Here is a 57,671-nt window from a genome sequence, read left to right on the forward strand (position 1 = left end):
TGTCTTCATCCGTAATGTGGTCTTTTAGCTCCGTATCGACGGCTCCCGGTGAAATGATTGTCGCGCGAATGTTATTATCGACCGACTCTTCCTTCCGGAGACCTTCCGTAATCGCACGCACGGCAAACTTCGTTCCACTGTAGACAGCGCTTGACGGCATGACTTCGTGACCTGCGACGGACGAGATGTTGATGATATGCCCTGATTTTTGTTTTCGCATGTACGGAAGGACAGCCCCGATTCCGTAAAGAACGCCTTTGATGTTGACGTCAACCATCGTATCCCATTCATCCTGCTTGTTTTTATGGAGTTGCGACAACGGCATCAGACCGGCATTGTTGACGAGGACGTCGACTGATCCGTACGTCTCCTGTGCCAGTTTCGCGAGTTGTTCGAGTTGCTCCGTCTTTGTCACGTCCGTCACTTGATAGACCGCTTGACCACCGAGCTGCTCGATTTCTTCTTTTAATGCTTGCAACCGATCTTCACGACGTGCTGCGAGGACAAGTTTTGCACCGTTCTTCGCAAGTAACTTCGCTGTTGCTTCCCCGATACCGCTTGATGCACCTGTAATGATGACGACTTTGTTTTCAGCCATGATTGATAACCTCCTGTAGTAGTTGCTTCACTGATTTATGCTCACTGTTGAGTTATTGCCTGTTTTGCTGCAGGACAAACCTACGGAAGACACTTATGAAAAAAAGGAGCTGGTTCGTATGAAACGACGGACGATTCGTTTAATCGTCATCTTACTTGTGATTGGATTGATTTTCATCATCGAACCATTCCGAAATCAACCGCCGCTTCCTGACGTGTCGGTCGGAAACCAAACGATCCCGACGCAGCAAGGGTCCTATTGCTGGCATGGTCTCATACGGGGACAATGTGTCGACTATATCTACACGAACCCGCTCGAAATGACAGAAAAATTGAAGCCGACCGTGGTCCGACCGGAGTCACCGATTACGATTGCCTTTCATGACGGTCCTACGCCGGACGATTTAAAAATCGAACAGTGGCAAGATGCAGAGACAAGACAGACAGTTACGCTGCAAGACGAACAACTCAAAGCACCTGATGCGCGCGGAATCTATGTGTATCATGTCCTTGCTGATTGGGAGCAAGGGGACGGGAACTCGGCTTTCGTGATTGAAGTGAAATGACACGTCGAAACGGGTAAAGACGAGTAAGATCGTCGTGTTTAAGCAGAGAGGATGAAAAAACATGAGACTCGAAAACAAAGTTGCCATCGTGACGGGGGCGGCGTCCGGAATGGGCAAGAGCATCGTGGAGCGGTTTGAGCAGAAGGAGCACGTGTCATCGTGTCTGACATTCAGCTGGACGGGGCAAACGCAGTAGTCGCGGCGATTGAAGCAGCCGGCGGGACGGCGACCGCCATCAAAACGGATGTCACGTCTGCTGAAGCGATTAAACAACTGTTTGACGAGACGTTAGCGGCTTACGGACAACTCGATATCCTTGTCAACAATGCCGGAATCATGGACGGGATGGAAGGGGTCGACGAGCTGACCGATGAACGCTGGGACCGCGTTCTCGCCATCAATACGACTGCCGTCATGCAGACGATGCGGCTCGCGATTCCCTTATTTCGTGCACAAGGTTCCGGAAACATCATCAACAACATCTCAATCGGTGGACTAAACGGAGCGCGTGCCGGTGCTGCGTACGCCGCCTCCAAACACGCCGTCGTCGGTCTGACAAAAAACACGGCGTTCATGTATGCACAAGAAGGGATTCGCTGTAACGGAATCGCGCCCGGTGCCGTCGAGACGAACATCGGACAATCGATGACGAACATCAGTGAGTTCGGGATGGGACGGACGATGCTCGGGATGGGCTTGAACCCCAGAACCGGACAACCTGACGAAATCGCACAGCTCGCTTTGTTTCTTGCATCAGACGACGCGAGTTTCATCAATGGGGCAATCGTCGTTGCAGACGGGGGATGGAGTGCCTATTAGGCCGATAAGACGAGAGCATATACTATAATAGGGCAATAGGCTGTAGCGTAATCAAGATGACGGACATCCCCGTCATCTTTTAATTTGTCCGAAAGCAAATAACGCTTGTTCAATCCGATTTTTTAATAAAATACATAAGAAAAACGAATCTCACTGTTAACGATCAACAGTAAAAATCCGTTCGCGGACAGTCGTTGTTTTCAATTGTTTCCGGGCATCAATCGAGTCACGGATATGTATAATGTATTGTCGTCCTTTCCGATACCCAGAGCGAGGCGGTTTAATCCGCAACTCTTTCCCATCGATGACAACGAGTTCATTTTGCATCCGTTCCCCCGTCGAATCCGTGACGGTAACGGTTCGGTTCGAAACTTGATCAGCGCGGAGTCCATGTGAAAATTCAATAGCGAATGTATGATACGTCGAAATCGAACGTGTCCGTGATTTGAAGTGCGGGTCGTCTGTTCGTGCTTCAAGGGAACAGTAACACCCTGTGAAGACTAAACAAACAGTCAGGATAATGGAAAATAACGGTTTCAAAACAAGGCTCCTTTCGTCATTTACTTCATTTTAATACAAAATATGGTAGTATTCAATCCGTCTCAGGACGGAATACTAAAATTTTTTCTTCAAGGAAGGTGGAGTGGGGTGGTATACTCGAAAGCGAGAGAAAGGCAGTGAGAGCGTATGACAGAAAGCATGAGAGAAATTATCGTCTCCATCCGGACAAGTTATGATTTTAAAGCAGACCAGGGACGTGCCGTCCGCGTCGTCGAGTTTCACGGGCGTCGGACGACGACGATCGACACCATCAAACAATCGACACCGAAGCGGATGATTCTGCTCGAGATGATTCGGGCCGTCAATTCATTTAAAGAACCATTCCATATCATTTTTAATGTCGAATGTAATTTCGGCTTTAAATATTTGAATGATGAACGCAAGTGGGAAAACCGCGATCTTGGTGATACGTTTAACGAAGCAATCAAGCAAGGCGGGCACACGTTCGAATTACGTGACAGCTCTTTTTACGAAGGTGGAAAAGACCTGCAAAAATGGTTACTCAACATCTTAAAGAAAGCAGACTGAGTCGGTCTGAAGAGGGGTTCTATCGTTACCGATAGGATTCCTTTTTTCTTTAGGACTCCCGTGACTTACTAATATGTGGTAAATTTGTTGGAAGAAAGATTCTTTTTAAGAGGAGGTACGCTCTTGAATCATGTATTGCGTCGGTCGAGCCCTGTCGTCGTCAGCTCTTCGATCCTCTATTTGATTGTCTCGAGTATCGTCCTGAGCGGCTATTTCCGAATCGCCGTCGCCGATCCGTTCAGTTGGCTGTTTTACTTGGGAATTTTGCTGTCGGCCTGTTCGATCGTACTACTCAGTCAAATGCGACACGTGTATACCGGCATCCTGCAAATCGTGTTAGTGTGTCTGCTGCTCGCGATGACCGGACTCATGACGGTGATGTATGGACTGGAAATCATCTTGAACTGACTTAAAACTTACATGAAGAGGTGTGTACAGATGAACAAAGAAGACCATCAACTTGCGAGAAAACTTTTAACGACCTACTTAACCGGAACACAGCTCTCGACGATTCACTTGGCTAGTTTCGTCAGCCTGGATTTCATTAATCTCTACGATACGATGAACCCGGAAATTTCGTTACGGATTGAAACCGATCGCCTCTATTACGGGGACGTCGAATCGTCAAAAGATTGGGTCGTCCGTCATATGACGAAAGAAGAGATGTTACACTTGATCGTCACCTTACATACTGAACGAATCACTGGTGTACGCATCGGAAAAACGATTCCGCACCTTTTTCTGACGTTCAGTTCCGGGAAGACACTCGTCGTCAACGGCTCGGACACGTATTACGAATCCTGGACGGTCGATTTACGGTTGAACGCCGAAGCGACGGCCTCAATCGTCGCTGTACCGGGAGATGAACTGGCCGTTTTCGCCAGTGATAACGCCTTATTCCAAGATCGGGTCATGGAGTGACATGAATCCAGAAATTCTTACACTGACGAATGAACTGGTGGCTGAACGATTCCCTGAATCCTTAGCTGCAATGATTGCCGGCAGTCATGTCCGTGGACGGGCGACAGCGACGTCTGACATCGACCTGATCGTCCTCATGCCAACAGGAGCACGCACCTACCGGGAGTCGTTTCTGTATGAAGGATACCCCGTCGAAGCGTTCATTTACACGGAAGCGACGATTGCCGACTTTTTCGAAGCGGATCGCGCACGTCGACGCCCCTCGCTGCAACGGATGGTCGCGGAAGCGGTGCCGGTCCGGGTGCATCCACTCGTCGACCGGTTGAAAACGGAAGCGTCGCGCCAATTGCTTGCCGGACCAACGCGATGGACGGTTGAACAATTAAATCAGAATCGCTATTTTTTGACGGATCTGCTCGATGACTTCATCGGGGTAGAGGACCGGACGGAAGGACTCGCCATCGCAACACGTCTTTTCGATCAAGCAGCTGCCTTTCACTTAACGGCATCCGGACGCTGGCTCGGTCAAGGAAAATGGTTGCCGCGTGAACTCGCCGCCCTCAGTCAAGCAGATGCTGACCGATTCACGGATGCTTTCGAACGTTATTTCCGTCATGATGAGAAACAATCGGTCATTCAGTTGATCGAGACGTGGCTAACACAACATGGCGGACGACACTTTGATGGATTTTCCATCGGGACATAAGACCTGCTCTTGTTGCGACGAGCAGGTCTTTGTTATGCTAAAGAACTAGACGAAACCATCAATCGGTTGAACGGACCGTCGCTTACACAAGGAGAGAATCGCATGAAGAAACAACTTGTATGGCTCATCAGCAGTTTCCTCGTCGGGATCGGTTGTTTCTTATTTTTACAACACGACAACCATTCCGCAGCGTTCCATGATCCGGCCCCTGAGTTAACACCGCAAGCGGTCGTCGCCGGTTTCAACAAAGATGCGACCATTCAGCTTACGACGAAAGAGGTCTACTGGACAGAAACATTAAGCGATACACAGGCAATCGCTTATGCTGAGACGAAGACGACGCGCTATTTGATTGTGTTACGGCGCAACGAGGCAACGTACGTCGTCACTCACGTCACACGCCGTACCGTACACGACGGACAAGAGTGGGCGGAAGCGGATGTCATCGATACGGACGCCGGCCGTTTCCTGATTGTCGTCGGTGAAAATCACCATCGCCTGATTGATCATTTGACGGTAGCACCATTCAAGGTTGCAGTCACGAACGGCGCAGAAGAGATCCGTGCCATCGAAGCGATGACGCGTACATTTGACGTCGCAACGAAGGAACGGTTCCATACGGTGCAAAAGCTCCCACAAGCTTTTCCGAAATCACTGTTCTTTGATCTCCACGCGGTCGACGCCTCAGGCGCAGAACGGTTTCGCTTCCTATCGAACACCATCGACTGAAGCATCAAGAGTGGGCACTCGTCTTCCCATTCGGTATACTAGTTGCAGTGAACAAGGGAGGAATCGGTATGTGGATTGTAATGAATCAACTACGCGTTGTCAAAGGGAAGTCCGATCAAGTTGCGGCGCGCTTTAAGACGACAAAAGGGATTGAGCAGATGGAAGGATTCATCCGGATGCAAGTGCTCGTCGATATTAGTCAGGACGAACACGATGTCGTGACGATCATGACGACATGGGGAAAACAAGCAGATTTCCACGCTTGGCAAGCGAGCCAAGCATATAAAGGCGTCCATAAAAAACGAGACGCTGGGACTTCTGAAGTCAAACCACTTGTCCTCTCGAATGCCGTGACGGAATATGCCGTCGTCGCCGATCATCCGCATCTCTAAAAAATGCCTGACACCCGTTCTTCGGATGTCAGGCATTTCAGCGTGTAGACAAACTAGATGGAAGGTCACTTGAATGTGATCTCCCATCTTTTTTTGCTCTCTCTTTCCTCCCTAATCGTCTTCCTGTGGCAAACATCGCGCCGCTTCGCTTCGCTGCAGAGTCGCTCCTGTTTGCTTTCCACTAGGAAGCGATTAGATCGGAAATCGAGGCTTTTTTAGCTTTCTTTCATATTATAAAGTAAAAAAATATACCACGAAGGAGGGTTTCCCATGATGGGAAAACGAAATCAACCCCATCGTTCTGAAAACATCACGGTCACACTCGAACAATTGGTTCCTGCGGACCACTTGGTCCGCAAGGTCGATCAGGTGATGGACTTTCAATTCATCTATCCATTGGTTGAAAAGTTATACTGTGAAAATAACGGAAGACCTAGCGTGGATTCTGTTCTCTTAATCAAGATGGCTCTCCTTCAATATTTATTCGGTATTCCTTCTATGCGGAAGACGAAGAAATCGAAACGAACGTCGCCTATCGTTGGTTTCTAGGACTTGGATTGGATGAAAAGGTTCCTCATTTTTCAACCTTCGGAAAAAACTATGTCCGACGCTTCCAAGACACGACGATTTTTGAAGATATCTTCTACAAAATTCTGACCCAAGGCGTCGATGCTGGATTCGTGGACCCAGTGGTCCTGATTATCGATTCGACACACGTCAAAGCAAATGCGAATAAGCGGAAATATAAAAAGAAACATGTTCGTCGTGCAGCACGTTTTTATCAAGATGAACTGGAACAAGAAATCAATGATGATCGTGAGGCGCACGGATAAAAGCGTTTTACCCCCAAGAAGAAGGACGAGAATGATCGACGTTTGACGAAGGAGAGTACCACGGATTCTGAGTCAGGATATTACGTGAAGGGGGAGCGTGAAAAGCAATTCGCCTATTCCTTTCATACAGCATGTGATCGGAATGGTTTTGTCCTCGGGACAATTGTCACACCAGGTAATATTCACGATAGTATCATTTTAAATCCCTTGCTCGAGCTCATCATCCACCGTTTTACCGTCCCGTTTGCAGTCGTCGCAGACTCCGCCTATAAAACCGCCCCCATCGTACATTTACTTCTCAGACAGCGTATTTTGCCAGTCTTCCCCTACACTCGCCCCAAAGGGGTGAAAGGTATGTTCAAAACGAATGCCTTTTATAATGATGCGTATTACGACTGCTATCTCTGTGAAAATAATCAGCAGCTTGTCTATCGAACAACTACACGGGAAGGGAGACGGGAGTACGTATCAGATCCAAAAATCTGTGAAACTTGTCCATTTCTAGAACGGTGTACGAAAAGTCAGACGATGCAGAAAGTGATTCATCGGCATGTCTGGCAAGATGCAATCGACGAAGTCGAGCGCCTTCGCCACACACCGGTTAATAGGCAGCTGTATGCCCGACGAAAAGAGACAATCGAACGTGTCTTTGCGGACGCGAAAGAAAAGCATGGCATGCGTTGGACTCGCTACCGCGGGTTAAAAAAAGTAACGATGCAGACCATGCTCACTTTTGCTGCCCTGAACCTCAAAAAATTGGCCAATTGGTCATGGGATTCCAGTCGGAATCCTAATGGAGTGTCATATTTTTTACGCATACATAAGACAAACCCTCATTTCCAAGTGGATATGAGGGTTTGTCTACAGTCTGAAATGCCTGACACCCGTTCTTCGGATGTCAGGCATTTTACATGTTCTTTCGCAGAAATGGGTAAAAGAGTTAAAACGGACAACAGAGGTGAGACAGCATGACGCGACGGAAACTGATTGTATCCGGTATGACCGTAGTATTCGGCATGGTATTGATTCTCGGTTTTTTACTGTCAGGTGGATTCGTCTATCTTTATTTCTTTGCCATCCTGATCGGTTGTGCCTCGTTTTTGCGGGAACCGCTGTCCCGTGCAGAATGGTTGCAAGAAGGCATTGTCTTCATCCTCGTATGTTGTCTCATTTATGTCACCCAGCATTTTTTATTCTAATCAGTTGATCTGATAGGAATCGAGCAGTAAGTCCCGTGCTTCCGGCGTCAATTTAAAGCTGATTTTCCGCGTCCGGTCTTCAAGGTAGATATCCGTCTTTTTGACACGTCGATCGAGATAAATCCGATACTGTTGTGCTTGATCTCCGTTGAAGAGCGTCAAATAGGACCGCTCTGCGAGTTTTCCCTTTTTCTCCGCGACCTGACTTTGCTTGATCAATCCTGTCAACGTCTTCATTTCCTCGACGGATGTCATCAGGAATTCCTGCTCGCTCAATTCGTCATATGGCGTTTTTTGTGTGTAGTCGACCTTTGGAAACGGACGGTCATGAAAAACGGCATGGCGGGGGGACTCCGAACTGTCGTCGTCATCCGGTAGCAGCTTGATGCCTGGCGGTAGCTCGGACTCCTGTCTGACGGTCAACGTATAGCGCGACCGTTCTCCTGATGTCGTTGTTACCTGTAGCAATCCATACTCACCCCGACTGTTCGGTTCTGCCGGTGTAAAGCGTACCTTGACTGGTTTTTCCGCCTCGATAATCGGCGCTTCAAAAAGAAGATTGATCCCATCCGTCAGCAGGTGCGGACGAATCTGATGTCGGTCGTCCATGTACGTCTTATCAATAAATACGAAGTGCGGTATCCCGTGAGCAAACGGCGTCAATTCCATCACATTCGTGACGGTTGTTTCTTTCGTCTGATCATTCGTCGCCCGGATGACGAGGTATCCCGTCGTCGGAAGTGTCAACTGCATTTGCGACTTGCGAACGTGATCGACCAGATGGCTGTACAGTTGACGATTTTTCGGATCAATGGTCTTGATTTCGATCTTTTTCACCGGTTTCGTCAAGGCTGAAGTTGAAAACGAATTTTGTTTTTTCGTTAGCGAATGGAACGTCGGCAGATGCCGCATATCTTCACAATAAAGGTATGGTTGACCGTCCGACTCGATGTACGTCGCCCGCATGCCTTCGATGAACAGTCCGATGTTGACGAGCGAGACGTAATAATGGTCACCCACCGTATACTGTTTTGGTGGCTTGACCTTTTTCTGATGACAGACTTCTTGAATCAGGCTCCCCAGTTTCGGATCGGCACTTTTAAAGTCGCTGACGTTTAACGTATCGTAAAGGTCCGGTACATAGCTGAACTGAACCGGTTCCGGATCTTCAGCACAGCCACTTAAGAATACGAGGCAGAGGGCCAACACGAACCGTATGCGCATATCTCATTCCCCCTCAATCTGTTCCGCGAGCTGTGCAGCCAGCTCACCTGACAATTTTGTACCTTTTTTCGAGGTTGTGTCTTGCAGGTAGACATCTGTTTTCTGGGCACGCTTTTTTAAATACACGGTGAACGTTTGTGTTTTCCCCTTGTCGACGAGTGTAAAATACTGAAGCGACGGTTTATTTCCTTGCGGTTGCTCGAGGGTGACCTGTTTCAGTTCGTTCGCGAGGGCAAGTGATAATTCATCCGGCATGATCCCAATTTTGCGGATGTTGCCTTCTTGCAGGGACTCGATCGTCGGGTGGAGGAAACCTTTGATTCCGTCATTGCGTTCTTCATCATCCATTTCAAATAACTTCACCTTCTGATAGACCGGCTGATACCGTAAGGACAACGTTTTTTCTTCCATATCATCCAGGTCATTTTTTGCGCGTAACGTGACATACGGAATCGTTTGGTTCGCCGTAAGTGTCTCCGGTAAGGGATGATACGTCATGTCGACTTTTTCCTGATCATATGTCGTCATTACGATCCGGTCCTGCAGGTACCAACCGGGACTTTCGAAAGTAATCGAATGATATGTCGCATTTGCTCCGTTCCCGCTCGGACGCGTCGTCAAATAAAAGTCTGTCGTCTGGTTGATGAACGAAGTCGGGACATCGACGAGCACGTGCTCTTTGTTGTTCTCTGTCAGGATGACGAGTATTTGTCCTGCAATCGGCATATGTAAGTTATGGAAGGGTGCGAGACGACGGCTGAAATCACCCTCTGTTTTCGCTTCACGATTTTGATCCGCATGGCGTGTCCGTTGTTTTTCCGTCACCGGGAAAAATGTCGGCGTCTGCAAGGGCGTTTTGTCCGTTCCTTGTTCTACCTTCACCCACGGATGGTCTTTCGCTTCGACCGGATGAATTTTTAATTGATGCGTATCCCGCGACCGGCAGGCGAGGTACAGGTTTTCTTTTTCAGCGAGATAAAAGACCTCGGTTTGAGCTCCATACATTTCAAGCGTTTTTAAGGAAAAGTACATCTCATATGTATTAAGGATCCGGTAGGATGAGGGCAGTGCCGTCGTCTTTTTATTCTTGCACGTTTTTAACAATTGTTTTTTCTCTTTCGTCGATACATCGTCTACGAATTGATGATCGGTAAAACGTTCGACTGACCAGTACGCCGGTACGGACTCAAGCTTCAATAAACGTTCTTGACCGCACCCGGTCAAGACGAGACTGCAGGCCAGTCCTAATGCCAGTGACCATGATTTAATGACAATCCCTCCCCGTCGTTTTCTACTTATTTTACCATATATTTTTCCATATTTTATCTATTTTTCATTTCACTTTAACCTTAAGATGTTAATAATCTATCAGAACGGGTAATACTCAATCATCATGAATTTCACTACTACACGGGGGTTATTCAAATGGGTACATTCATTCAAGCAGTTGACGGAACTAAAATTTATGTCGAAGATGTCGGTTCAGGACAACCGGTCGTCATGTTACACGGATGGCCAGCGAATAACAACATGTTCGAATATCAAAAGAATGCCTTGCTCGACGCCGGCTACCGTTACATCGGAGTTGATTACCGCGGCTATGGCAAATCGGATGCTCCAGCCAGCGGATATGATTATGCAACGATGGCATCTGACATCGATCAAGTCATCACGCAGCTCGAACTGAAAGACGCAGCGTTACTCGGCTTTTCAATGGGGGGCGGGATTGCGTTACGCTATCTGCTCAACCACGGATCGAGCAAAATCTCGAAATTGATTCTTGCGGGTGCTGCAGCTCCGGTCTTCACGCAACGGGAAGGGTACCCGTACGGGATGACAAAAGACGAAGTCGATGACTTGATTGCCGATACGAGAAAAGACCGTCCGGCGATGCTTGAAGGATTCGGAAAAATCTTCTTTGAACAAGACCATTCAGAACCGCTGACACAATGGTTCCACAACTTAAGTGTCGCAGCCTCTTCTCACGGCACGATTTTATCGGCAATCGCCTTGCGCGACGAAGACTTACGGAATGAATTGCCGCAGATTGACGTCGAGACGTTAATCATTCATGGCAAAAAAGATAAAGTCTGTCCGTTTGAATTTGCGGAAGAGATGCAAAAAGGAATCCCGAACTCACGCATCGAACCATTTGAAGAGAGTGGGCACGGGACGGTACTCGATGAACGCGAAAAATTCAACGACACGTTACTTGCTTTCTTAAAATAATCAAAGACACGAAACAGCCATCGTAAGTATGCGATGGCTGTTAAAGCTGTAGCTAAACGGTTATGAAGCCTGAAAATGCTATATCGAGATGCGCTTTCCTGTCTCACCTCGTATTCAAAGCGGCAATCGTTCGCAGTTCTAAGCGATTCAAGACAGATTACGCTCTAAACCGTCTGCATATTTGGATTTATCTCACGGTATTCCCTAAAAAGCGTCACGTTTCGTTGACTCCTACGGGAAAAAGTGCGTTTTTAACGCACTTTCAGAGGCAGGCAAGACCCTGCTCGTTGTCCGTTAGGATCAAGGAGCAACGGCTTGCGCCTCGCCCGAGGAAAGTAACGAAAAAAGACGCTTGATTTCCTGATAGCACGTTGTCTACAGTCTGAAACAGCCATCGCAAGTATGTGATGGCTGTTTTTGTGTCTAGATTGAGGAATGAATACCTCTCTGTTTTAGGAGGTTCCACATGCAGACACCTTAGTGCACGTTCCGCCTTGAACCGAACACCCAGTTCATTCGAAATTCGAGTTCTTATGTTGTATAACTTTTGATGAACCGGCGATCGATCCATTGTTTCAAACGCCAGCTCAAATGATTCGTCTGATAGTGTCGTCCGTAAAGCAAGGTCCCTTGCTGATGTCCCATCGAAAGAATCGTCAAGTAACGCGCTTGCGGCCGGAACGTCCGCAAACGTTCCTGATTGATGAAACGAAGAAGGTTCTCATGCAAGACCGGTGCTTGCCGGACGGCGGTTACACCGTTCTTCGGTGTGTTCGGATATGCGGCGAGCGTCGCACAGTCGCCGACGGCAAACAGAGAAGGGTCCTCTAGCGACTGGAACGTCTCGTGGACGAGCAAAAATCCGCGGTCGTCACAATAGAGGCCGGATGCCTTGAACAGATCCAGTGCTGACGCGCCACCTAAAAACAGGACGGCATCCGCTTTGAATGATTGACCCGACTGGAGCCGGACGGTTTGCTCATCAAGAGAGAGGAACCGGTCGACGATGCGTGTCACGCCCAGCGTATCCAACCGGTCAAGGATGCTTGCTTCTGCCGGGTGTCCTGCGAGGAGCGGTTCATCATGGACGAGTGTGACCGAACAACCGTCCGATTGGAATGAGGCGGCCATCTCGATTGCAGCAGCACCGCTCCCGACGATGACGGGCGACGATGCCTCTTTAAACTGACGGAGCGCCTGATCGATTTGATAATTCGGCTTGATCGTGACGCGTGACGTCGCATCTGAGACATTCCAGTCATTCGAACCGATGTTACACGATACAACATCATAGGGAATGATTTGACCCGATTGACAGAAAACTTGTTTCGTTTGCGGATCGATTCGCGTGACACGGTCCTCCATCAATGTCTTTCCGTGAAGAGAACAGAGTGCTTTGACATCGACCCGGGTCTCCTCGAGTCGATACGTGCCGTCCGCAAGACCGGAGAACATTCCTGAATAATACTGGTAACGGGACGGGTTGATGACGATCCATTCAACATCCGGATGCGTTCCTTCCTTGATACATTCTAAATGGGCATGACCTGCCCCGACTAATACGATTCGTTTCAAACCTTCACCTACTTCTTTAAATTAACTGCTTCCGAAACTATGATTCCCTGAATCCGTCTGCGTTAATCTAATGAATGTCATAGGACAATCCGAAGCAAGCTCGCCACGAGACAAACGAGACAAAAAAACACTTGATCGTGACGCGTCACGACAGGACGGACATAATACGTCCGCTCGGCCTGAAACCGACGCGCTTCCATCGCAATCGCGATTTGTTCCGAACGGATGATACTGTTCGTAAAAAGCGGTAAACTGATGGCGAAAAACGTCTGCCATGGCCAAATCGAGTGCTGTTGCCGGACACGCCGTGCTTGACGGATTGTTCTTATTTCCTGCTGAAAGATCGGAATAAAACGAATCCCTGCTAAAAAGCCGTATGCGAGACGGTCCGGAAGGCGGCACTGATGAATCAGGCTCATGACGAACCGGGTTTGGTCGGTCGTCGCGATGAACGTCAAACTGAGGAAGACGAAGGCGAGCATCCGCAGTGCAATCAACCAGGCATGACCGATACTTTCTTCCGTGACGCGAAACCAACCGAATGACCAAACTTCCGTACTGCCTTTTCCGAAGGCTGCCATCATCCAAAATGTCAGCAAGAACAAGACGAGGTAGGGGGAGACCCGTTTGGCGAGCGTCAACAGTGACCAACCGGAGCAGCCCAATCCGACCGCAGCGAGTAAAAGTAAGGCTATCGTTTCGCGTAACGTCGGTGCCGCAATCAAGAGCACCATCACGTACAGGAGGGCACCGAGCTTGAGTGCCGGATTAATACGTGCGAGCGGGGAGTCGTTTTCCTGCACGACGTTTCACCTCCTCGAGTTGCTGATACAAATACGATAACGGACGAGAGAGTTGGTTATGCTCGAGTAACGTCTCGTCTTTAAACAAAGTGTCCGGTGTGCCGTCGAACTGAAGTCGCCCGTCACCAAGGACGAGGACCCGGTCGGCATACTGGTGGACCAGCTCCATGTCATGCGTCACCATGATCAGCGTCGTCCCGTTTAATCGCGCCTGCTCGAACATCTCGATGAGTTGACTTGTCGTCTCGGCATCTTGACCGAACGTCGGTTCATCGAGTAACAGGACGTCTTTTGGTTCTAACAACATCGTTGCGACGCTGAGCCGTCGCTTTTGACCCATGCTCAGGGCGAGGGGCGACTGACGGGCGACATGGGTTAACCGGTAGGATTGCAACGCCGTTTCAATCCGCTCCGGCGTCGGTGCATCCATGCTGATTACGAGCTCGTCTTCGACCGTCTGCTTGAGAAATTGGAGCTCTGGCTGTTGAAAGACGAATCCGACGTGTCGGTAATAGCTCCGACTTTTCCATGTCCGCAGTTCTTTTTCGAACAAGCGGACCGTACCGCCTTGCGCCGGAATCAATTTCGCCAGTGTTTCGAGCAACGTGCTTTTCCCGGCACCGTTCGATCCGACGACCATGATCCATTCTCCGGCGTGTGTTGCAAGCGACAGGTTATCGACAATCACTTGCTTACGGCGTCCTAACGCGGTGCGCGTCAGCGCGAACGTCGTGTCGTGCCGAACCGGAGGACGGTTGTTAGTCACTTTTCGTAACCGCCCCGCCTGGGAAGAAGCGGGGGGCACGGTTTCCAGTTCATACGGGTAGAGGAGCGGTGTTGCAATGCCGCGTCGTTCGAGTTCAGCGCGATGCTGACCGAAGACATCAAGCGGCGGACCATCACGTAAAATCGTTCCACCGTGATCGAAGACGAGCACCCGGTCACTGAACGTCACACAGCGGTCAAGCTGATGTTCAATCAGAACGAGCGTCAACGTCCGGTCGTGATGGAGTTCCTCAATCAGCTGCATCAAAACCCGATGTCCTGCCGGATCGAGTTGCGCCGTCGGTTCGTCAAGCAATAGAATATCCGGCTCAAGGGCTAGGACGCAGGCGAGGGCGAGTCGTTGTTTCATCCCTCCTGACAGTTGCATAATCGGTGTCGTCAGCGGCACATCAAGGCCGACACGTGCCAGTACGGCGTCAACCCGGTCATCCATCTGACTGCGGTCGACTGAGCGATTTTCAAGACTAAAGGCAACTTCCGCTCCGACGGTCTGCATGCAGAACTGGTCGTCCGGATTTTGAAAAAGGATTCCGACCGTCCCATTCGTTTTGCAGTGGCCGCTGACATCGGCTTCGATCGCGTCAGGTAATAAACCGGCGAGAACATGTAAAAACGTCGTTTTCCCACTGCCGCTCGGTCCGACGAGCAACGTCGTTTCCCCTTCGTGTAGCGTCACCGTCACCTTGTGCAGGACGTTGTCATGTTGCCCCGGATAGCGGACAGACAAGTCGTTACAATGAATCATGCTGCATCCGGCTTCCGCCGCTTACGCCCGATCGCATAACCGTTCAACGTCCCTGTCTTGACGAGCGCATCGACGATGACTTTCGCAAGTAATCCACCGAGCAATGCACCGCTGACGAGTTGAAGGGAAAACGTCAACAGAAGTGTCGTCGTCGTATAGTAGGCGAAACCATTGACGACAAGACTATAGACCATACTACCGATTGCGGCGAACATTCCGGATAGAACTAACGTCATTGTGTTGAACTTCCGGTATCCGAAGAGGGCAAAAGCGATTTCGGCACCGATTCCTTGAGCGAAACCAATCAATAAGGCCGATAATCCGAAGTGACTCCCCGTGAATAATTCGACAGCCGCGGCGACGACTTCTGCAATCAGTGCTGCCCCGGGCTTTTGAATGATGTAGGCGACAAGCGGACTCGCGATGACCCAAATCCCGAACATCCAGTTCGATCCGACCGGTCCGAAGATCGCGGAAATCGGTAACCACAATGTCGACCACCCTAAGTAGAGTACCCCGCAAGCAACCGACAACATCATCATGACAATGATTTCTTTCATTTTCCAACTGTTCATGTTCCTATCTCCCTTTGGCACAACCACCAGACAAACAAAAAGACCGCCCTCTATGAAAGAGAGCGGTCGCTGAATCTGCAAACATGCAGAAAAATTGAACGAATTACCGCTCCACTTTCCTACGCTAGTATGAACTAGATCAGGTTCAAAGGGTCCGAAGTGAATCGTCTCAGCCAATGGGCTCCCCTAGTGGATGTGCATATAGTGTGTACGCTATTTACTGTACCGACTCTACCGACAGTTGTCAATACAGATAAAAACCCTCCGCGAGGGGAGGGTAAGAAAAATTATTCTTTTTCTTCCGTTTGTTCTTCAGTAGAAACTTCTTCTGTCGCTTCAGCTGGTTCTTCAGCATCTGCTTCTTCGAGATCCGCTTCAAGTGTCGATTCGACGACGGCAACGACTTGAATGTCACCTTCCGTAACGATACGGTATTCTTTTTCTTCCGGCAAATCCGAAACCGATAGAGAATCACCGAGGTTAAGATTTGTCACATCGACTTCGACGCGTTCCGGTAATTTATCTGGTGTAGCTGCAACTGTTACTTTAAAGAGTGTTTGTGAAAGATATCCACCAAGTTTTGCACCAGCCGCTTCGCCGACGAGGACGATATCTGTTTCGACTTCTGTTTCTTCATCCATTTTAACAGCGATGAATTCAACGTGCTTGATTGTTGGTGTGAAGATATCCATATCGAGTTTGTTGATCAGTGTGTTGACTTTTTTACCACCGATTTGAAGTGCAACAAGTGCATTCTCACCATGTTCGCGAACGACTTTGATCAATGCTTTTTCGTCAAAGGCAATCGGTGTACTTTCCACTTTGTAACCATACACGACACCAAGAGCTTTTCCTTCATGACGTAATTGCTTTCTAAGTGAGCGTGGGCGTACTTCGCGTTCTTCTACTTTTAATGTTACTGACATGTTCATTTCCCCCTTGAATTTGGTATAGCCCTCAAAAGGTAATGAAGAAAGGAGTGGAACGAATCGTTCCGGATCAAGACGGTGCATCGAATGCTATTTCAAATTGATTTCATAAAAATGAAGATCGAAGTGAGTGGTTAGCATTTCTCTCCCAGGTCATTACGCTGATATTGAGAAACATGTGGTTGTAAAAGCAACTCGCTGATGCGGTGCTATGATAGTTATACCCCCGTAACATTAAAAGCTAAACATCAACCGGCGAAAAAACGATAGCCAGAAACCTGTTCTCCCTAGAGCAGCAACGGTTTACATCCTATTAAGAAATCGGTGCCTTTCCTCTTATTCAAGCAATTGAACCATCTCATCGACCGATAACGCAAGTGACGCCGGTTGTTCAAGTATGTCCGTCACGAGTGTCGCTTTCCGTTCCTGCAGCTCGATGATTTTTTCTTCGATCGTGCCTTTCGTGATTAATTTAATGACTTCGACCGTCTGTGTTTGTCCCATCCGGTGTGCCCGGTCAGCCGCTTGCTGTTCGACAGCCGGATTCCACCAACTGTCATATAAGATGACAGTATCCGCCGTCGCCAGGTTCAGTCCGGTGCCGCCCGCCTTCAGTGAAATCAAAAACAGATCGACTTCGCCTGCATTAAAACGGTCGCAGCGTTCGAGACGCTCCGCAATCGGTGTATCCCCGCGCAGTTCGAAATGAGGGAGGTGCAACTCATGCAGGTCGTTCCGAATCAAATCGAGCATTTTTGTAAACTGTGAAAAAATTAAGATCCGTTTGTCTGCTGCCCGTTTTTCTTGAATCAAGGCGAGCAACCGGTCCCGTTTCGCCGACCGGCCGCGGTAGTTTTCGACGAACAACCGGGGGTCGCAACAGATTTGCCGGAGCCGGGTCAATCCGGCGAGTAACTTCATCCGTTCTTCCGGTTTTGACTGATCGAGATGCTGTAACGTCTCGAGCTGTAACTTTGCCAAGTGGGCGGCATAGAGTTTTTTCTGTGCCGCCGTCAGTTCCGTGTACTGATGGACGACTTGTTTCGCCGGCAACTGTTGCAAAACATCTTTTTTCGTCCGGCGCAGCAAAAACGGTTCGACGAATTGTTGGACGTCCCGTGCTGACCAGTCGAGAAACCGTTGCCGGTCCGGCAAGAGTGCCGGGAAGACGACGTCAAAGATTGACCAGAGATCAAGCGTCTTGTTTTCGAGCGGCGTCCCCGTCAAGGCAAACCGCCGCGTCGCCCACAGTTGTTTTAAGCTGACCGTCGTCTGCGACCGTGGATTCTTCAGATGTTGTGCTTCATCAAAAAAGATACAATCGTAATGGATCGTTTGATGATTTTTGATGTCGAGCCGGAGCGACGGGTAGGAGATGATGAGAATGACGTCGTCCGGCAAGTCTTCGAGCTGTCGTAAGCGCGACGCACGACTCCCGCTGAGCACACGGACGGTGCGTGTCGGAGCAAAGCGGTGCAGCTCTGCTGCCCAATTGTAGAGGAGTGACGCCGGGGCGACGATCAAGACACGTGCACTCGGGAGCGTTTCGATATAACCGATGGCTTGGATCGTTTTGCCGAGTCCCATCTCGTCCGCTAAGATGCCATGACAGTCGTGTGCCGCAAGACTCTTGAAGAAGCGGACGCCGTCTTGCTGATACGGCAAAAGTTGTGTCGCGAGCGGTTCCGGTAACGCCAGTCGCTCTGTTTTTCCGGCTTTCATCTCGAGCAATCGTTCCTTCAGTTGACTGTGGACCGTCAAGAAGGCAGCCGGGGTCAACAGGGCCAAGTTCGGCACGGCAGGAACGGTCAATTCCGCTTCAAGTAACGTCTGTTCCGTCGCTTCGACTTCCTGTAACAGCCGTTTGATTTGCGTGAAGGCACGGTCTTCAAGCGACAGCAATTGTCCCGAACGTAAACGGTGGTACGTCTTTTGCGTCACGAGTGACGCGAGGACCGCCGACAGTTCTTGTTCTGAAATCCCGTCCATCGAAAACTTGAACGTCAACCAATCGAGTCGCTTCGTCACGTTGACTTCAATTTTCGGATGGAATGGACCGGGGAGCAATGCCGTTTTGATGCTCGCCGTCGCGTATAACTCGAGTTGACCGAGGGCAACCATCGGGTCAAGTAAACCTTTTAAGACAACGTAGTGATTACTTTCTCCTTCTACTACATAACGGGCTTGATCCGCGCAGAGTCCTGTCGCTTCCAAATAACGCGTCACCGCCCGCTCCGTCGACAAGTCACGCCCGATCCAGCGTGTCGGAGTCAACGGGTTGACGGTTTTGCCGTCGTAATCAAACGTGACGACGACTTCCAGGCGGGTATTGATCCGGTCGAGAGCCAGTTTGACGCGAGGGGATCCGCTGACGAGTCGGCCCCGGACAGCGGCGCTCATCCAGATGTCCGCCCGTTCCCGTAACCAGTCGCGGTCGTTCAGTAAACGGTCGAAGTAGGGCAGGGACAAGAGATAACTGCGCTGTGTCGTCAGGCTTTCGAGTGCAATCCCGCCGTCGCGGACGTCAAACCGGAGCTGCGCTTTATTTTCGCGTGTCAATGTCGCAAGATAGGTTGCAGCTGCGGCATCTTCAATTGTCGGTTGCGCTGAAAACGGTGTGATGGCCGGACGATTCGGTCCGGGCGTCCCGTAGGCTTGAATTTGTTGTAAGGCTAACAGCACTGCGACGATATGCCCACAAAACGAGGCATCCATGGCGAGCGAGGGACAGTTGCATCCGGCGTCAACACCCGTTTCCCGGAGATGAACGTGGACGTGAAAACGTGTTTCACCGGCAACTTCCGCCTCGACGAAGAGGTCACCCGGTGTGTAGTTGTGTAAGGTCACTTTTTTTGCCGTCACATACCGTTTTCCGCGGCGAAAGGCATAGGTATCTGACATTTGTTTGATTTTTCGTTCACTTAATCCAAAATTCATCTGTGGTCTCCTTTACTATAAAGTTACTATAAGGTGACATAATACTATTATCGTTCACCATCAAATAATTCAATCGCCCGTTTTTTCTCCTGATCGCCGATATGGGCATAGACTTGAGTCGTCGCGACGGACTCGTGCCCAAGGAGTTGCTGAATCGTCAAGACATCGACGCCACCTGTCGCGAGACGCGTCGCAAACGTATGCCGTAACTTGTGTGGTGTGATTTGTTTCCGTTCCAAAAACGGTAAGACCGGTCGTAACCGATCGGTATGCCGCTTTAATATATGTTGGACCGCCCGCGGGCTGAGCGGTTTCCCTTGTTTTTCGAATACAGCATCTTTCCCACGCATCGACAACTGATAATGGGCGGCGTACTTTCTGAGGGCGACGCGTGCCGGTTGCGCAAGTGGGATGACCCGCTCCTTGTTGCCTTTACCAATCACGCGAATCGTTCCTTCATGAAAATCGAGATCGTTCCACGTCAATTGTGTCATCTCGCTGAGACGCATCCCGCTATAGCCGAGCAACTGGAATAACGTCACATCACGGACGCGGTCACGCTCATAATGCGCCGCCTCCCGCGGATTCATTTCAATGTTCGACGGCAACAATTGAATCAATTCATCCCATTCACGTTTCGTTAAGTAGACCGGATCGCGTTTCGCTTGTTTCGGACGGTTGATTTTTGCGACCGGGTTTTCCGACAGGACGCCGATGTCGATCAAATGGCGAAATAACGATTGTAACGCCGACAACTTCCGGTTGATGACGCTCGGCGCATTGCCCTTCGTCAAGGCTAAGTATTCGGCGTAAGCCGCAATTCCCGCACCGTCAATCTCAAGAAATGCCTCTTGCGTGATATCAATCGCCCGGACATCCTGCCCTGACGCGGCAGCGACAAAACTAAAAAACGAATCAAAGTCATACACATACCGACGCATTGTTGCTTTTGAGAAGTTTTTTGAAGCTAAGTGGTCGATGTAATCGCGAATAAATTCCGGCATTCGGTGATAGCCTGGTAGATCAACGGTATGGGCCGGAATTTGGACGGTTTTAACGGTTTTTCCTAGATTTTTAAATAAACTCATCAGTCTATTCCCCCTCTGACCTTACTATACCAAACGTTGGTAGACGGTACACTAGTTTGCGTGAAATAGTTATTTCACGCAATGTTAAATTGTCAGACAGGGAGCCCTCAGTTGCATCGACTTTCCGACTAACGGGTGACTGGTCAACTCGATGCAAATCAACGAAAGGTGTATTTTCTTATGTCAAACAGAACAATAATTGTATTATGTCACCTTGATAGAATGAATTCAGAAAAATATTCTTGAAAACCAATTTCGCTCTCAGTTGCATCGAACATGACTTCGACAGGTGGTTGGTCGTCTCATTTTCGTACAGATCGTTTTTCGTTTTTTCTCGGAATTGTTGCAAACTTTTAGAAACACGGCTTAACCGAAAGTGATTCGGGTATAGACAAGAAGATTGACTCAATTACGTATAGGGGGAGAAATGAATGATTTCTGATCAACAAGCACGCCAATTACTAAAAGAAGCGAAACGGATTGCCGTCGTCGGGATTTCAAGTGATTCCGGGAAAACTGCGAACTGGATCGCCGATTATCTTGTGCAGCACGGGTACGAGGTCGTTCCCGTCAATCCGACGCTTGACGAATGGAACGGATTAAAAGTTTATCCGACGGTCGATAGCATCCCGGGTCATATCGATATCGTCGACGTGTTCCGTCGCTCCGAGTTTTTAGCGGACGCTGCAAAAGAAGCGGTTGCCCATGGCGACGTCGGGATGATTTGGAACCAGCTCGGTCTGTCGAGCGTCGAAGCGGAAAGTTTAGCGCTCGGGGCAGGAATCCCGTATATCGAAAATCGATGCATCAAAATCGAACACCAATACTTATGATTTCGAGTCAAATCAAGACACTTACTCAAACGCGAGTGAGTGTCTTTTTTACGTTCCCCCTTGTCAGATAGCAAGAAGATGCCTACAATTAGATACAGACTACTAGAAAAACGAACGAATGTTTGGAAAATCGGCGTTTTTCTATATGAGGTGAAAACTATGGCGACAGATTTAAACAATTATAATGACGATGCCATCCAGGTGCTCGAAGGACTCGAAGCTGTCCGGAAGCGCCCAGGTATGTATATCGGATCGACCGATCATCGTGGACTCCACCACTTGGTGTATGAGATCGTCGATAACGCAATCGATGAAGCCCTTGCCGGGTTCGGGGAACAGATCGATGTCACGATCCATAAAGATAACGCCATCACGGTCCGTGACCACGGGCGCGGGATGCCGACGGGAATGCACGCGTCGGGGAAACCGACGGCAGAAGTCATCTTCACCGTTCTCCACGCCGGCGGAAAATTCGGTCAAGGCGGTTATAAGACGTCTGGTGGATTGCATGGTGTCGGTGCCTCCGTCGTCAATGCCTTATCCACAGACTTGAAGGTGACGATTTATCGTGACGGAAAACAGTTCGAGCAAACGTTTGAAAATGGCGGAATGCCTAAAACGACGTTACTTGAGACGGGAGCGACGCGTCAAAAAGGAACGGCTGTCTATTTTAAGCCGGATGCGAAAATTTTCAGTACCTTGACATACAACTACGAAACGCTCGCTGAACGTCTTCGTGAATCCGCTTTCCTCTTAAAAGGCTTGAAAATCACCTTGACGGATGAACGGTCCGACAAAGCAGATGTCTTCCAATACGAAGAAGGGGTCAGCGAGTTCGTCGGTTATTTGAACGACGATAAAGATGTCCTGCATCCGACGGTCGCGTTTGAAGGCGTCGAAAACGAAATCGAAGTCGATATCGCGTTCCAATTCACGGACGCCTACTCGGAAAACGTCCTGTCGTTCGTCAATAACGTCCGGACGCGTGACGGCGGAACCCATGAAGTCGGTTCGAAAACGGCAATGACCCGCGTTATGAACGAATATGCCCGTAAAAATAGTTTATTAAAAGAAAAAGATAAAAATCTCGACGGCAATGATATCCGGGAAGGCTTGACGATGATCGTCTCGATTCGGATTCCGGAAGAATTCCTCCAGTTCGAAGGACAAACGAAGTCAAAACTCGGTTCTCCTGAAGCACGGACGAGTTGTGACGCCGTCATCAGCCGCCGTCTGTCGACGTACCTCGAAGAAAACCCGCAAACGGCGACTTTGCTCATTAAAAAAGCCATTCGTGCGGCACAAGCTCGCGAAGCAGCCCGCAAAGCCCGGGAAGAAGCGCGCAACGGCAAGAAAAAGAAACGTTCCAGCATCTTAAACGGGAAATTGACACCGGCCGCTTCAAAAAACGCCGACAAAAATGAATTGTTCCTCGTCGAGGGAGATTCTGCCGGCGGTTCTGCGAAACAAGGACGGAACCGGACGTTCCAAGCGATTTTACCGTTACGCGGGAAAGTCCTCAATACGGAAAAAGCGAAACTCGCCGACATCATGAAGAATGAAGAAATCAACATGATCATCCATGCGATCGGAGCCGGGGTCGGGGCAGATTTCGACCTGTCCGACTGTAATTTCGACAAGGTCATCATCATGACCGATGCCGATACCGATGGCGCCCACATTCAAGTCCTCCTGCTGACGTTCTTCTTCCGGTACATGCGTCCGTTGATTGACGCCGGGAAAGTCTTCGTCGCTTTACCGCCGCTGTATCGTGTCTCGAAAGGTAAGGGAAAAACGGAGAAGTTTGAGTATGTCTGGGATGAAGACACACTGGCGAAAACAACAAAAAAGTATGGTAAAGGCTATATGATCCAACGCTACAAAGGACTTGGTGAGATGAATGCTCCTCAACTTTGGGAAACGACGATGGATCCTGAGACCCGGACATTGATTCGCGTCACGATCGACGACGCCGCCGTTGCTGAAAAACGTGTTTCCGTCTTGATGGGCGATAACGTCGGCCACCGCCGGTCATGGATTGAAGATAACGTCGCGTTCGGACTCGCGGAAGACATCTCAATCATTGAAAACGAACACGTGACGAAAGCGAGTGTGACAAAGCATGTCTAATTTACAAAACATCTTAAATTTATCGCTCGAACAGGTCGTCGGTGACCGGTTCGGACGTTATTCGAAATACATCATTCAAGACCGGGCTTTACCGGATGCGCGCGACGGGCTCAAACCCGTCCAGCGGCGTATTCTCTATGCAATGCATACGGAAGGGAATCTGTATGACCGTGCGTACCGGAAGTCTGCCAAGACGGTCGGGGTCGTCATCGGCAATTACCACCCGCACGGCGACTCGTCTGTCTATGAGGCGATGGTCCGCTTGAGTCAGGAGTGGAAGTTACGGTACCCGCTCGTCGACATGCAAGGGAATAATGGATCGATCGACGGCGATAGCGCGGCCGCGATGCGGTATACGGAAGCGCGTCTCTCGAAAGTCTCAAGCTTGATTCTAGACGGCATCAATAAACAGACGGTCGACTATACACTCAACTTCGATGATACGACGGAAGAACCACTCGTTTTACCGTCGTTGTTACCGAACTTGTTGATGAACGGCTCGACCGGGATTTCTGCCGGATACGCGACAGAGATTCCTCCGCACCACGCGGGCGAAGTCCTCGACGCGGCAATCGGTCGCATCTCAGGCACGGTCAATGACGTCAACGACCTGCTGACACACATGCAAGGACCTGATTTCCCGACTGGTGGCGTCGTGCAAGGGCTCGACGGGATCAAAAAAGCGTTCGAAACAGGACGCGGGAAAGTCATCATCCGGTCGCGGGCGACAATCGAGACACTCCGCGGGGGACGTCAGCAAATCGTCATCACGGAACTGCCGTACGAAGTCAACAAAGCAAATCTCGTCAAACGGATGGAAGAATTACGCCTCGACCGTAAAGTCGAAGGAGTGGCTGAAGTCCGCGATGAAACGGACCGCGACGGACTGCGTGTCGTCATCGAACTGAAAAAAGAGGCAGATGCAGAGGGGATTTTACATTTTTACCTCAAACAAACCGACCTCCAAGTCGCCTATAACTACAATATGGTCGCCATCCATGAGCGGACACCGCGTCAAATGGGTGTGCTCGCCTTACTGGATGCTTATTTAAGCCACGTCAAGGAAGTCGTCATCCGCCGGACAACGTTTGATCTCGATCAAGCGAAACGCCGCCAGGAAGTCGTCTCTGCCTTAATGACTGCGATTTCCGTCCTCGATGAGACACTCCGTCTGATTCGGGCTGCGACGAACAAAGCGGAAGCAAAAGAGAATCTGATTGAACGCTTCGCCTTCTCGGACCGCCAAGCAGAAGCTGTCGTCATGCTCCAACTGTATCGCCTGACAAATACGGACATCGTCGAATTGCAGGAAGAGGCTGAAAAACTCGAGAAGGAAGTCACGCGTCTCGAGAAAATCTTGAACGATGAGAAGACGCGGAACCGCCTCATCATTAAAGAATTGAGCATCTTAAAGGATCAAGTCGCGGATGAACGCCGTTCAACCGTCGAAGCCGAAGTCGAAGAACTGAAGCTGAAGACGGAAGTCATGATCGCCGTCGAAGAAACGATGGTCTTCATGTCGAAAAACGGCTACATCAAACGCTCGTCGCTCCGTTCATTCGGTGCCTCGAACGACCTCCCGGAGATGAAGGAACAAGATCGTCTGCTCTATCAAGGGCAAGCGATGACGACCGATCACGTCATCGTCTGGACGATACGCGGTAATTACTTATTGATTCCGGTCCATCAGCTCCCAGATACGAAATGGAAGGATGGCGGACAACACGTCGCCAATCTCGTACCACTCGAACCGGGTGACCGTGTCCTCTCGATCGATCTCGTCCGGACGTTCGACGAAACGTCACATTGTCTGTTCGTCACTCGCCAAGGAATGGTCAAACGATCGAAACTGAGCGATTACAATGCCCAGCGGAAGTCGAAACCATTGCAAGGCGTCCGCTTAAAAGCAGATGACGAGGTCCTCTATGCTGCGGTCTCGACTGGCGAGAAACAATTGTTCCTCGCAACGCAAAACGGCTTTGGTCTGTGGTTCACGGAAGACGATGTGCCGGTCGTCGGCGTTCGGGCAGCAGGTGTCAAAGCCATCAACCTGAAGGATGATGATGTCGTCGCAGGGGCGATTGCCTTTATGCAAGCACCGAATATCGTCTTACTGACACAGCGGGGTGCCTTGAAGAAGATGCGCCTTTCGGATCAGTTCCAAATCACGAATCGTGCCTTACGTGGTCAGCAATTGTTGCGTGATTTAAAATCAAAACCGCATCAGGTAGCGGCGTTACTTGATGTCACGAATCAAAAAGAACTCCTTTTAATCGGAAAAGAGCAGGCAAAATCGATTCAAATCGGTTCCTTGTCTTATCTCGATCGGTTATCGAATGGTTCGTTTGCGTATGATGAAGAAAAATTCGGTCCACTCGTTGACTGGTATACCGTTTGACGGTCAGACGTCCCTCACGATGAAGCGTGGGGGACGTCTTTTTTTCTGTCTTTTTGTAGGAAATGTCGTCTTTTTAATCATTTTTTTAGATTATTTCCACAAATTATCGGTGAATCTTTAGTTTACAAATTGAAAGAGTGACCAATAACCGCTACAATAAAAGAAAATGGTCAGGTCAAGCATGTCACATCAGACGCGAAGCGGTTCGAAGCGTAGCTTATATGTATTTCTCAAGCAGCTACGGATCCGTCCTTAGCTGCTTTTGTGCCATCTGCCTAACTGGAGAGGTGATGAAGATGAAATTCAGACGACGCGAAAAAGTAGCAATCTATATCACACGGGAACAACCAGAGGGATGGGAACTACTTGTTTTTCATCCACAATCAGCTCCAGATAGTGACTGGCAGATTCCTGCCGGGACGATTGAAGACGCAGAAATCGCCAAGGAAGCAGCCGTCCGCGAGACGTTGGAAGAAAGTGGTCTATCACTTGCGACCGTTCAATACGTTGGCGAAGAAGAGATGCGTTACCCAGAGCGGATGCGGGTCCATTACACGTATTTCTATCATGCCCATATCGAATGCCAAGAAAACAGATGGACGCATTGTGTTGCGGGTGACGGTCAAGATTGCGGTGATTTTTTCCATTTCGCCTGGTTGCCGCTTGATCGCATCACACAGCTCGAACGCCGGCATCATATTTTTCTTGATCGGCTCATTCATCGGTTGGAACGTAATCAACCATATGATTGTCGCAAACACGGCTAATGTCGTGTTTTTTGTTTTGTCTCACTATATTGAGTTTACCTTACTTATGAGACAAGATTATTTAACTATTGATAATATATGTTATGTTAACTAGCAAAGAAAAATAATTTTTTTGCATGTCCCCCATAAAAAATAGTCAGTTTGCCCCTTTGTTTTTTACATCCAGCCCTGTTACTCTAAATACAGTAACAAATCACTTGTTACCTTTATGTCGGTAACATTACGGTTGTAACCGGATTATCAGTAACAAAGGAGGAATTTGATGCAAGCCGTCGCCATTTCATTTGACGTCAAAAACTCACGCACTTTTCCGCACAAAGAAGAATTATTGCAGACACTCCGGACGTTAGCGGAGCAATTAAATGATCAGTTTAAAGACGCACTCGTCCCATTTCAAATCAAGTCTGGAGACAGCTTACTCGGTGTTTTCCAAAGCTACCCAATCTGTTATCCTGTTTTACTCGAACTCGTTAATAGTCCGCTCGACGGTTATGTCGGAGTCGGATTTGGTCAATATGAAACGCTTTCGACGACAGAAGCCGACGAAGCGAACGGTAGCGCCATCATTTTTGCCTTCGAAGCGCAAGAGGCGGCCAAAAAATCAGACAATCAAATCGTTTTCGCCGGCCCCCCTTATTTCCCGGCTGCTTTACTAACAGGCTATGTCGATATGCTGTATCCCGCTTATTTTGGTAAAACAGATCGTCAAGTCGAGCTCCATACACTGATGGACCGATTCCCGGACGCAACGTATGAAGAAATCGGACTAAAAATGGGTTTTCAAGAAAAAGATGCCCGAATTAACGTCGCGAAACTTGTTGCCCGCTCGCAACGTAAACAACGGAAGCAACTCGAAACGGCTTTTATACAAGCGCTCGAGCAACTCCAAGTCTGGGAGGCGATTGGATGAATTTACTGTTGAGCCTTCTGATTGCCCATCTCATTGCCGATTTCTCGCTGCAAGGTAAACGGATCGCGGAGCACAAGCACCGGAAGCTTCGCCCCCTGCTCGTCCACCTCGGGATACATAGCCTCTGTACAGCGGCTGTCTTAAGTTATTTTTACCTGACCGGACAAATCGAGCTCGTAAGTGCCCTGTATCTCTTCAGTGCGATTATCGGATCACACGCCGTCATTGACCGCTCGCAACTTAAGCGGATCATCAAACCGGCACCGGCTTTTTGGATTGATCAACTGTTACATATCGGCATCATCATTGGTCTGATTGCGGTGATGTTCCCGATCAGTTGGCCAAGTGCCATCACCCTCTCCTTCCAAGTGCTTTGGATCATCATGTGGAGCCTGGTTGCGACGGAACTGGTCGGACGGGGCATCGCCCCCTTGCTGCTACCGTTCGCTCCCCGATTGATTGAATCCCATTTCGAGCGGAAAGTGACTCGTAAGGAACAATTGAACGGGATCAGCCGTTCCGTCACCCACGAGGTTGAGGATTCGGCCCGCAGTTACACGACAGAGATTAATGGCGTTGGTCGCTATATCGGTCTCGTCGAGCGGGCAATCATCGTTATTCTCGTCGCCGTCAATGCGGTTGGTGCAATCGGCTTCATCATCGCTCTCAAAGCATTGGCGCGGTTCAAGCAGTTTGAAGACCGCCGTTTTGCGGAATATTATATCATCGGCAGTTTACTTAGTATTTTGAGCGCACTCCTCTGCGGAATCGCCATTCGCTTCGTATTATAGAACGAGAAAGAAAGTGAGGTGAGACGGCTTCCTGGCTTTACCAGAAAGACCGTCGAACAAAAATGAAAACGATTGGATTAGTCAGACACCACCGGGTCACAGAAGGATATCCGACGAAAGGTTGGATTAGCGCTTCCGATATCGAAGCTTGGATTGAACGGTACGATAGCTCGGCGATCGATGTCAAACCGGTCGAACTCGGACAGACGGACTGGACGATCTGTTATGCGAGCAGTATGCCGCGGGCGATCCAGACAGCGGAGAGTGTCTATGAGGATGAGATCATCGTGACCGACCTTTTACGGGAAGTGCCGTTCCCGACAATCAATTCCCGGATTCGCCTCCCCTTCCTCGCCTGGGCGATCATCGGTCGGCTCGTCGCTCCGTTCAGCAAACGGATTCAGGCGCAGATTAAAGATGCCAACCAACGCATTGAAGTGTTGTTGAATCAATTGGCGTTCGAGAATAATGAACGCGTTCTCCTCGTCGGTCACGGCGGAATGATGTTATTGATGCGCACGGCACTGAAAAAACGTGGTTACACCGGCCCCCGCTTCCGTCACCCGCGCAACGGGATGCTCTATCAATTTGAAAAGAGTGAGGTTAGACGATGAAATGGGCTTCGACGATTCTGCTCGCCCTCGGTCTCATCATCATTTTCTATATGACGCGGGAAGACGAAGCGCTACGCACCGACCGTGCCGAAACGACGGTCTCGGTATACGGATTTGATGTCGGACAAGGTGACAGCACCTTCATCAGGACGAAGACGGACGCGATTTTGATTGATGGTGGCAACAATGGGAAAGGAGATGACGTTGTCCGCTACTTAAAAGCGCTTGGGGTGAGACGCATAACAGCCGTCATCGCGACCCACCCTGACGCCGATCACATCGGCGGACTCGACACCGTCCTTGAAGCATTTGATGTCGACCAAGTCTACGCCCCGCGTGTCAATCACACGACCGATACCTATCGTGACTTTTTGCTTGCTGTTAAAAATGAAGGGGTGACAATCAAAACGGCGAAAGCCGGCGTCGTCATTCCGAGTGAATCAGCCGATTTTGAGATCATCGCTCCTTTGACGGACGGGACCCGTGATTTAAACAGTTGGAGTGCCGTCCTGAAGATGACGCACGAGGAGAATACGTTCCTCTTCATGGGGGACGCGCCGACTCGGACGGAGCAACAATTACTAACAGCCGGAATTGACGTCAAGGCAGATGTCTTAAAGATTGGTCATCACGGTGCCGATACATCGTCGTCGATTCCATTTCTGCAAGCGGTCCACCCTGAACGTGCCTTAATTTCAGCGGGAGAAGGAAATGCCTACAACCATCCCCGGCCGATAGTCATGAATGCCTTAGCAGCAGAGAGCATCACAATCGACCGGACGGACCGGATGGGGACGATTGAATACACATCGGATGGGACGGCGATTACCGTCACAAGTCGCAAAGACTTCCGTCCGAACTAAGGAGGCATGACGATGAAGATGACGGTCACAGCTTTTGAGGAGGCATTCGCCTTGTGTGAGACGGAAGCACGGGAAACGATTCAACTCCCGCGAGAACGACTGCCGGTCGCAGCAGAAGTCGGCGATCGGCTGGAATGGCAAGGGCGCTCGATCCGGATTTTACGTACCGAGACGGTGGCGCGTCGCCAGGAAATCGACCAGTTGATGGATGAACTGTTTGAGGATTGACGCAGGAAGCAGACACAGCGTGTCTGCTTTTTTACGGATTAATGGAATTATTTAGAAGGAATATCGAGAATTACTGGCGGTTTTATCTGAATTTTCGTACACTTTAGTGAGAAGAAGAAAACAAGGGGGAATTATTTTATGTTTCAACAACTACGTACATCCTTAAAACAATCCGTCCTCGGGCAGGACCATGTCATCGATCATCTGTTGATCGGCATGCTCGTCGAAGGACATGTCTTACTGGAAGATCGACCGGGTACCGGCAAGACGACACTCGCTAAGGCATTGGCGCAGTCGCTCGATGCGAAGTTTTCCCGTGTCCAGTGTACAGCCGACACGCTACCGACCGATTTACTCGGAATGGAGTTGTTCAATCCGTTGACCGGCTCATTCGAACAACGATTCGGTCCTCTGTTCGCCAACATCGTCCTCGTCGATGAAATCAACCGGACGACCCCGCGCACCCAGTCAGCGCTCCTTGAAGCGATGGCGGAAGCACAAGTCACAATCGGTGACACGTCCTATACGTTACCGCAACACTTTTTTGTCATCGCGACACAAAACCCGTTCGATGGACAAGGAACGTTCCCGTTGCCTCAAGCTCAGCTCGATCGTTTTCTGTTCAAACTTTCGTTCACGCCGCTCGACCGGACTGCTGAAAAAGCACTTTTGCGGGGCGCGCATCTCGAGGCGATGGATCTTCATCTCCCACTCGAGCAATTGAACGCCTGGAAACAGGAAGTCGCAGCCGTAACCATCGAAGATACGGTCGAGGACTACCTCCTTGATGTATGTGACGCCCTACGAGCGCACCGTGACATCGAAATCGGTCCAAGTCCGCGGGCGACGCTCGCCTTGCTGAAAGCGGCAAAAGCACGCGCCTGGATGCATGAGCGGAATTACGTGACGCCGGAAGATATCAAGAGCTTGGCCACCCCCTTGCTCGCCCACCGTCTCGTCTTGACCCTTGAAGCGACGTTAAAGATGACGAATGAACGACTCGTCAAACAAACCCTTGAATCTTTGACTGTACCGACTGAGGTGTAACCATGCAATTGATTACACCTAAAGCATTCCATCCCATCTTCTTATTTCTAGTCGGGGTAAGTGGTGTCTTTTGCGCCCTATATGGTTCACTCGTCCTCGCCAGTCTATTCGTCGCCTATGTCCTCTACGGCTGGTATATGCCGAAGTGTCTCGAATACTTAGCTAATCAGATCGACGTCCGACTGGTCGAAACGACACGTGCCTTTCGTGACGATGAACTCGCCATCCCGTTTGCTTTAGAAAACCGGGCAAGGTTTCCGCTCGGTAAAGTCACTGTATCCGGCTTGCTCGGGGATCAGGTCCGAATCGATGGTGCAGGCAGTCAATTTTGGCGGCATCATCTGTTCGTCGGTAAAAATCAAATCGTTCCGTTCGAAATTGACGTCATCGCCGCACATCGCGGAACGATTCGGATTCAGTCGTTCGATGTGATGATTTCAGATCCGTTCCATACGATGACGGTCTACTTGACATTACCGATTCAACAACTCGGGCATGTCTTCCCGGACTTCGCCCCTGCTTCCGTCGAATGGAACGAACGGCAAATCCCCGGTGAGACGGTTGATCGGTCGAGCCCGTTCACGGACCGATCGAGCTTTCATTCCGTCGTCCCTTATGCGGGAGACGCCAAGACAATTTACTGGTCAGCATATGCGAAGACGAGCGAACTCTATTCCTATCAATACGACCGTGTCCGGAATCATGATTATGCCGTCATCATCGACGGTCTGTCCGGTGACGGATTGTCCTTACGGAGTGACTTTGAAAAACTGCTGTCCCGTGGTGCGACAATCATCCGGGAACTTGAAAAACAAGGTGCCTCTTACAGTCTTTGGATTTCGATGGTCAATCGGGATGGTCAGTGGTATCATGTTCCGTCCGGAAAAGGAAAGGAACAGTTTTTACGGACGATGGAGTGTTTGGCGCGCCTGTCAGAGTACGACTTACCGCTTGAGCGCCGCTACTTCATGAAACGTCTCCAACGGGCCGTCCCGTCGACGACTGCCGCGATCCACCTCGGTCATCGGCAAAAGGAGGTGAGCGCATGATGTTGCTCTGGTGGTTACTCATCATCAGTCTCTTACAGACGATGGCACTCCCGTTGCTTGCCTTTGCGCTGCTTGCCGTCCTACCCGTTCGGAAAGTCCGGATTCTTCTGCAAGTGATTGCTGCGCTCGCCCTGTTTTATGTATCACCATTGATCAGCATCTTCTTATTGTTAGCGACTGCGATCGGTGCCTTCCTCGAGACGATCGAACTCGAGTACCGCTTTGCTTTGACGGGTGCTGTCTTCGTCGGGATTTGTTTCTTGTACCCCGGACTGACACCACCGCTCCTCGCCTATGTCTTGCTTGGTCTACTCGTCCTGACGCCATTCTTAAAGCGACATTTCGTCGAGTGGCGCCGGATTTTGACGAGCGTCACGCTCGCCTTCGGACTTAGCTTTTTGCTCGTTTTCCTTCTTCGCCTGATGAAGGAAGCATTGTTCGGATCCGTCGCAAATTTAATGCGCCCCGCCTTCGAGGCATTCGGTTCACTCTTTACGTGGACGATTCCGCTTTCGGAAAAGGTCGATGAAAAAACGCAGACTGGTGCAACCCTCGGCAACATGGAAGCGGTCGAACCCATCAAACAAGGGGCAATGAACGCCGCGACGATCCAGGTGTTTAATTATGCCGCCCTCGGACTGGCTCTCCTCGTCGTCGGACTGATGTTCTATTTCCTCCGCAAACGACGCGTCGTCACGGTGGAGCAGGACGAGATCGTCCGACCAACCGCCAAAAAGCGGACGAAGGCCGCGAAAAAGCACAGTCAGCATCCGTTGCTCCAACTCGCCTCGCAATTGGAGCAAGCCTTTCCACGCAAACGCGATGAGACGACATACGAATGGCTTGAGCGAATCACCTTCCCGGAAGTCGAACGCAATGCCCGCTTGATCGACGGAATCGAGTTTAGTCAAAGTGAACCCGCCTATGATTTACAAGTTTTCCGTCGTCAGGTTCGGGAACGTATTGAACAATAAAAAAAATCTCCATCTCTGTAACAGAGAATGGAGATTTTTCATTTAGTTGAATCAATTTTCGATGCTTTACGTGCGATGACGACGATAAAGACGATTGCACCGACAGGAAGCACTAACGGCATCCAGTCGAGGATATACTGTGTGTTCATGGTATCCCCCCTTATTGGCATGAGCTATAAGCGTAGCATATTCCAAATAACGGGATGATGCAAGTCTCGTTACAGCCGTGGTAAGACCGAATAAGCGATTGAATAATACAGTAAAATACTCGTTGCAAGCGAATAGACGACAAGAATTACCGGGATATGTTTGAGTTGACCACGACGTTTAAAGAGACGAATCGAAAAGACTGTAATGGCTAGTGCAAAGAGTGGACTAAAACCAAAAATAACGATATCCATCGTTTCTAATAGTTCTTCCGCAAAAAGTAAGTTAAAAGCGAAAATAAACAATAAGTACCAGGAAGTATAGGATAGACAGACGAAGAATAGATACAATAGTCCATCCATCCAGCCCCGTGTACGGCGATTTTCCATCTGTTGCATGACGTTCCTCCTACATAAGTATCAGATACCCTTAATAGTAGACGGAAAAGATACGCGAAAATATTCAAATATGAATATACGACAAAAAACGACAAAAAGTGTCCTTTCACTTGCAAGGACACTTTTCGCAGCATTAGTTTACAACAGAACTTTCCTGATAGATTCGCGCCAACTGAAGGACCTTCTCTTTAAAGGTTTCACGACGGATGCTCGGTTCGATGATTTCAGCTAAGTTAGCAAATTGAATCAACCATATCATGAAGCCTTCCGAGAAGAGGGCACTGACTTTAACCTCGAACCATTCCTCGTCGATTCGTCGACAGCGGATATCCGTCCCGAATCGATCGACGACCGTCGGCATGACGCTTTCGTGAAATTTTAACGTCAGTTGCTCATCTTCCCCTCCGTACATGTTGAACATGTTACTCAAGTAGGAAGGATCCACCTCGACCGGAGTCTCTGCCGGTTCGAATACACTGCACTGGACGATCCGGTCGACACGATATGTCCGAATCTGCTGGACACGTTCATCACGACCGATTAAGTAATAGTTCCCGTTATCGACAATTAGGTGCGCTGGTGTGACGAGATAAAAATCACCATCTCGGCGGAGCTCGAACTTCCGCGTCCGTTCATTAAACTTCCCTTGGTACTGAAAGCTGATGATTTCTTGTTCCGTAATCGCCTTTTGAATCGTATCGATCGAGAACGGAATCATTCCTTTTGGTTTTTTTACCGTATGGATGACGGGGTTCAACGTCTTCGCCAACCGCTCGCTCGTCAATGATTGAATCGTTCGAACAAGCGCCTTCGTCTCACTTTCCGAAATGAATTTCGCACTTGCAATCGCGTCGACGAGTAAACGCAACTGGTGATGCTCAAACCGCCGGCTGACGAGATGATATGGCGTCGCCAGTCCATTTTTCGTCTCTTCTTTGACGACATCAAACCCTGCTTTCGCGAGGGCCTCAATATCGTCCTTCAGCGATTTTCTTGATAATTTTTCAATCAATCCTCGTTTTGATAAAGCGATACTCAAGTCTTCTAACGTCAAGGTCTCCTCTTCGTCCGAGTATTTTTCAAAAATATCCCGAACAGCCAGTAAGCGATCACGGTTTGATAATTTTTCAGTAGGCACGGTACATCCTCATTTCCTATCGTTACGGTATTTGATTATACTTCGAGTATACCGTAAATAAATAATAATATTAACAATAAATTGGTAAAATTTATATCGTTAGGAGAATTTGGATGCATTTGATTGGTGAATGGAAGGAACAACAATTTGATTACCGGGATAGCGGAACAGGTCCCATCATTCTGTTAATCCACGGTACACAGTCCGATTACCGGGAAATCTATCATGTCGAAAAATTAATTCAAGCCGGGTACCGCGTGATTGTCCCGTCACGTCCCGGATACGGAAAAACCCCGCTGCGGTTAGCGGAGTCTCCTGTCGAGCTAGCTGCGTTTTATAAAGGTTGGATGCAAGCACGTGGTTTTACGCGCTATACCATCTACGGCATCTCAGCAGGCGGTCCGACAGCAATCGCCCTAGCGAGCCAAAACGATGCTGCTTGCTCACTCGTTTTAGCGTGTGCGATGTCTCATCAAATTTCACTTCCATACCAGAACGTATTGATTCAACCGCTCTTGCAACGTCCACTCCACTTCATTCAGTGGGTATTATGGACATATGTTAAAGATAAGTTAAAAAAATTTCCTGAAGAGGCGTCCGTCCGGATGGTCGAAATGACGAGCCTATTGCAACGTAGTGACATTCGGTCACTCTTGACGCATGAGGATGAACGCTTATTGTATGCCGTCGGACTACAGAACGGTCCCGGGCGCGGCGTCTTGTTCGACATCACTCAGCAGCTTGAGCGACAGACACTCGAAACGGTCAGCTGCCCAGTCCTAATCGTCCATTCACAAGCCGATCGCGCTGTCCCGTTCGAGCATGCCCGCTATACGCAGCGTCTGATCCCCCATGCCCAGTTCATCGAATCGAAAAGTCCGGGTCATTTGATTTGGATTGGTCCTTCAGCACGACGAGATGAACGAATGATTGAACGCTTCATCACATTAAATCACCTGTAAACGAACATGTAGCTTCATTTTTTCATTTTCCTCGACAATCGAGATGATTCCCCGGGCCGTCAATTCGTCGATCGCCTGCTCCGTCCGTTCTTCGTTCAAGCGGGCACAGCGGGCGATTTCTGCGATGCCCATTCGACAGGACAGTTGATTCGCTTTGATTTTCGACGAAGGTTTGGCAACGGACCGTTGCAACAAACGCCAAAAGACATGACGGGCGTCGTCCGATAATGCATAGGCGTTCTTTTCAATGACAGGGGGTACATACCGAATGTCTTCACGGATTCGACGAATTAAGTACAGGCTGAGCCATTCCTCGAGTTCAGCTTGAATCCGGAAAAATTCAAACCACCAAAGTTGATCAAGTGCTAGTTCCTCATCACGGCTGAGCATCCAGCTCGGTGGGATTTGATCAAACTCCTCTTCAAGCCAGTCCTCATAATCAAGTGCCGTCTCATAGAGGACTTGCGGCGAAATTTGAGCCAACGATTCCCGTGATTTATAGATATCAAAGCTCATCCGACGAAAATGTTCGACGGACGCTGCGACTTGACTGAGATGAACGAACTTTTTCGTGATAAGACGAGCGAGACCGTCTAAATCATGGTGCATCACATAAAGGTGTTTTTCTAAAGCAATCAAAATACTTCTTTCCATCAGACGTATCCTCCTCTTTTCCTGGTGTGCTGATAGTCTTTTTCCGCAATCCCGGTTTTCAAAACCATTCTTAGAAGCAAATCAGTTTATTTCAACGTTTCCTTTGTCTTACAATGGACAAATAGCGATTAATAAAGGAGATGAAACGAAGATGTATACGATTTACGGCAGTTCTAGAAAAGGGAACAGTGAATGGCTCGGTGTCCGCGCATTCGAGGGCATTCCTCATGTGTCGGTCGATTTAGCCAACACGATGATTCAACCTGTGGAAGACCGGCGGCATCATGGTGGGTTCTTACCGATTGGCGATGATTACCGGCGGATCGTGGAAGAAATGCTCGAGCATGACGACATCGTGTTCATTACGCCGATCTACTGGTATTCGATGTCCACGAAGATGAAGCTCTTCATCGACCGCTTCAGTGAATCGTTGCGTGATGAAGACTTACGTTTCCGTGAGCGGATGCAAGGCAAGCGATTCCACCTGATTGCTGTCGGCGGCGATGATCCGAAAGAAAAAGGACGCGCCCTTGTGACACAGTTCGAGCATATCGCGACCTTTTTAGGAGCCCATTTTGAAACGGCGATCCTCGCGGAAGGGAATGCACCGGGGGACGTCGAACGCGATACGGTCGCCCTTGCAGAGATTGATGCGTTCCGAGAAAAAATGTCAAAAGCGTACGTTTAAGGAAAGTTATGTAAGGGAATCTTTTGATTAGTTCCATTCTGTAGTCAGACTAATCGGAGGTGGTGCTAGATGTTACAGTCGAAAAAACGCAATGAACGCAAGTGGAAACAACTTAAGACACGCAATCATATCGTTTTACTAGAACAGCTATTTCAAACGGATGAAGAAATACGGGTCGTGCGACCACGACTTGATTCTCACTCCACTCCCTTAAATCCGATCGAGCCTTCTCGTTAAGTCGTATAGGACAAAAAAAGACGCATTTGCAATCGCAAATGCGTCTTTTGACTGTTTAGTCGTTTTTGAGCTTCACATTTTGGTCGGCAGGCAAGGTTGTCGTCGTTTCCTCTTCTTCAAGCTTCGGTACACCCGCTCCATAATCTTTCGATTCATCTGCGACGTAAGATGCGGCATAGGCCGGGTTGATTAAGTCTGACTTTGATCCGACAATGACGATATGGCCATGGCGGACTTCATCTTCCAAACTTTCTGCAACATCTTTCGTCATGCCAAGTTCAGATAGTTGGGCGATACGATCTTTTCGATTACTACGGACGGTCGCCATCAATGTTTCAAAAAAAGATTTTTTCGTGACGCGGTAAGCAAGCGTCTGTGTATCGTTCGCAATCCGTTCTGCCAGTTCCTCGTCTTTTGCAAAAATATAAATTTGTTTATTTGAATACCCGCCTGACTTTAAACTCGTTATTTCTGCATCGACGCCAGTCATGTCACGGACAATACGTGTTTCAATCATGTTCGTTCATCTCCTTCATACTAAGCCTCAGTTGGCTGTCTCAATATAAAGTTATTCCCGAAACATAATGAATAAAACATGGATTTCAAAAACTGCTTATGAAACTTTCTTTAGTGACGTGCCGCGTCGTTGTTTACGAAGTACCGTCAGGATGATGATGAGACCTACCAGCACTTGCGGCACCACGGTTTCAATCGTCGGATAAAATCCGATCCAGGCGATGGGCGGCAGCGCAAGTGGATGGACAGGCAATACACCTGTCAGTTGGAGCGCATGTAGACTTACACCGAGTATCTTAAAGGCCATCATATAGATTAAGATGGTCGCGCCTAAGAATAGACGGCGAATCGGCAAACGGACACCGAAATAGATGACTGCAATTGACACGAGTCCGATGAAGAGAACGGCTGCCAAAATGCCTCCACCTAAGGCGAGTGGCGTCATCGCCGGTGCCATCCCGACGTAAAAGAGTAATGTCTCCGCACCTTCCCGGAAAATCGTCAAGAAACTGACGATGAAGAGTGAAGTCCGCGATAGGTCGGACACGAGTTGCGTCTGACGGGAAGTAATGGCCGTTTTCGAATGTAACCAATTTCCGACCAGTAACATCACGAGAACGGCGAACAAGCCGGTCCATCCTTCAATTTGCTCTCGTCCGACACTTGCGAGCGCGGTCGAGAAGAAAAATTGAATGATTAGCGCAAGCAGACCACTCGCTAAAAGCCCGAGGACGGCTCCGAACCAGATGTGCCGTTCCCCCCGTAAATTCGCTTTACGTGTTAAGGCGACGAGCGCACTGATAATCAGCAACGCTTCAAGTCCTTCCCGGACCATGACGAGCATCGCGTCGACGAACGTATAGCTCGTCTGGTCGGTCAGTTGTCCGAGCGATGCGCTTAATTCCTGTAACGAAGTGATTGTCGCGTTCCGCGTCTCCCCGTTTAAGCGGGCGAGCAATAAGGGGACGTCCGTCTCGACTTGCGTATATAAAGCACTGTCTCGTGTCCGGACCGCCCCTTCTCCGCTCGGCCACTGGGCGATGAACGTCGTCAAAGTCGACCGCGCCCCGTCGAGGTCTTTTGCAACGAGCGCATCCGACGCCTGATCGAGTAAACGGATCAAATCGGTCAATTCGACTGATGCCGTCTTGACGATGTCCCCTTCGACGAATGAGTCGATGCTTGTATCAAACTGGTCGAGGGCCTCGTTCCATTCCGTCTGGTCGAATGTCTGGCGCGCTTGTGCGATGCGAATCGCAGATAACGCCATCTCGACTTTTCCGTAGTGACCGATGCTTTCTTCCCGGACGACGCTCTCACGGGCCGTCCATTCCTTTAACAAGGTCTGTTCGAGTTTCTTTCGCTCACCCGCATCCGCTTGCCGCATTTGCTTGGTCACTTCATGCAAATCAAGCAGACGGGTCCGGGCCGTCGCATCCTGCGCGGGACGCATTGTGTCTTCGAGCGTCCGGACGGCCGTCGACAGTGCCGTCAAGTCCGCACTGATCGTCGCGAACGACGCATCCTGATGTTGTTTCAGCGTCGATAAACGCTTTAAGATGACGGCTTTTTCATCTGAGTCAGCCAGTTCCTTTGATTGTTTAGCTAACGTCGCGATTCGTTTTGAAAGTGCATCGCGATCTTCCGCCTTCACGGCTGAGATGGCTTGACCAATCGACACGTAAAGGGCATCGGTTTTCGCCTCTGCACCCGCATGGGGGATGAGCGTGCTACATATAAGGAACACGAGTAAGGCAGCTTTAAGCAAAGAGCGCATCACCGATGTAACCTCCTTTTTGAATGCCGCCGAAACACGCGAACAGCGCGCTTCCACGATGAGTAATGTATTCATTCATCCGGTCAGAAGTTGCGAGCCGTTCTTGGATCGTGATGAACTGCTCCGGCGATCGCTGATACGAGAGGAACAACAGACCGGCGTCTAATGCGCCTGTCGTCTCATCAACGCCATCCTGGTAGGAGTAGGAGCGTCGGAGCAGTTGCACCTTTCCTTCACCATGCGCGACCGCTGTATGCGAGTCTGCCGGTAGTTCTGCTTCCCCCCGTGCGATCCGTTTCGTCGGTGTAACGGACGCGAACTCATCTTTTGAACCGAGTGGTGCCCCGGACGCCCGTTCACGCCCGAATGTCCGCTCCTGCTCCTTCAAAATCGTCCGGTCCCAGACTTCAAGGTGCATCTGAATCCGGCGAACGACGAGAAACGTCCCGTTCGTCAGCCAAGGTGAACCATCACGCCATTGATAAAACAGCGTATTCTCCCGCGTCGCTGCTTTCGTCACGTCAGGATTGCCTGTCCCATCTTTGAATCCGAACAAGTTCCGCGGTGTCCCGCCTGTCGCATCTGCCACTTTCGACCGCTGGAAACCGGCTTGCGTCCAACGAATCTTGACGACACCCCGTCCGATTCGGGTCAAGTTGCGTAACGCGTGGAAGACGACTTGCTGGTCGTCCGCACAAATTTGGACAATCAAGTCACCGCCGGACCATTTCTCATCGAGCTGGTCCAAATCAAATGTCGGTAAATCTCGTAAGAGTGCCGGGCGTTTATGGCCGATGCCGAAACGATCCCCTTCAAATAAACTAATTCCGCAACCGAACGTGAACGTCAAGTGACTTGCAGATAACCCCTCTGCTTCACCGGTGTCGTCCGGTGGGATGTAGGCGCTATCTGTTTCGCCGAGCGATAGTCCTGCTGATAAGCGCGCGCAAGCCCGCGTCCAGCGCTTCAATAAATCAATCAGCTCGTCGCGGCGATCCGTCTTGACGTCAAAAGCGACGAGTTGGACATGATTTTGGGCCGGCGTCATGATGCCCGCTTGATAGGTGCCGTAAAACGGGACTTGATCGGACGCCTTAGCCGTCAAGGCGCGCGGTAAGAAGCGTTCGACACCACTTGCATAAAAAGCTGCACCGAGACCGGTCAGGCCGGCGACTTTTAAGACATCACGCCGCGTCATGCCAGCCTCTAATGTTGGTCGTGTCATGATTATCCCTCCAGTACGATGCCCATCTTCGACAGCGGTTCTGCCAGTTCGTTAATGGCTTGACTCAACTGTTTAACGTCGGTTTTTGATAAGTCCGTATAGAGGACGTACCCCTTTTCCGTTTTCTTCGCTTCTAACAAGGCATTGACGTCTTCAAAGCGCGCTGCGATCTCTTTTGACAATGCGTCGTCTTGTTTCATCAGGCTCGGGTTCAATAACTGATAAATTTTTTCCGCCCCTTGGACGTTCGCTGCAAAATCATAAAGATCGGTATGTGAATAGCGGTCTTCTTCGCCTGTCACTTTCGAAGTCGAGACTTCATTCAATAAATCCGTTGCCCCCGTCACGAGAAGCTCCGGTGTCACGTCGACTGTTTCGACTTTTGCACGCAAGAGGTGGACGTCCTGCATCAATTGCTCCGCGTATTGCTCATACCCTTTTGTTGTTCCCTTTTCGAACAAGCCTTGTTCGATCCGGTGATAACCGCCCCACTCGGATTCCTTGACGTCACCTGCACGGGCATCGATTTTCGGATCGAGGTCACCGAAAACTTCCGCGATCGGTTCCGCCCGTTCATAGTGCATCCGCGCCGGTGCATAGAGCGCTTTCGCTTTTTCAAGGTCCCCTTCCTTGACGGCCGTCGTGAAGGCTTCTGTTTTATTCGTGAAGGCATCGAGTTCATTGATCGCATAATCGCGGTAATCGGCGACGACCTGATCGAATTGGCCGTCCGCTGTTTTCGGTGTCGCTTTTGTCGTTGTTTCTTGTTCCCCGCAAGCAGCTAACAAGGTCGCGAGTGACAAGACGCTCGCCGTAAGGATTTTCTTATGTGACATGATTCATTTCCCCCAAATCGTTAAGTAAGTTCAGTTGTTAGTATAGACGATAATGATAATCGTTATCAATATAAATTTAGAGCTAACATGAAAAACCCGTCCTGACGAGCGTCATCAGGACGGGTTTTTGCTCATTTAGTTGTTTTTTCGCTTTTTAAAATACGTCCGTGAAATGATGAACGCTACGATTGCAAACCCGATAAAGACAAACGCTTTTTGGACGAGCGTCAAGAACGATAAATCAAACACTAACAGCTTAATCGCACTGACGCTAAGTAGCAGCAGACCGGATAATCGCCAGACGGACAAATTACGGATCCGACCAATCGTGACGAGAAGCAAGGCAAGTAAAATGTAGGCAACCGATAATGTCGTACTGCGATTCGTTTCGTCGAGTCCGTCATAAAACGGCAGTTCCATGACGAGTAACGTATACGTCGTCAGGACGCCGACGGCTGCGACAACTAGACTGATCTGGAACGTCCCGTCCTCGACCATCGCGCGGTGTTGTTGCACGAGTAAATAAATTAAACCACTCGTCGCAAGTACTAAGGCGACGACCGAAAGACGAAACGAGTCGTTCATTGCCGCGTACATACCCGACTGCGTAATCTGGTCGAAGATGAAGTAGACATACAAAGCGAGAGCGATCATCCGTTGGTACGGCATGTGCTGGCGTTTGACGAACCAAAGGCCGATCAGGATGCAGGCGAACAACAGGGTTTCGAACTGCTCGCTCAGTCGAAGTATGTCATAGGGAATTTGCGTGATCGCATAGAACACCGTCGCGTGACCGACTGCATTGTGCCAGGCATCTTTTGAGTAGTTAGCGATGCTATAGGCAAGCCCTGCCAGCGCGAGGGCAATCAGTGTCCCCCACTGCCAATCGATGACGGCTAGACTCGCAATCACAATAAGACCGGCCCCGTAACTCGGATAATTCCACTTCATCCGGAGACGTTGCCCAGTGAAGGCGGTCCCGATGTAGCTGACGAGCGACGCAGCAAGCAGTGAGATTTCGTCAGACGTGGACGGTGGTGAAAAGCCGACCATGCTCATCGCTGTAACAAGAGCGATCGTCAGGAATCCCCAGCTGACGACGAAACCGAGAATCGTTTTTAAGCGAACCGCGGCATAGAACAAGGCGGCGAACAATATCACTTCATACAGTAAAAACAACGAAACGTTCGCTTCGTCCGCCAGTTGCAGAAACGGGAGTAAAAATCCGGTGATTGAGACGAGAATCAGGAGGACACGTGACGCCATCCATAACATTAATCCGAACGTAATGAATAAAATGACGAGTTCGAGCGAGAAGGCAAGACCCGGCGAATAGAATTGATACAACGCCATGCCAGCGAACAAGGCGGCTAAAGAAACGATGGTCCCCGTCGCGACGAGCCCGACGCCGAGTTCTCGTCGCTTTTTCTCATACTGATACTCGCCTACTCCGATTAAGAGCAATCCGATGAGCACTCCGCTGCCGACTCGGACCGCTGGATTGACCCAGCCGGAGATCGAGGCGTAAGAAAATAAGAAAATTGCCCCAATCGCGGCAAAAATTGCGGCGATGCGCGGTAACCAGATGGTCGCAATCATGTGTTCCCACTCATCGCGCGTCCGGATTTGTTTGATTTTTGGTGAAAACGTGTCGTCTTTTTTGACGAAGGCGGGTCTTTTTTTCGGTGTCGCGACCGTACTTTGCTCCGGAGTCGACGTTGGATGCGGAACAGGATGCAGCTGTTCGAGTTGCGCGACACGTAACTTCAACGCCTCGAGTTCCTGTTCCAGTTGGGTGATTCGTTGTTCTTCCATCATTCCACCCTTTCTTTATTTTAGATGGTACTAGTGTACCTGTTTCTTCTGCCTTTTTCTTATTTTTTCAAAAATAAGGAAACGTCAGGTGACGATTCAACGAAAAAAAACGACTTCCGCCCTTTTGGAAAAGGTGAAAGTCGTTTGTCAGGAGACCGGTTAACGAACGGATAACGCATATTGTCCCGTCGTGTTATAAACAGATGTGAACTGTGCGCGACTGACGGCGTATTTCCCACGGTACGGATCAGACACGTAGAACGAACTGCTTGAAACACCCGTCACGAGCATGACGTGATAGTTCCGGTACCCGGTGAACGTTTTGCCGTCCGGCTTGATCCAAGAGAAGTAGCCATATGGATTTTTGAAATCAACGGTCGCCCAGACGATGACGGGATTCCCGCTCCGGATTTCACGTTCAATCTTACTGACACCTTGTTTGGAGATATCGACGGCGCCACTCCGGTATTTTTTAGCGAGCGGGAGAATGCCTTTTGGATAGACGCCCCAGTTTTTGTAGTAAGAGAGCGTCCCGGCCGGATCACCCGTAAACATTTTTTCTGGATCGGCCCAGTAGTATTTCCCATTTTTGTAGGTCGCATTGCTGATGCTTTTCGGTAGTTGTTTATAGAGCGACGCAGCCGAAACAGACTTTTTCTTGTAGGCGAGCGCCATCTTCAACGAGACGAACTCGCAACCTGACGGGTAGCCTAACGTGTATTGATTGTAGTACGGGACATTTAATTTTTTAGTCGTACTGCTCGTTGGCTTCGTTTTCGTTAAGTACTGTGTCGAGACATAGCGGTAGCTCCCGCTATACAAAATACGTGTAAAGCTCCCTGACGTGCCATACGTTGCGACTTTGACCCCTTTACCGAGCTGGGTGACGGATTTGTATTTTGTGCTCGGGCCCGTTCTGACGTTTAACGTCCCGACCGTCGTATACTTCGTGCCGGTCGATGTGTATTTCGAGGACGTCGTCGATGTCTTCACATAATCTTTGTGTATGTACCCCGTCCGTGATTTATAGGTGATTTTGTACCAACTTCCCGATGTTCCTTTTAACGTATAGACGTTTCCTTTGACGACATTCCCGAGAATCTTGCTTGAGGTCGTCGGCTTTTCACGGACACGTAAGACTGCGGTCGTGATGGTCAGCTTCGTGGCGGCATGTGCGACGAGCGACGGACTGAATACGCCAAACAGAACACCAGCGACGATGACACTTGAAAAAAACTTCTTCATGATAGACCCCCTTAACAGAATGACAATACGATGATATACACCATTTTTCCCAAGTTATTGAAATAATAATCATGATTTCAAAAGAAAATTCTGAAAAAATAGAAATATCTTCATTCTTTGTAACAAAAAAAATCCTCCTGTTGTATATGCACAACAAGAAGATTCAGACTGTAGACAAAGTTCTATCGGGAGATCAAGCGTCTTTGTTCGTTGCGTTCCTCGGGCGAGGCGCAAGCCGTTGCTCCTTGGATCCTAGCGGCCAACGCGCAGGGTCTTGCCTGCCTCTGAACGTGCGTTAAAAACGCACTTTTTCCCGTAGGAGTCAACGAAACATGACGCTTTTTAGCTAATACCGTGACCAAAAAGCCGGGCATGGAGACGTTTTAAAGCGCAATCCGTCTTGAATCGCTTTTAAAGCACGAAAAGTAATCGGTCGCGACCCTGTAGCTTTTTAAATGAAATTCAATTTTTAATATTGACGATAAACGGTGACGGTTGAGTGAACGCCTGCTCGAGCACATGGGCGACGAACGTCGTCTCTTCTTCCGTCACTGGAAGAGGGGCATCTTCAACGATACTCCGGTAAAATGCCCGATATAATTTACCGTAGTCACCAATCGGACTCGGAATCCGGACATTTTGAAGATGATTGTGGTTATCATGATAGAGTAACCGACCGAAATCATCTTCCGAATCTTCCCCGAATCCTTCTTCCCCTGGGAAGTAGTCTGCTTTTAAGTCAAGCTCTTGCCGATCGACATGCTGTTTGATGAACGTCCCGTTCGTCCCATGAATCATCCAGCGCGGAGCGGGTGCCAGTGCGACATGACTCGTTCGGACACTCGCCTTGAAATCGTCATAATAAAAATCAAGCGCAAACGTATCGTCCGGAATCGCAGTACCCCGGACGGTTCGGATGTCATAAGCGACTTGGTTCGGTCTTCCGAACAAGGCAATGATTTGATCAATCGTATGGACGCCGAGACTATAGAGCGCACCGTTCTCATTCGCCGTATTCGCCGGCTTCGCATCCGGGCGATACAAGTCGAAATGCGAGACGACTTCGACGATGCGACCGAGCTTTCCGGACGCAATGACTTGGGCGACGGCTTGAAAGTCGCTATCGAAACGCCGATTTTGATAGGCGAGTAGCTTGACGCCTTGCTTACGTGCTTCCTCAAACAGTTGCACCGCTTCTTGTTCTGTGACGGTAAAAGGTTTTTCGACGAGGACGTGCTTCTGCTGTTGCAACGCCTTCAAGGCATAGGCAAAATGCGTCGCAGGCGGTGTGTTGATGACGACGACTTGAAGCTTCTCGTCCGACAACATCTTGTCGAGGTCCGTCGTGAACTGGACTGCGGGAAGCTTGTCCATATATTTTTCCTCTAACTCCGGTTTTGCCGTCCGATTATAAATCCACGTCACCTCGAAATGGGGATCAATCATGACATAAGGCAGATGATAACGGGTCGTGCTCTTACCGAAGCCGATGAAGCCAATCTGAAGTCGCATTCTATCACTCCTCGCAATTACTTTTCTTTTACCTTAACAAAGCGGCTACGACTTGTCTTGAACAAATGACCGATTATGCCGTCGCTTCGATTCGTTCGTACTCATATGTCGAAAATCCGTCATATGTTCCTTGGTACGTAAAACCGACCGACGTATAATAGTCGTTTAAAAATGCATTTGACGCCACGCAGTCGAGGCGAAGTGTTTCCCCTTCGTAATCCGTCAACTCGATTACATAATCAAGAAGTTGTTTTCCGACGCGGCGTCCTTTCGCCAAATCACTGACGACAATCCGGTGGATATAAAGACCTTCTGTATCTGCCCATAACGAGCGATCCCATTCCATCGAAGGAAGCAGGGCAACGGAACCGAGCAACTGGTCGTTTTCTTCAAAAACAAACAGTCTTCCGGCATCAAGATCCTCTTGGACGAGTGTTTCGATGTCTTGTTCAAGGTAAGCAGACCACTGTGTGCTGCCCGTCGCTTGGAGTGCGAGCGCCTTGTGCTCGAGTAGTGTTGCGATGTTTCGAACGTCTTGTGATGTAGCTAGTCGTATCATGTTGTACCTCCTGTAAGCAAAAATTCTTCTTTATCCTAACGAAAACTGCACCAGAAGAAAACCGTTTTGCTCGCATCGCTAAAAAAAAATCATAAAAACGCATCATTTTGTGATTTTTTTCATATTCTACAATTTTATTTTTAAATATCGTATTCTAAAAGTGTGATCAGACCCCCAGTCTTCACAACGTGGATCTACCGGCTTCCCACGAGCCGGTAGGCCTTTTTTTGTCTTCAGTCGAGTCCGACCCATTTTTTCGATAGACGGCGCGCATCTTCACGGTAGCGCGTATCCTCGACGACCGGGTTACTGAGACGTGGTGCGGAATCGGCGTAATAGCCGCCATTGTCGAGCCGGTCATTCGTCGTCGCGAGGTACAGTGCGGTTTTCGCCCCGTACTCCGGCGTATACAGTTTCCCGGTCCAGTAACCGATTTGAGCGATCGGCTTTAAAAGCACCTTCATCGCTTTGCCGTACTTGCCACGATAGAACAAGTCGGTATTGACGATGCCGGGATGGACGCTGACGAATGTCACATCGTCCCCATACTTGTCCGCGAGTTCACGCATGTGGACCATCTGTAGCAATTTCGATTCGCGGTACGACCGCATCGGGTTGTATTGTTCTTTTTTAACATGGGCAATCGATTCCAGTTCGATATCTGTTCGGACGAGTCCACCTTCCCCGGCGAGCGATGAAATCGAGATGACCCGTGGATCGTTTCCGTGTTGAAGGAGCGGCAGCAAGCGTTCAATCAAATAGAAGTGACTCAGGTAGTTGACTTGGAACTGGGATTCGAAGCCGTCTTTCGTCAAATGATACGGCGGGACCATGACCCCGGCATTTAAAATCAGGCGATCGATGCGACCAATCTGCTCAAACAAGTGGTCTGCAAACCGGCGGACGGATTCCAGTTGGTCAAGTTGAACGATTTCGATTTCAAGATTCGTATGCGACACCCCATGTTCACGTAACATTTGGACGAGCAGTGTTGCTTTCTTCTCTGAGCGGACGGTCGCAATGACGCGGTCCCCCCGTTCAAGCAACGCTTGGATTGTCACCATTCCCATCCCCGAGTTTGCGCCTGTCACGATACATATGTTCATTTCCATTTTCCTCCTCTAATTACGCTTTCTTCGTTTACATGCATATATATTGAGTGTTTTCCTTTTTCCGTCGATTTATACACATCATTTCAAAAAAAGACTTCTCCGCCTGCAAAAGAGGTGAATAGCGTATACTAAACGTAACAGAAGAGAACCCTGCCCCGATTCGAGGAGGTATGCATGTGCATGAAGGAACCGTCTTACTACTTGCCGGTATTTTGTTACTACTCGCAATCATCACGACCAAGTTCTCCTTTCGTCTCAACGTCCCGACCTTGATTTTATTCGTGTTCGTCGGCATTCTTGCAGGAACGGATGTCGCAGGATGGATTGCTTTTTCTGACTTTGAACAAGCGCGTCTATTCGGAACAATCGCCCTCGTCATCATTTTGTTCGATGGCGGTCTCAACACGAAATGGGGCGATTTCAGGCAAGTCCTCCCTGCTGCCCTTTCGCTTGCGACGGTCGGCGTCGTCATCACGACTGGCTTGATTGCACTCGTCGCCCACTTCATTCTTGATTTCAGCTGGCCGATGGCGTTACTCGTCGGCGCCCTCGTCGGCTCGACCGATGCAGCGGCTGTCTTTTCCTTACTGAGCGGACGTCCTGTCGATGAGAAGGTCAAACATACACTGGAAGCGGAGTCCGGAACAAATGATCCGATGGCTGTCTTTTTGACGATTCTCTTTACAGAACTTGCGCTCGATCCGGAAAGTTTCTCGATTATCAGTGGCGTCCTGTCTTTATTCTACGAAATGGGAATCGGTTTACTCGTCGGTCTCTGTATCGGCTGGTTCTTGACACAATTGATGAACCGGATTCAGCTTCAAGCATCGGCCCTGTATCCGACACTCTTGATCAGCGGCGCCTTACTGTCTTACGGGATCGCGACGAGTATCCATGCGAGTGGCTTCCTCGCCGTCTACGTGACAGGCATTTGGATCAGTAACCACGACATGATTTACCGCGACATCTTGATTCGTTTCAGCGGCAGCTTGTCGCATCTGGCAGAAGTCGGGATGTTCATCATGCTCGGACTGCTCGTCTTCCCGCGCCAACTGCTCGATCCGCAGATGCTGCTCATTTCAGGCATCATCGTCGTGACGCTGATTCTCGTCGCACGACCACTCGCTGTTTTCATCTCACTTCTTCCCTTTCACTACAATTACCGGGAGCAAAGTGTCATCACGGCTGCCGGACTACGCGGCGCCGTACCAATCATCCTTGCGACCTATCCGCTTTCGAGCGGACTTGCGAACTCCTATCTCTTGTTCAACATCGTCTTCTTCACTGTCATGACATCGGCTTTACTGCAGGGAACGGCCTTACCGTGGATTGTCCGTGTCATGAAGCTCGAAGTGAAACCAACGATCGGGATTGAGCCGTTGATTCAATTCATGACGGTCGCAAATCCGAATGCTGAAATCGTCGAGGTCAGTGTCCCGTCGTTCTGTCGGATTGACGGGAAAACATTGCAAGAGATTGAGATGCCGCAGGATCTGCTCGTCGTCGCCGTCATTCGTGACGATGCCATCATTACCCCCCGCGGTCAGACACGATTGATTGGTGGCGATCAACTCCTGATTCTGACGCCGAAACAATCGGAAGAACGGATTCGAAAGCTGATTGCCTCGCTTGGTCTTTAAAGTTAAAAAGGACCGATGATTCCGTGAAAAAAGCGGGATCATCGGTCCTGTGATGGATGTTGGACGGGATGTCCGGTACTTTGTTCAGACGTAAGAGTCCTATCCCAGATGGATGTTGTTGCGACGTTTAAGTCAGCCAGCCTTTCAGCGTCTCCATCCGGTCCGTGTGGCGTTTTAAGTCGAGGATCGTCTGTTTCACCTGTTCTGTACCGATTCGTCGCTCCGTTTTATCCGCACTGAATGTCCGGCTGATATTATAAGCGAGCCAATCAAGTTTGCTCGAATAGCTACAGGCGATTACAGCCGACCATTTCGCATCCCCTAGGTTATTTTTCGTTGTGTAACCACTAAAAAATGCTTGAAACTTCTGCTTGTTCAGATGCCCCGTCTCATCCTCTGACCAGTAAAGCGCCGTCTCAAGGACATCAAGGACAGGATGAATCGGACCCGCCGATTCCCAGTCAATGACGACCAGGTCGTTTTTCGTCCATAAGACATTTTTAGGATCCAAGTCGCGGTGACTCATGACGCAAGCGTTGGATAGGAACGCTTCTGCTCGCACTGCTCGCTCGTTCCACACTTTTAACGCCTCGGTGATTTCGCTTAGGGCAACACTCCACTCGGCGTCGATTGCTTGGCCTCTTTTGAGATGAGTTGTCCAGTCGTGGCTAATCGTTCCAACCACTGCGGGGACCATGCCAGCATCAAGTTGGTGTAAGCCTGCGAGATAGGTCCCGATGGTATTACAATGGGATGGCTGGATCTCCTTCAAGGAAAGCAGGTTGCCGTCGACCCAGTCAAAAATAAGAAAGTACTCGTCAGCTATCTGTTGCACCGCTTCCCCCCGTATCCGTTTTGCCGGAAGAGCGGAAAGGTGCCGACCTGCAAGCAATGCAAAATCTTCCGCGTTTTTGAAGTTCGCAAACGCGTCAGGTCGTCTCATAATCTGCGGATTCAAGCATTTTACAGCATAATGTCCTTTTGTCGTCCTCAGTCCATACATGTCATGGATGAAACCGCCGGAAAGGGGGCGTGGGTCTTCTGTCCGTTCGCCTAAATCAAACAATACACAAATCTGATCAAATCGGTATGATTCCATATGTTTCTCCTGTTATCTCCGTTATTTTTTACGAACTTTTTCGCCTTGAGAGGCGCCAGAATCGATTGAACCGTTAACTTATGCGAAAAAACCCCCGACGTTTTTTCGCAGGGCGAAGACATCGGGGGTTCGATCCTCATTCAATAGAATTTACTTGTTTTCTACCAGCGTTTGTTACTGCTGACGAATGTACCGGACATCGAAGTGGTCAGTCAACTGTCTGATGCGTGAAGTCGTATCAGACAGATTCGCGAGTGTAGCTGACGTTCATCGTTGTTCCTCTTCTCGTCTAATCTCGATCGTTCCGGGTGGGCGGTGCGGTAATGTAATGGATAGTCCTGCGAACTGGAAGTGGTCACGTCCGTTTTGTGCACGTTCAATCCAATTGACTGCCTCTTGGCGCGCTAAGCCATGCCGGATCCGGTTCTCCGCCTGTGTCCGTGAAATCCCGGTACAGACGACCTCTGTCAAGTAGGTCCGTTCATCGGACTCAAACTGTTGCCAAATCCCGAGGATGAGTTGTCCGACAGCACTGACGGGTGTCCCGTCCGGTTCACCGGCGCTGACGGCCTCGTCAAGCGCATGAATCGCTTCGGTACACGTGTCGCCGAGTGCTAAAATCCGTTGGGATGCTTTTTGCATGATCCGGAACCGTTTTTGTCCGTCTTCCAGCCATAACCGCTGTGCAAAAGGGTCGACGGGAATGCCATGAAAGAATGTGACCGTCCCGCGCCAAGCGAAGCCGAACGACGGATCGTAGTCACGAATCGTCTCCATCGCTTGTCTGTGGAATCGTTTGATTTCTGACCGTTCCTCATGCAATTGGTCGCGCAATCCTGCCGTATCATCAATCGCAACCGCAAGCGGCGTCATCGTGAACAGTTCATTATCGGCAATCCGGTGCGGCATCAGGACTGCTCCATCGAACCGGTAATCGTTCGCCGGGCGTCCCGTCCGCCCGACGAACATGTGCCACCTGCCTTCCGCTGCGGCGAATGCGTACGCTTGGTGTGCGAACGGTGGTGCCACGAACAGTCCAGGAAATTCCTCGAACGTTTCAATCCGGATCGTTTCTCCGTCATACCACTCCCGTTCGATTGCCGCGAGCAACTGCCCCGTCGGAGATTGACGGTCCGTCAAATAACGACCGGTATTGCTATAGAAGCCGAGTAAAAACTCACGCTCTTCTTCTTCGAATGTCACCATCGTCAGTTGGAACAACGATTCGATTTGTGCTTCGGCGAACGCATCCTCGACCGTATCCGGATGGTGCGATTCAATCGCAATCATTTTCCAGCCCATCCGTTCATATAAGTTGATCGTCACGGGGAAGAACAAAAAGGCTCCGTGGGTCGCCTCGAGCTTAATGATGTCTTGCATGGCAAGGCGTTCAATCCGTAAGTTAAAGCCCATTCGTTCGAAGTGATCCTGTAAGCGTCTTTTCCAGTGCGTAAATTCCATGATCCGTCCACTCCTCTCTCGATTCGTTTAGGCGCGTTTTCGTAGCGGGTTCTTCGACCAGTAGAGGTATAACGCAATCAGACCACCGACTCCGATGATGTAAGAAGGTGTCCCGCTGACTTGGAAGATGACATCGGGATTCGGGACGAACGTAATCAAGACCGCTTTATACGTTGCAAATAAAACGAAACTGATGATGAACTGTCTCCAGACACGTCCTTTGACGTCACGTATTTTCGGTGACGTGATTAAGATCGACATCGCGTCAATCAAGAACAAGGCGATGATTGAGAACAACAAATAGTCGGCGAGTGCGAACTGAAAGACGCCATCGATTCCCTCGATGAAAATATACATCAAGATGCTTGAGACATAGTTCCGTGTCCAGCGTTTTTGTGTCTCAGCACGACGCTGTTCCGGAATCGCTGCAATCATCATGTCGAGTCGCGCTTCCGGTGTTTGCCCATGGACTTCTTCGAACGGTCGTTGTTGCCGCTGCGCTTCATACAAATCAGCCTGCAGTTGACGTTCGATGTCCGTTCGCTCCGGTTCTTCCGCGTTAACGTTCAAACGGGGTAACAATGATTCAAAAATGCGTGTGTTAGCTTTCGTTAATTTCAAGCGACATCCCTCTTTTCCATGTTTAAGTATAACGGTTTATCGGGAAAAATACTTAGGTGAAGATGACGATTACTTGACGAATCCCACTTAAATGTTCAGAATAATCAAAAAGTGTAACTTTTCTTTTTTCAATTTCGTAGGATAACAAAAGAAGGAGTGAGCAACGATGCGCCAAACACTAACGAATGCCGCACTCATCACGCTATTGACCAGTGCCGGGATCGCGTTTCCTTTGACGAACGAAGCAGATGAACTGGATTCACCTGTCGAAACGGAACAAATCGAACCGCTTGATGAGCAAACACCCTAAACGGGACTGCCTTAACCGTAAGGACGTCTCTCGATTAACTAAAAACAAGGAAGACGGTTCTCCGGTGTTCGCCCCGGAAATCCATCTCCCTTTTTTTAATGTGGTCTTGCGAGATACACGGCAAAGATGACCAGGAGGATCCCCGGGACGAGTAACAATAGGTAGGAACGCTTCCGTTTCCTGCGCGAAACGCTGAGAATCGTCAAGTAGATTCCTAGTATGAATGACAGCAACATGATGTAAAAACCCATTTGTATTCATTCCTTTCGAACGTAATTGTTCATGCCTAAGCATTACTCGGTTGTGTCACGTCACCTGTAACATCAATCGACCACGTCAAGATCGTCGTACTGTCCCGGACAGCATGGTGCTTGATTGTCGTCAACAAGGTCAAAACGGCCTCCTGCGCCTCCGTACCACGAAACGCGCGACCGATGTCCGTCGCATCGCTGAACGGTTCACCGGGACATTCGACGAGTCCGTCCGTCGTCAAAAAGAGCCGGTTGTGTCCCTGACGCAGTTCACGGATGCCGCGGGTATAACACGGGACAGGTAACGCAAACGTATTGACTTGTCCAATCCATTCAAAGAATTGCCGTTGATTGAGACTGTGTTGACCTAACCCGGCAAGCTCCGGATGAAACAGATGCGCGATGCAATCTCCAACCGACAGCCAAAAAACATAGTTTCCTTTCCGGACGACGACTAAACAAGCCGTCTCCCCCCGACACGTCTCGCATCGTGCGCGAAATGTGTCTTCCGTCAATAGTTCGAGGATGATCTGTTCGAACGTCGGAAGGACTGACTCGGCTGCTTGTTCGAGTTGCTGATGCAACCGCTCTTGATACATCAAAAATTGCTCCGCCACGAGTTCGGCACTTTCTGCCGAATTATGGGCATCGAGTAAGACGGTCAACTCCCAGTCCGTCCCCGTCATGACGAGACAACCATCTTCGTTTTTTGTTTGACCCGCCGTCGAGCAGCCACCGAACCGTCCGAGAACGACCGGACCCACCTGCCGTATGTCGATTTGATCGACATACGCTTCTTCACTTCCGACCCAGCTAAACATGCCTGACTCCCCCTATTCTGTCTGTTCTATCGAGAATACCACACCTGCTGTCATTTGGAACATTTTCCCTTTCATTAATCCAAAAAAAGTCCCCCACTTCGACTACGGCTGTAGTGACGTGAGGGATGCGGCTTAATTCGTTGTCATGAATGGCTGGATGAATAATTTTAAGCGTTTTTGATAGTTGACTTGATCTTCGAGATACGTTTGACCATGACCCGCTCCTCGGACCGGATATAACTGCTTCAATCCAGGTTTTGCTTGATACAGTTCATAAACCATCCGCGATGGCATGAGTTGATCGTCCGTCCCATGGATGAACAGTGTCGGAATCATGATTTTGCTCGTTTGTCGTGTCACTGACACGTCACCGTAAAAGAAGTCCTGTTCGAATTTATTGAACGTGCTCGCCATCGCGAGTGACGGTCCTGCGGGATAACTGATCTGTCGATCCGCTAAATGATTGAGCCAGTCATCAAATCGGGCGTAGGCACCTTCAGAGATGACGACTTTGACTTGTGTCGGTAACATTTCTTCTCCAGCTGCGAGTAATGCGGTCGACCCGCCGACACCAAGCCCGTGATAGGCGATGTGACTCTCGTCCCCTGTTTCTTCGAGAAGTCGTTTCGTCCATTCAATCAAATCAAGCCGATCGAGCCAGCCGTAATTCTTTTTCCCACCGTTTTCAGGCTGCCCCCGTCGTTCGGCGACTAAGACATTGTAGCCGAATTGTTCATGATACAGCTGCACGAGTGGTGCAACTCCGTCCGGCGTCGCTTGTTCCTCGTCCGGGACGAGAATGACCGATTTGTTTGTTGACTCTGTTGCAGGTAGATAGTCTGCGTGATGAACGCGTCCATCCGTCTCGAACGTCTTCTGTTCGAACGGTTGGGCAGCAGACCATTCAGTTGCCTTGGTCACGGCGTCACTTGATTCATCAGCCGGTTTACCCGCAAGAATCGGTGACGCTTCCGACTCGCCGACTAATGTTTTTTGAATGCGGTATCCATCAAAACTGATTAATCCGATGAATACGAGTAGTATCGCGAGTACGATTGCTAGTCCTTTTCGCACAACATGAACTCCTCTCTTTTCCTATATAACGCGTTATTCGTTATCATACCGTATGTCCCCTGCTTCTGCACGGTCTGTTTTCAGAAAAGAGCGTTGGTACCAGGTCCGGACGTCCTCAAATTGCTTATGTGTAAAATAACCCGCGTTCAAATGTCCTTTACCACGCAGATTGATTTCAAACTTCAGCAAGTCCTTTTGTTCGAGAAAACGGGAGACGTGCCCCGACAAAGCCTCGATTTTCAAACGCGGTGCATAAATCGTTTCCCGGTTAACGAGTTGGCGACGTAAGACGAACAACTCCTGTTCGAACCCGTAACACGTATTGCGGTACCCGGTCCGGGCAACAACGTAATAGAGCGGTAAAACCAGGTACAACAGCATGCCGATCCATTTAAGCGGGCTCGTCAAAAAATAGACGAGTCCGGCATTGACTGCTGAAAACAAGATGATATACCGGACGAGCCGCCAACGGATGACATAGAAGAAGCCGCGGTCGGTCGCATGATGCATCGGTTTGACACGTTTGAAGCGCGGCAGAAACCGGTCGAGGAAGGCGTCGATTTCCGATTCCCGGATGAAGGGGTGGAACAACATCTGCTCTTCCTTCCCGTTCGCCGATATGACGTTGAGTGACAGGTGGGCACGCTTGAACCGTCGTTTAATCCAGTTTTCCTCGATGAATAAGGCTTGGACCTTATCCTGGTGAAAGATGACTTCCGTCCGGTTCAGTAATCCGTAACGGATGGTCAGCCGTTCATCTTTAAGTGTCGCTTCGAACGAACCGTAACGAACGACGTAGACGACAATCGATCCGATATAGGCGAGGAGTAAGACAAGCAATCCGATTCCAATCAGGAGGACGAGTGATAAATGCGCCAATTCATTAAAGACACGATCGACATACTTTTCGATATATTGATCAATCAGTTGATACCCTGCAAAGAAACCGACTAGCGCCAGTCCGAGACGACCGGACAAGGCGCCGGCAAAAAACAGGTCGGACAAGCTGACACGAAACGAGTCCGTCGTTTCTATTTGTTCTATCTGTTCGTCCTCTTCTTTAATCGTCGACTTCAAGGAAGTAGCGAACGCGAGCCGGACACCTTTTAATTCGACTTCCGGTTCACCGCCTTCAGAAGACGTTTCGACGGACAGCGTCGCTAAACCGAGCAGACGCTCGAGCAGGTTTTGGTTGATGCCGACGGATTCAATCCGCCGCCGTTGTGTCGTCCGTTCACTTTTACGGAAGACGCCTTTGTTGACACGAATCGCTTGGTCATCAATCGTAAACGTATAAAAATACCAAGAAGTGATTCCAGAAATGAGAAGAACGAGACAAAAAACACTAAAGCCGATGATTGTATACCAACCGAATCCATCGTTCTTTAAATCATTGAACAATAAAAAAGCGAGCGGGATGACCGTCGACCGGAGATGCGTCAGCGTCGACATCAAGATGAATAACGGGTGGACGCGACGTGTCATAGGGATTCCTCCTCTTGCTCCTCGAGTTTCGCGAAGCGTTCGATATGGCGTCTTAATTCGAGTGTGCGTCGTTCTTCGAGACGCTGGATTTCCGCAAATCCGGATGCCGTATTGACTTTGATGTTCATCAAGCCGGCGCGACGTAACAAGGGACCGGTCGATGTATCAATGAACTGAACTTTGACGAGTGGTATGATTTCAATTTTACGGAAGATGACGCCTGACTTGACGCCTAAAAATTCTTCATCGACCTGATAACGGAAATAGTCGTAACGCAGACGCGGTATGTAATAAAACTTTAAGATGAATAACGCGGCCACGAGTCCTGTCACGATCCACATCCACCACGGAGATAAGTCGAGCCACACAATTTGGACGGTTGTCATGACGGCAATCAAAAGCGCATACAAACTAAACCGTATCGCCACATATTGCCGTTCGACTTTGACGGAGTCGAGTGATAACCGTTGCCAGCCACTTTCTAAGGTTGAAGATTGCATCTGTTCCCACTTCCTTTCTCTTAAAACTACGGAGTCCATCGTCAATAAGTTTCACTCGGCTTAAATCGAACATTGACATTTGACCCGAAATCATCGCATATATAGAAGAGTAGAAATGTAATTCTAGGAGGTACCATGCTAACATTTGAAGAAAAATTAAACATCATTGAGTCGTTTCCACAACTCGTCCGAAAAGATGTTTCACTGAACCGTGTCAATTTCCACTTTCCTGAAAGTCAGTT

At 49.5% G+C, this 57,671-nt stretch carries 57 protein-coding genes, 2 pseudogenes and 1 riboswitch (2 of these 60 only partly in view); of the genes and pseudogenes, 29 read left to right on the forward strand and 30 right to left on the reverse strand.

The features are described from left to right. Positions 1-598: the 5' portion of an SDR family oxidoreductase gene (locus tag A0126_RS18015; RefSeq protein WP_088837146.1), read on the reverse strand. The gene continues 131 nt to the left of window position 1, outside the view; 598 of the gene's 729 nt are visible here — the first part of the coding sequence; the start codon lies at positions 596-598; its stop codon lies off the left edge, out of view. 118 nt (positions 599-716) lie between these two features. On the opposite strand from A0126_RS18015, the gene A0126_RS18020 reads away from it, so the two are divergent. Continuing rightward, positions 717-1,163 (forward strand): hypothetical protein, encoded by a 447-nt coding sequence (locus tag A0126_RS18020; RefSeq protein ID WP_088837147.1) that lies wholly within the window; start codon positions 717-719, stop codon positions 1,161-1,163. Between the two features lie 61 nt (positions 1,164-1,224). Further along, positions 1,225-1,982 (forward strand): annotated as a pseudogene (locus tag A0126_RS18025) (glucose 1-dehydrogenase). Between the two features lie 156 nt (positions 1,983-2,138). Here the strand turns inward: A0126_RS18025 and A0126_RS18030 are convergent. Beyond that, positions 2,139-2,522 carry a hypothetical protein gene (locus tag A0126_RS18030; RefSeq protein ID WP_088837148.1) on the reverse strand — a complete coding sequence of 128 codons (384 nt, stop codon included), beginning with the start codon at positions 2,520-2,522 and terminating at the stop codon, positions 2,139-2,141. A 159-nt stretch (positions 2,523-2,681) separates the two neighbouring features. Here A0126_RS18030 and A0126_RS18035 point away from each other — a divergent pair, with 159 nt between their 5' ends. The 8 genes and pseudogenes from A0126_RS18035 to A0126_RS18070 all read left to right on the forward strand — a co-directional run bounded on the left by A0126_RS18035 (position 2,682) and on the right by A0126_RS18070 (position 7,851). Next, the gene (locus A0126_RS18035) at positions 2,682-3,071 is read left to right on the forward strand and encodes a hypothetical protein (RefSeq protein ID WP_239456893.1); all 390 of its coding nucleotides are present in this window, start codon (positions 2,682-2,684) and stop codon (positions 3,069-3,071) included. Between the two features lie 123 nt (positions 3,072-3,194). Then, a complete protein-coding gene (locus A0126_RS18040) occupies positions 3,195-3,479 on the forward strand; it encodes a hypothetical protein (RefSeq protein ID WP_088837150.1) in 285 nt (94 codons plus the stop codon). Between the two features lie 30 nt (positions 3,480-3,509). After that, the gene (locus tag A0126_RS18045; RefSeq protein ID WP_088837151.1) at positions 3,510-3,992 is read left to right on the forward strand and encodes a hypothetical protein; all 483 of its coding nucleotides are present in this window, start codon (positions 3,510-3,512) and stop codon (positions 3,990-3,992) included. Position 3,993: 1 nt separating this feature from the next. Continuing rightward, entirely contained in the window at positions 3,994-4,698 is a 705-nt protein-coding gene (locus A0126_RS18050; protein WP_088837152.1) for a nucleotidyltransferase domain-containing protein, read from the forward strand. A 102-nt stretch (positions 4,699-4,800) separates the two neighbouring features. Beyond that, positions 4,801-5,427: a hypothetical protein gene (locus A0126_RS18055; protein WP_088837153.1), complete on the forward strand. Its 627-nt coding sequence runs from the start codon at positions 4,801-4,803 to the stop codon at positions 5,425-5,427. 68 nt (positions 5,428-5,495) lie between these two features. After that, positions 5,496-5,819 (forward strand): antibiotic biosynthesis monooxygenase, encoded by a 324-nt coding sequence (locus A0126_RS18060; RefSeq protein WP_088837154.1) that lies wholly within the window; start codon positions 5,496-5,498, stop codon positions 5,817-5,819. Positions 5,820-6,089: 270 nt separating this feature from the next. Continuing rightward, positions 6,090-7,426: pseudogene (locus tag A0126_RS18065) on the forward strand (IS1182 family transposase); the annotation flags it as partial. Between the two features lie 194 nt (positions 7,427-7,620). Continuing rightward, positions 7,621-7,851, forward strand: a complete 231-nt coding sequence (locus A0126_RS18070) for a hypothetical protein (RefSeq protein ID WP_029330173.1) — start codon at positions 7,621-7,623, stop codon at positions 7,849-7,851. Here the strand turns inward: A0126_RS18070 and A0126_RS18075 are convergent, their stop codons facing one another. Next, positions 7,852-9,075: a hypothetical protein gene (locus A0126_RS18075; protein ID WP_088837157.1), complete on the reverse strand. Its 1,224-nt coding sequence runs from the start codon at positions 9,073-9,075 to the stop codon at positions 7,852-7,854. Between the two features lie 3 nt (positions 9,076-9,078). Next, positions 9,079-10,299 carry a hypothetical protein gene (locus A0126_RS18080; RefSeq protein WP_088837158.1) on the reverse strand — a complete coding sequence of 407 codons (1,221 nt, stop codon included), beginning with the start codon at positions 10,297-10,299 and terminating at the stop codon, positions 9,079-9,081. Between the two features lie 201 nt (positions 10,300-10,500). On the opposite strand from A0126_RS18080, the gene A0126_RS18085 reads away from it, so the two are divergent. Then, entirely contained in the window at positions 10,501-11,304 is an 804-nt protein-coding gene (locus A0126_RS18085) for an alpha/beta fold hydrolase (RefSeq protein ID WP_088837159.1), read from the forward strand. A gap of 531 nt (positions 11,305-11,835) precedes the next feature. Here the strand turns inward: A0126_RS18085 and A0126_RS18090 are convergent. The 7 genes from A0126_RS18090 to A0126_RS18120 all read right to left on the reverse strand — a co-directional run bounded on the left by A0126_RS18090 (position 11,836) and on the right by A0126_RS18120 (position 20,742). Then, positions 11,836-12,879, reverse strand: coding sequence for an NAD(P)/FAD-dependent oxidoreductase (locus tag A0126_RS18090; RefSeq protein ID WP_088837160.1), 1,044 nt, complete (start codon positions 12,877-12,879; stop codon positions 11,836-11,838). A gap of 77 nt (positions 12,880-12,956) precedes the next feature. Further along, positions 12,957-13,682 carry an energy-coupling factor transporter transmembrane component T family protein gene (locus tag A0126_RS18095; RefSeq protein WP_088837161.1) on the reverse strand — a complete coding sequence of 242 codons (726 nt, stop codon included), beginning with the start codon at positions 13,680-13,682 and terminating at the stop codon, positions 12,957-12,959. Continuing rightward, positions 13,648-15,213 (reverse strand): ABC transporter ATP-binding protein, encoded by a 1,566-nt coding sequence (locus A0126_RS18100; protein WP_239456894.1) that lies wholly within the window; start codon positions 15,211-15,213, stop codon positions 13,648-13,650. The genes A0126_RS18095 and A0126_RS18100 overlap by 35 nt, the downstream gene beginning before the upstream one ends. Beyond that, complete coding sequence (locus tag A0126_RS18105) at positions 15,210-15,788, reverse strand: ECF transporter S component (protein WP_088837162.1); 579 nt, start codon at positions 15,786-15,788, stop codon at positions 15,210-15,212. Before A0126_RS18105 ends, A0126_RS18100 begins: the two co-directional genes overlap by 4 nt. A 99-nt stretch (positions 15,789-15,887) precedes the next feature. Next, positions 15,888-15,986, reverse strand: a riboswitch (TPP riboswitch). 89 nt (positions 15,987-16,075) lie between these two features. Next, the gene (locus tag A0126_RS18110) at positions 16,076-16,714 is read right to left on the reverse strand and encodes a 50S ribosomal protein L25/general stress protein Ctc (RefSeq protein WP_088837163.1); all 639 of its coding nucleotides are present in this window, start codon (positions 16,712-16,714) and stop codon (positions 16,076-16,078) included. A 339-nt stretch (positions 16,715-17,053) separates the two neighbouring features. Then, on the reverse strand, positions 17,054-19,654 hold the full coding sequence (locus A0126_RS18115; RefSeq protein WP_088837164.1) for a DEAD/DEAH box helicase: 2,601 nt from the start codon (positions 19,652-19,654) through the stop codon (positions 17,054-17,056). 47 nt (positions 19,655-19,701) lie between these two features. Next, positions 19,702-20,742 (reverse strand): tyrosine-type recombinase/integrase, encoded by a 1,041-nt coding sequence (locus tag A0126_RS18120; protein ID WP_239456895.1) that lies wholly within the window; start codon positions 20,740-20,742, stop codon positions 19,702-19,704. A gap of 431 nt (positions 20,743-21,173) precedes the next feature. Between A0126_RS18120 and A0126_RS18125 the strand changes: the two genes are divergently transcribed. From A0126_RS18125 to A0126_RS18180, 12 genes are all read left to right on the forward strand, one after another. Continuing rightward, positions 21,174-21,575, forward strand: a complete 402-nt coding sequence (locus A0126_RS18125; protein ID WP_088837166.1) for a CoA-binding protein — start codon at positions 21,174-21,176, stop codon at positions 21,573-21,575. Positions 21,576-21,734: 159 nt separating this feature from the next. Continuing rightward, a complete protein-coding gene (parE, locus tag A0126_RS18130; RefSeq protein ID WP_088837167.1) occupies positions 21,735-23,705 on the forward strand; it encodes a DNA topoisomerase IV subunit B in 1,971 nt (656 codons plus the stop codon). Then, positions 23,698-26,103 (forward strand): DNA topoisomerase IV subunit A, encoded by a 2,406-nt coding sequence (gene parC / locus A0126_RS18135; RefSeq protein ID WP_088837168.1) that lies wholly within the window; start codon positions 23,698-23,700, stop codon positions 26,101-26,103. The genes parE and parC overlap by 8 nt, the downstream gene beginning before the upstream one ends. Before the next feature lie 296 nt (positions 26,104-26,399). Next, complete coding sequence (locus A0126_RS18140; protein WP_235195152.1) at positions 26,400-26,870, forward strand: NUDIX domain-containing protein; 471 nt, start codon at positions 26,400-26,402, stop codon at positions 26,868-26,870. A gap of 262 nt (positions 26,871-27,132) precedes the next feature. Further along, positions 27,133-27,780: a hypothetical protein gene (locus A0126_RS18145; protein ID WP_088837169.1), complete on the forward strand. Its 648-nt coding sequence runs from the start codon at positions 27,133-27,135 to the stop codon at positions 27,778-27,780. Beyond that, positions 27,777-28,571, forward strand: coding sequence for a DUF3307 domain-containing protein (locus A0126_RS18150; protein WP_088837170.1), 795 nt, complete (start codon positions 27,777-27,779; stop codon positions 28,569-28,571). The genes A0126_RS18145 and A0126_RS18150 overlap by 4 nt, the downstream gene beginning before the upstream one ends. A gap of 62 nt (positions 28,572-28,633) precedes the next feature. After that, a complete protein-coding gene (locus A0126_RS18155) occupies positions 28,634-29,185 on the forward strand; it encodes a histidine phosphatase family protein (RefSeq protein ID WP_029330219.1) in 552 nt (183 codons plus the stop codon). Beyond that, a complete protein-coding gene (locus A0126_RS18160; protein ID WP_088837171.1) occupies positions 29,182-30,048 on the forward strand; it encodes a ComEC/Rec2 family competence protein in 867 nt (288 codons plus the stop codon). Before A0126_RS18155 ends, A0126_RS18160 begins: the two co-directional genes overlap by 4 nt. Before the next feature lie 12 nt (positions 30,049-30,060). Beyond that, a complete protein-coding gene (locus tag A0126_RS18165) occupies positions 30,061-30,276 on the forward strand; it encodes a DUF3006 domain-containing protein (RefSeq protein WP_157898482.1) in 216 nt (71 codons plus the stop codon). 138 nt (positions 30,277-30,414) lie between these two features. Continuing rightward, positions 30,415-31,323 (forward strand): AAA family ATPase, encoded by a 909-nt coding sequence (locus tag A0126_RS18170; RefSeq protein WP_088837173.1) that lies wholly within the window; start codon positions 30,415-30,417, stop codon positions 31,321-31,323. A 2-nt stretch (positions 31,324-31,325) separates the two neighbouring features. Next, positions 31,326-32,372, forward strand: coding sequence for a DUF58 domain-containing protein (locus A0126_RS18175; RefSeq protein WP_088837174.1), 1,047 nt, complete (start codon positions 31,326-31,328; stop codon positions 32,370-32,372). Next, on the forward strand, positions 32,369-33,346 hold the full coding sequence (locus tag A0126_RS18180) for a hypothetical protein (protein ID WP_239456896.1): 978 nt from the start codon (positions 32,369-32,371) through the stop codon (positions 33,344-33,346). Before A0126_RS18175 ends, A0126_RS18180 begins: the two co-directional genes overlap by 4 nt. A 218-nt stretch (positions 33,347-33,564) precedes the next feature. On the opposite strand, the gene A0126_RS18185 is transcribed toward A0126_RS18180, so the two are convergent. After that, positions 33,565-33,891 carry a hypothetical protein gene (locus A0126_RS18185; protein WP_088837175.1) on the reverse strand — a complete coding sequence of 109 codons (327 nt, stop codon included), beginning with the start codon at positions 33,889-33,891 and terminating at the stop codon, positions 33,565-33,567. A 133-nt stretch (positions 33,892-34,024) separates the two neighbouring features. Next, entirely contained in the window at positions 34,025-35,029 is a 1,005-nt protein-coding gene (locus A0126_RS18190; protein WP_088837176.1) for a helix-turn-helix transcriptional regulator, read from the reverse strand. A 113-nt stretch (positions 35,030-35,142) separates the two neighbouring features. Here A0126_RS18190 and A0126_RS18195 point away from each other — a divergent pair, with 113 nt between their 5' ends. Continuing rightward, entirely contained in the window at positions 35,143-35,991 is an 849-nt protein-coding gene (locus tag A0126_RS18195; protein WP_088837177.1) for an alpha/beta fold hydrolase, read from the forward strand. Here A0126_RS18195 and A0126_RS18200 read toward each other — a convergent pair. Beyond that, a complete protein-coding gene (locus A0126_RS18200) occupies positions 35,977-36,645 on the reverse strand; it encodes a hypothetical protein (protein WP_088837178.1) in 669 nt (222 codons plus the stop codon). The two genes, A0126_RS18195 and A0126_RS18200, sit on opposite strands and share 15 nt — an antisense overlap. A 151-nt stretch (positions 36,646-36,796) precedes the next feature. Here A0126_RS18200 and A0126_RS18205 point away from each other — a divergent pair, with 151 nt between their 5' ends. Together A0126_RS18205 and A0126_RS19290 are read left to right on the forward strand one after the other, a co-directional pair. Further along, positions 36,797-37,333 (forward strand): flavodoxin family protein, encoded by a 537-nt coding sequence (locus A0126_RS18205; RefSeq protein ID WP_088837179.1) that lies wholly within the window; start codon positions 36,797-36,799, stop codon positions 37,331-37,333. A 69-nt stretch (positions 37,334-37,402) separates the two neighbouring features. Beyond that, on the forward strand, positions 37,403-37,570 hold the full coding sequence (locus A0126_RS19290) for a hypothetical protein (protein WP_157898483.1): 168 nt from the start codon (positions 37,403-37,405) through the stop codon (positions 37,568-37,570). A 55-nt stretch (positions 37,571-37,625) separates the two neighbouring features. On the opposite strand, the gene A0126_RS18210 is transcribed toward A0126_RS19290, so the two are convergent. The 9 genes from A0126_RS18210 to A0126_RS18250 form a co-directional block, all read right to left on the reverse strand. Further along, on the reverse strand, positions 37,626-38,087 hold the full coding sequence (locus tag A0126_RS18210) for a YflT domain-containing protein (RefSeq protein WP_088837180.1): 462 nt from the start codon (positions 38,085-38,087) through the stop codon (positions 37,626-37,628). A 96-nt stretch (positions 38,088-38,183) separates the two neighbouring features. Beyond that, on the reverse strand, positions 38,184-39,863 hold the full coding sequence (locus tag A0126_RS18215) for an FTR1 family iron permease (RefSeq protein ID WP_088837181.1): 1,680 nt from the start codon (positions 39,861-39,863) through the stop codon (positions 38,184-38,186). Continuing rightward, positions 39,847-41,088: an iron uptake transporter deferrochelatase/peroxidase subunit gene (gene efeB / locus A0126_RS18220; RefSeq protein ID WP_088837182.1), complete on the reverse strand. Its 1,242-nt coding sequence runs from the start codon at positions 41,086-41,088 to the stop codon at positions 39,847-39,849. Before efeB ends, A0126_RS18215 begins: the two co-directional genes overlap by 17 nt. 2 nt (positions 41,089-41,090) lie before the next feature. Continuing rightward, a complete protein-coding gene (gene efeO / locus A0126_RS18225) occupies positions 41,091-41,924 on the reverse strand; it encodes an iron uptake system protein EfeO (RefSeq protein WP_088837183.1) in 834 nt (277 codons plus the stop codon). Positions 41,925-42,059: 135 nt separating this feature from the next. Then, positions 42,060-43,739, reverse strand: coding sequence for a DUF2339 domain-containing protein (locus A0126_RS18230; protein WP_088837184.1), 1,680 nt, complete (start codon positions 43,737-43,739; stop codon positions 42,060-42,062). Between the two features lie 159 nt (positions 43,740-43,898). Then, entirely contained in the window at positions 43,899-44,984 is a 1,086-nt protein-coding gene (locus A0126_RS18235) for an SH3 domain-containing protein (protein WP_088837185.1), read from the reverse strand. Between the two features lie 462 nt (positions 44,985-45,446). Continuing rightward, entirely contained in the window at positions 45,447-46,496 is a 1,050-nt protein-coding gene (locus tag A0126_RS18240) for an oxidoreductase (RefSeq protein ID WP_088837186.1), read from the reverse strand. 73 nt (positions 46,497-46,569) lie between these two features. Continuing rightward, positions 46,570-47,055 carry a GNAT family N-acetyltransferase gene (locus tag A0126_RS18245; RefSeq protein ID WP_029330260.1) on the reverse strand — a complete coding sequence of 162 codons (486 nt, stop codon included), beginning with the start codon at positions 47,053-47,055 and terminating at the stop codon, positions 46,570-46,572. Positions 47,056-47,288: 233 nt separating this feature from the next. After that, entirely contained in the window at positions 47,289-48,161 is an 873-nt protein-coding gene (locus A0126_RS18250; RefSeq protein ID WP_088837187.1) for an SDR family NAD(P)-dependent oxidoreductase, read from the reverse strand. Between the two features lie 176 nt (positions 48,162-48,337). On the opposite strand from A0126_RS18250, the gene A0126_RS18255 reads away from it, so the two are divergent. Beyond that, entirely contained in the window at positions 48,338-49,807 is a 1,470-nt protein-coding gene (locus tag A0126_RS18255) for a potassium/proton antiporter (protein WP_239456722.1), read from the forward strand. A 127-nt stretch (positions 49,808-49,934) separates the two neighbouring features. On the opposite strand, the gene A0126_RS18260 is transcribed toward A0126_RS18255, so the two are convergent. From A0126_RS18260 to A0126_RS18270, 3 genes are all read right to left on the reverse strand, one after another. Next, positions 49,935-50,906 carry a phosphotransferase gene (locus A0126_RS18260; protein WP_088837189.1) on the reverse strand — a complete coding sequence of 324 codons (972 nt, stop codon included), beginning with the start codon at positions 50,904-50,906 and terminating at the stop codon, positions 49,935-49,937. Between the two features lie 267 nt (positions 50,907-51,173). Further along, positions 51,174-52,367, reverse strand: coding sequence for a hypothetical protein (locus tag A0126_RS18265; RefSeq protein WP_088837190.1), 1,194 nt, complete (start codon positions 52,365-52,367; stop codon positions 51,174-51,176). 27 nt (positions 52,368-52,394) lie between these two features. Continuing rightward, positions 52,395-52,988 carry a hypothetical protein gene (locus A0126_RS18270; RefSeq protein ID WP_088837191.1) on the reverse strand — a complete coding sequence of 198 codons (594 nt, stop codon included), beginning with the start codon at positions 52,986-52,988 and terminating at the stop codon, positions 52,395-52,397. Between the two features lie 166 nt (positions 52,989-53,154). Here A0126_RS18270 and A0126_RS19295 point away from each other — a divergent pair, with 166 nt between their 5' ends. Further along, positions 53,155-53,298 carry a hypothetical protein gene (locus tag A0126_RS19295; RefSeq protein ID WP_157898484.1) on the forward strand — a complete coding sequence of 48 codons (144 nt, stop codon included), beginning with the start codon at positions 53,155-53,157 and terminating at the stop codon, positions 53,296-53,298. Positions 53,299-53,584: 286 nt separating this feature from the next. Here the strand turns inward: A0126_RS19295 and A0126_RS18275 are convergent, their stop codons facing one another. From A0126_RS18275 to A0126_RS18290, 4 genes are all read right to left on the reverse strand, one after another. Continuing rightward, complete coding sequence (locus tag A0126_RS18275; RefSeq protein WP_088837192.1) at positions 53,585-54,370, reverse strand: PP2C family serine/threonine-protein phosphatase; 786 nt, start codon at positions 54,368-54,370, stop codon at positions 53,585-53,587. A gap of 132 nt (positions 54,371-54,502) precedes the next feature. Further along, entirely contained in the window at positions 54,503-55,444 is a 942-nt protein-coding gene (locus A0126_RS18280) for an alpha/beta hydrolase (RefSeq protein ID WP_088837193.1), read from the reverse strand. 33 nt (positions 55,445-55,477) lie between these two features. Next, positions 55,478-56,929 carry a PH domain-containing protein gene (locus tag A0126_RS18285; RefSeq protein ID WP_088837194.1) on the reverse strand — a complete coding sequence of 484 codons (1,452 nt, stop codon included), beginning with the start codon at positions 56,927-56,929 and terminating at the stop codon, positions 55,478-55,480. Beyond that, positions 56,926-57,429 carry a PH domain-containing protein gene (locus tag A0126_RS18290; protein WP_088837195.1) on the reverse strand — a complete coding sequence of 168 codons (504 nt, stop codon included), beginning with the start codon at positions 57,427-57,429 and terminating at the stop codon, positions 56,926-56,928. The genes A0126_RS18285 and A0126_RS18290 overlap by 4 nt, the downstream gene beginning before the upstream one ends. 135 nt (positions 57,430-57,564) lie before the next feature. On the opposite strand from A0126_RS18290, the gene A0126_RS18295 reads away from it, so the two are divergent. Continuing rightward, positions 57,565-57,671: the 5' portion of a hypothetical protein gene (locus tag A0126_RS18295; RefSeq protein ID WP_029330281.1), read on the forward strand. The gene runs 349 nt beyond the window's last position; 107 of the gene's 456 nt are visible here — the first part of the coding sequence; it begins with the start codon at positions 57,565-57,567; the stop codon falls past the right edge of the window.

Source organism: Exiguobacterium sp. N4-1P (assembly GCF_002214325.1).

Bases quoted from the DNA above. Each gene is read 5' to 3' on its own strand.
- A0126_RS18020 (WP_088837147.1), top strand. From the start codon at position 717: ATGAAACGACGGACGATTCGTTTAATCGTCATCTTACTTGTGATTGGA.
- A0126_RS18035 (WP_239456893.1), top strand. From the start codon at position 2,682: ATGAGAGAAATTATCGTCTCCATCCGGACAAGTTATGATTTTAAAGCA.
- A0126_RS18045 (WP_088837151.1), top strand. From the start codon at position 3,510: ATGAACAAAGAAGACCATCAACTTGCGAGAAAACTTTTAACGACCTAC.
- A0126_RS18050 (WP_088837152.1), top strand. From the start codon at position 3,994: ATGAATCCAGAAATTCTTACACTGACGAATGAACTGGTGGCTGAACGA.
- A0126_RS18055 (WP_088837153.1), top strand. From the start codon at position 4,801: ATGAAGAAACAACTTGTATGGCTCATCAGCAGTTTCCTCGTCGGGATC.
- A0126_RS18060 (WP_088837154.1), top strand. From the start codon at position 5,496: ATGTGGATTGTAATGAATCAACTACGCGTTGTCAAAGGGAAGTCCGAT.
- A0126_RS18070 (WP_029330173.1), top strand. From the start codon at position 7,621: ATGACGCGACGGAAACTGATTGTATCCGGTATGACCGTAGTATTCGGC.
- A0126_RS18075 (WP_088837157.1), bottom strand. From the start codon at position 9,075: ATGCGCATACGGTTCGTGTTGGCCCTCTGCCTCGTATTCTTAAGTGGC.
- A0126_RS18085 (WP_088837159.1), top strand. From the start codon at position 10,501: ATGGGTACATTCATTCAAGCAGTTGACGGAACTAAAATTTATGTCGAA.
- A0126_RS18100 (WP_239456894.1), bottom strand. From the start codon at position 15,213: ATGATTCATTGTAACGACTTGTCTGTCCGCTATCCGGGGCAACATGAC.
- A0126_RS18105 (WP_088837162.1), bottom strand. From the start codon at position 15,788: ATGAACAGTTGGAAAATGAAAGAAATCATTGTCATGATGATGTTGTCG.
- A0126_RS18110 (WP_088837163.1), bottom strand. From the start codon at position 16,714: ATGTCAGTAACATTAAAAGTAGAAGAACGCGAAGTACGCCCACGCTCA.
- A0126_RS18115 (WP_088837164.1), bottom strand. From the start codon at position 19,654: ATGAATTTTGGATTAAGTGAACGAAAAATCAAACAAATGTCAGATACC.
- A0126_RS18120 (WP_239456895.1), bottom strand. From the start codon at position 20,742: ATGAGTTTATTTAAAAATCTAGGAAAAACCGTTAAAACCGTCCAAATT.
- A0126_RS18125 (WP_088837166.1), top strand. From the start codon at position 21,174: ATGATTTCTGATCAACAAGCACGCCAATTACTAAAAGAAGCGAAACGG.
- parE (WP_088837167.1), top strand. From the start codon at position 21,735: ATGGCGACAGATTTAAACAATTATAATGACGATGCCATCCAGGTGCTC.
- parC (WP_088837168.1), top strand. From the start codon at position 23,698: ATGTCTAATTTACAAAACATCTTAAATTTATCGCTCGAACAGGTCGTC.
- A0126_RS18140 (WP_235195152.1), top strand. From the start codon at position 26,400: ATGAAATTCAGACGACGCGAAAAAGTAGCAATCTATATCACACGGGAA.
- A0126_RS18145 (WP_088837169.1), top strand. From the start codon at position 27,133: ATGCAAGCCGTCGCCATTTCATTTGACGTCAAAAACTCACGCACTTTT.
- A0126_RS18150 (WP_088837170.1), top strand. From the start codon at position 27,777: ATGAATTTACTGTTGAGCCTTCTGATTGCCCATCTCATTGCCGATTTC.
- A0126_RS18155 (WP_029330219.1), top strand. From the start codon at position 28,634: ATGAAAACGATTGGATTAGTCAGACACCACCGGGTCACAGAAGGATAT.
- A0126_RS18160 (WP_088837171.1), top strand. From the start codon at position 29,182: ATGAAATGGGCTTCGACGATTCTGCTCGCCCTCGGTCTCATCATCATT.
- A0126_RS18165 (WP_157898482.1), top strand. From the start codon at position 30,061: ATGAAGATGACGGTCACAGCTTTTGAGGAGGCATTCGCCTTGTGTGAG.
- A0126_RS18170 (WP_088837173.1), top strand. From the start codon at position 30,415: ATGTTTCAACAACTACGTACATCCTTAAAACAATCCGTCCTCGGGCAG.
- A0126_RS18175 (WP_088837174.1), top strand. From the start codon at position 31,326: ATGCAATTGATTACACCTAAAGCATTCCATCCCATCTTCTTATTTCTA.
- A0126_RS18180 (WP_239456896.1), top strand. From the start codon at position 32,369: ATGATGTTGCTCTGGTGGTTACTCATCATCAGTCTCTTACAGACGATG.
- A0126_RS18185 (WP_088837175.1), bottom strand. From the start codon at position 33,891: ATGCAACAGATGGAAAATCGCCGTACACGGGGCTGGATGGATGGACTA.
- A0126_RS18195 (WP_088837177.1), top strand. From the start codon at position 35,143: ATGCATTTGATTGGTGAATGGAAGGAACAACAATTTGATTACCGGGAT.
- A0126_RS18200 (WP_088837178.1), bottom strand. From the start codon at position 36,645: ATGGAAAGAAGTATTTTGATTGCTTTAGAAAAACACCTTTATGTGATG.
- A0126_RS18205 (WP_088837179.1), top strand. From the start codon at position 36,797: ATGTATACGATTTACGGCAGTTCTAGAAAAGGGAACAGTGAATGGCTC.
- A0126_RS19290 (WP_157898483.1), top strand. From the start codon at position 37,403: ATGTTACAGTCGAAAAAACGCAATGAACGCAAGTGGAAACAACTTAAG.
- A0126_RS18210 (WP_088837180.1), bottom strand. From the start codon at position 38,087: ATGATTGAAACACGTATTGTCCGTGACATGACTGGCGTCGATGCAGAA.
- A0126_RS18215 (WP_088837181.1), bottom strand. From the start codon at position 39,863: ATGCGCTCTTTGCTTAAAGCTGCCTTACTCGTGTTCCTTATATGTAGC.
- efeB (WP_088837182.1), bottom strand. From the start codon at position 41,088: ATGACACGACCAACATTAGAGGCTGGCATGACGCGGCGTGATGTCTTA.
- efeO (WP_088837183.1), bottom strand. From the start codon at position 41,924: ATGTCACATAAGAAAATCCTTACGGCGAGCGTCTTGTCACTCGCGACC.
- A0126_RS18230 (WP_088837184.1), bottom strand. From the start codon at position 43,739: ATGGAAGAACAACGAATCACCCAACTGGAACAGGAACTCGAGGCGTTG.
- A0126_RS18235 (WP_088837185.1), bottom strand. From the start codon at position 44,984: ATGAAGAAGTTTTTTTCAAGTGTCATCGTCGCTGGTGTTCTGTTTGGC.
- A0126_RS18240 (WP_088837186.1), bottom strand. From the start codon at position 46,496: ATGCGACTTCAGATTGGCTTCATCGGCTTCGGTAAGAGCACGACCCGT.
- A0126_RS18245 (WP_029330260.1), bottom strand. From the start codon at position 47,055: ATGATACGACTAGCTACATCACAAGACGTTCGAAACATCGCAACACTA.
- A0126_RS18250 (WP_088837187.1), bottom strand. From the start codon at position 48,161: ATGAACATATGTATCGTGACAGGCGCAAACTCGGGGATGGGAATGGTG.
- A0126_RS18255 (WP_239456722.1), top strand. From the start codon at position 48,338: ATGCATGTGCATGAAGGAACCGTCTTACTACTTGCCGGTATTTTGTTA.
- A0126_RS18260 (WP_088837189.1), bottom strand. From the start codon at position 50,906: ATGGAATCATACCGATTTGATCAGATTTGTGTATTGTTTGATTTAGGC.
- A0126_RS18265 (WP_088837190.1), bottom strand. From the start codon at position 52,367: ATGGAATTTACGCACTGGAAAAGACGCTTACAGGATCACTTCGAACGA.
- A0126_RS19295 (WP_157898484.1), top strand. From the start codon at position 53,155: ATGCGCCAAACACTAACGAATGCCGCACTCATCACGCTATTGACCAGT.
- A0126_RS18275 (WP_088837192.1), bottom strand. From the start codon at position 54,370: ATGTTTAGCTGGGTCGGAAGTGAAGAAGCGTATGTCGATCAAATCGAC.
- A0126_RS18285 (WP_088837194.1), bottom strand. From the start codon at position 56,929: ATGACACGTCGCGTCCACCCGTTATTCATCTTGATGTCGACGCTGACG.
- A0126_RS18290 (WP_088837195.1), bottom strand. From the start codon at position 57,429: ATGCAATCTTCAACCTTAGAAAGTGGCTGGCAACGGTTATCACTCGAC.